This is a genomic window from Enterococcus sp. DIV0183 (genome assembly GCF_050541505.1).
Taxonomy (GTDB): Bacteria; Bacillota; Bacilli; order Lactobacillales; family Enterococcaceae; genus Enterococcus; species Enterococcus faecalis.
Window position 1 is genome coordinate 525,858 of the sequence record NZ_CP172932.1, and the last position, 57,671, is coordinate 583,528.

Consider the following 57,671-nt stretch of genomic DNA (forward strand, 5'->3'; position numbering starts at 1 on the left):
CAGAAGTAATAATGAACTTTATGTATGCACTAAAAATTGTTTTGATTTATTTAGTAAACAGGGAGAAAACAGATGAACATCAACAAATCATTAGTAAACTTTCTAACAGATGGAGTAGTTACTTGTAAATAACTAGCTGATTTCTATGATATGTGTCATGAAGATAAAGATTTTTTATACGTAGTAGATGAATTCTTAATAAGTATTCTAAATAGGACAGTATTAAATAACAAAATTTTATCCATAGTTGTTAGTCATTCATCAGGTGTAGAAAAATTTCGTATCAAATTTACTGAGTGAATGTGATGAATAAATTATAGAAAATCAGGTATGAACATTGCGTTGGTTTGTAGCAGAAATAGATTGCTTTCTAAGATTATTTATTGTATGATGAAGCTTGATAAAAAGGGACTTTAACAATTTGAAAACCAATTTGCGGAACGCTGGTTTGCGGATAAATATCCAGATGTTGAACTGAAAAGTTTGATGTAAAATTAATTTGTAATCAATCAGTAGCTGAATCTTTAGAAGATTGAAGCTCGGCGCAATCATTCTCAAGATGATTGCGCTGAGCTTTTTCTTCGTATAAGGTATTAAAGCAGGCGTGATTGTTTTTTTGAGATAGAATACTTACTATAACGAACCTATCAAGGAGTGGACAAGAACATGAATTTTTATGGCATCGAGTATTTAAAAAGCCAATCTAATTTAAATGATTACTTAAAGTATTTTTTTATTTTTGCTTTGTTAATCGGGCTAGTCATTGTGTTTAGTTTTTATGTGCGACATCAAATTCAAACGAAATATCGTGAATTAAGTATTATTATTTTTTTATCATTATTATTTGTTTTAGGAGTTCAATATTCCAATTATCAAATGAACCAAAATCAGCATTCACAATCTTCACAAATGGTACATTTTGTCGAACAAGTGGCACAGGAAAAAAAGGTTTCTCCAGAAAAAGTTTATGTCAATGGTACACAATTGGCTGACGGAACCATAGTTAAAATTGACGAAGTCTTTTATAAAATGAGTTTAAGTACGGATCAGCAGTCTTATACATTACAAGAAACGTATTTATTAACACCAACGATTGAAATCATAAAGTAAAGTGAGGGAAAATTAATGCAGTTTTATAGTCCAATTATTATTAAATTTGCTTTAGGTATTATTTGTTTAATTGTCCAAATTAATTTGATGGGAAAAGGCAATTTGGCGCCCACATCGGCTATGGACCAAGTGCAAAACTATGTATTGGGGGGCATTATTGGTGGTGTTATTTATAATGATTCAATTACGGTGCTCCAATTTGTATTAGTGTTAATTTTGTGGACATTATTAGTCTTAATTTTAAAATTTGCAAAAGAACACAATCGCTATGTGAAGCAAATTGTGGATGGTAAACCCATTACTTTAATCAAGGATGGACAGGTTGTGGTGAAGGAATGTTTGAAAAATGGTATTTCTGCAAATGATCTAATGTTTAAATTACGAGCAAATGGTATTTATGAAGTCCAGCTTGTTAAACGGGCGGTTTTAGAACAAAATGGTCAATTAACAATCGTCGAATATGGCGATGAAAGTATTCGTTATCCGATTATTGTGGACGGTCAAGCCAACATGGATGTCCTAGAGTTAATCAAAAAAGATGAGCACTGGCTATTAACGCAAATCCAAGAACAAGGATTCCAAAGATTACAGGAAATCTATTTAGGTGAGTATTTATCTGGACAGTTAAGTTTATCGCCGTATGAAGAAAAAACGATTTCTTAGCTATACTTTTCATTCTACTTATATTAAAATTAAATGGTAATTCAATGAGTTTTAAAAGGAGGAAAAATGAAAACTAAAAAGATAGTTGTCGGGTTATTTTGTTCAATGATTATTTTAATGGGGTGCCAACCAGATCAACGAACTGAAAAAATGAAAGAAAGTACTGAAGCAGAAGCAGTCCAAGTAACGAGTGGTGCCTCGGCAGCCACTAATGCCACTTCTGTAAAGCAGGAGGAGCAGACAAACACGAATGATCAACCGAAGGAGAGTGCTGCCAAAGTGAGTTATGAGCGTAATGGACATACCTTTGAAGTTGATGCTGTTTCTGGCGCTACAGTAGAAGCTAATAATGGACAATCAGGAATTAGTCCAGAAGAAAAAGCTCAAAAGATGTATTGGTCAGGTCGTCCAGAAATCGGGGAAGTTCAAGGGGATTATTATCATCATGAAGTCGTGTTTGATGGCGGCTATACGGCTTTAATTGATGTAGTTGTTAAGGATCAACAAATTCAGTTAGTGGAATTTGATGAACGTGGACCTAAAAACTATTATTCTGAAGAATGGGCAGGAGTGACAAAACGTTTATCCGGCTATGCAAATTTTCAAGCGAACAACGCCCGAACCGATCAATCGTTAGTCACCGTTGTTAATACGATGACTTTTTTAGAAAATCAAATGGTTGCTGAAAATCGTCTAGATGGCGCCTTCCAGACAGCTAAAGGTCAATCCAATAGCGCTAATAATGGTTATCTTCCTGCTGCTAGGGCTTTAGCCAAGGAAATCAAAGAACCCTCAAAAGAACATTATACAAGTCTAACAGAAGATTTTGGAGAGGGGCTTTCTGGACGTTTAACTGTTATTACGTTAAAAGATTCAGGGAAAATAACCGATCTTCGTTATGATGAATATTTTGCAGATACAGAAGAAGAGATTAAAGATGCGAAACTGAAGGCTTGTTCGCGCCAATCAAAATATTTTTCTAAAGATTATGCTCAAAAATCGGGGGAAAATTTCAAAAAAGAAGTGGATGACTTAAGAAAAAAAGCAATCGAGGAAAATAAATTAGTCAGTCCGACAAATGAGGAAGCTTGGTCGGAAAATTATCAAAGTCTTGTAAAAAAAATAACGTCACAATAAATTAAAAAAACTGCCGAAGTGGGGAAACTTCGGCAGTTTTTTTTTAGTTTTCCATGAGGGAAACTTTTAATGGAACAGACACTTCGGTCACATGGTTTAATTCAATGATAGAAATTTCATCTGGGTCATAAGCCTCTTTAGGTAATCGTTTTAACAGTTTTGCTAAAATTTCTTTTACTTCTGTCGGACGAATGCGACGATTTTTATTCATAATCAGAACTTCCACATGGTGAGCTGCTTCTGAATAGACAGCGGTCGTGTTTCCTGCTGAGTAGACTTTTACAAAGTAAGCATCCGTGTTTTCCAATTGTTTATTTACTAATTGTTTGTAGCTATTGGTCACATTCACTAATTTCATTTTATCACCTCATTATAGTTGTGTGCTGCAAAAGAGCGTTTCCAATTATGTACAGGAGTTCCAGATTGAATTTTTTCTATGAGGAACAAGTATACGAATATCTTTCTTCTATTATAGTTTTTTTTGATGAAAATAAAAAGTGAAAAGCATAAAAAAATCCGCACGCATTGTTATTAATGCGTGTGGATTTTTGATTATTCTGCTTGGTCAGATGTTGAAGTTTCTGTTTTAGTCACTTCTTGTGCGCCAGTTACGATAATTTTACCTTCGTTATCTAACGCTGCGACTAATTGATGATTTTCAGGATGATCTAGATAGTATTCAGCAATGCCGTCTTCAATTTGTTCTTGAATTGTTCGACGTAAAGGACGAGCGCCCATTGCAGGATCATAACCTAAATCAACGAGTTTCTCTTTGACTTCTGTTGGAACCTCAATGTGTAATTTTTGTTTAGCTAATAAGCCATTTACTTCTTCTAACATCAAGCTGACAATGTTCATCAGGTTTTCTTTGCTTAATGCTTTGAATTCGATAATACCATCGAAACGGTTAAGGAATTCGGGGGTGAAGAAGTTGTTCAATTGACCTAAAACAGATTTAGTCACACCTTCACGGGCAGCGCCAAAGCCAACGTTGGCTTCCACAGCTCCTGTTCCAGCATTACTTGTCATGATAATGATGGTGTCTTTAAAGCTGACTGTACGACCTTGTGCATCTGTTAAACGACCATCGTCGAGAATTTGTAAAAACATGTGTAAAACATCAGGATGCGCTTTTTCAATTTCATCCAATAAAATTAAACTATAAGGATTACGACGGACTTTTTCTGTGAGTTGTCCAGCTTCGTCATAACCAACATAGCCTGGAGGAGAACCAATCAGTTTAGAAACACTGTGTTTTTCCATATACTCACTCATATCAAAACGAACCATCGAATCTTCTGAACCGAATAGCTCAAAAGCTAATTGTTTTGCTAATTCTGTTTTACCAACGCCTGTTGGCCCAACAAATAAGAAGGAACCAATTGGGCGGTTTTGTTTGCCTAGGCCTACACGATTGCGACGAATCGCTTTAGCTACTTTATCGACGGCATCATCTTGTCCGACAACATGAGCTTTTAAGTCAACAGCTAAATTTTTCAATTGGGTTTGTTCTTTTTCTTTTAAGTCACCGACAGGAATGCCAGTTTTTTGTTCCACAATGGCTTCAATATCTTTTTCAGTGATGACGGGTGTTTCTTCATCGCTGATTTGTTTTTCTTTCATTGCTTGTAATTTATTGATTTGATCACGATAATAAGCCGCTTTTTCAAAATCTTCTTCTGCGGAAGCTTGTTGTTTTTGTTGTTCCGCTTCTGCTAATTTTTTATCAATTGTTTTTGGATCGACGAGTTGGATAGTTAGATTCATTTTTGAACCAGATTCATCTAACAAGTCAATCGCTTTATCTGGTAAAAAGCGATCTTGAATGTAACGGTTGGATAAGTTTGCTGCTGCGTTAATCGCTTCATCTGTATATTTAACATGATGATAATCTTCATAACGTTTTTGCAAACCATGTAAAATTGTTATGGTTTCGGCAACGGTTGGCTCATCTACTTGGACTGGTTGCATCCGACGTTCTAAGGCAGCATCTTTTTCAATAATACGGTACTCATTTAAAGTTGTGGCACCGACTAATTGTAATTCACCACGTGCTAAGGCTGGTTTTAAAATATTGCCAGCATCCATATTGCCATCACCAGCAGCACCAGCACCCACAATTTCATGGACTTCATCAATAAATAAAATGACATTTTCAGCTTCAGTGATTTCTTCAATCAATTTTTGCATCCGTTCTTCAAATTGTCCGCGAATACCAGTTCCTTGAACAAGTGAAACCACATCTAAACGAATGACTTCTTTGTCCAATAATTTTTGGGGCACATCGCCATCGACAATTTTTTGGGCTAAACCTTCGACAACGGCTGTTTTACCAACACCTGGTTCACCGATTAAAACGGGGTTGTTTTTTGTACGGCGATTTAAGATTTCAATGACACGCTTAATTTCTTGATCACGTCCTACCACAGGATCGATATCTCCTTGGCGTGCCGCTTCGGTGATGTTAATCCCATACTCGCCTAGTAAACCTTGACCAGCGCCAGCGCCTCCGCGAGGGGGTTGACCTCCATTACCACCATCACCAAATTGAGTGGGTGGTGTTTGTTGTTCATAAGGATTACCTTGTTGCATTTGGCGAGAAAGAGAACGATATAAATCGTCTAAACTCCCAAAGCCAAAAGGGTCTTGTCCCATATTTTGAGGGGAATTATTTGCTTGATTTTTTAATTTTTGATAGCAGCTTTGGCAATAGTCCAGTTGTTTTCTTTGACCATTCACATTTGCATATAAATGAATTGTTGCTTCATTTTGTTGACAATTTTGACAAATCATTGAATGAAACACATCCTTTCAAAATAACTGAGGCCAGAAAAATAGCTGTTTGCTCTATTATTTCTAGTAAACAGACCATTTTTCCTCAAACCAGCCAAGTACTAGATAGCAAGAATAAATTCTGTCTATAAAACCACTTGACCATTTTTGACCTTTGAGGTTATTATAGCATTTTTTGTAAGAGAATCAAGTAAAAGACCTTGTTTAAAAAAAGGCAAAGATTCGATTTTTTTACAGACAATTGCGCCATTTTCAAGTAAACTATAAGAGTTGATATTTAAGAGAAAGAGTGGTGAAATCAATGGCTGAAAATCCTTTTGTAGAAAAAATTGCTTCATTAAAAGCTGGAGAAATCTCTGAATTAATCGTGGAGCAAAATGAATTTTTCCAATTTCGTGATGCTTGGATTTCTTTGCCTGACCGCGCGGAAATTGTTGGAGAAGCGGGGTTAAATGGACGAATCATTTATCGTTACCAAAAAGAGGAAGAATAGTCAGTGCAAAACATCACGAAATTTAAGCAAAAAGTGTTGTGTAAGATAGAAAAAAATGGTAATCTTAGAAACTGAAAGGGTCTTTTTTCGAGTAGACGTTTGATTTTAGCGTATCAAGAAAGGAAAACCCTAACATAAAAATTTTTTATTTACGAAGGAGACCGATTTATATGGAAAAGAAAGAATTTCACATTGTAGCAGAAACAGGAATTCACGCACGTCCAGCTACTTTATTAGTACAAACTGCAAGCAAATTTAACTCAGATATTAACTTAGAATACAAAGGTAAATCTGTTAACTTAAAATCAATCATGGGCGTTATGTCTTTAGGCGTTGGTCAAGGTTCTGACGTAACAATCACTGTTGATGGTGCTGACGAAGCTGAAGGAATGGCAGCAATCGTTGAAACATTACAAAAAGAAGGATTGGCTGAATAATGTCTGAGATGCTAAAAGGGATTGCCGCAAGTGATGGCGTTGCTGTTGCTAAAGCTTACCTGCTAGTTCAACCTGACTTGTCTTTCAACAAAACTTCCGTAGAAGATACTGATGCAGAAGCAACTCGCTTAGACGATGCTTTAGCAAAATCTACTGAAGAGTTGCAAGCAATTCGCGACAAAGCAGCTCAAAGCCTTGGTGAAGCAGAAGCGCAAGTTTTCGATGCTCATTTAATGGTTTTATCTGACCCAGAAATGGTTGGTCAAATCAAACAAAATATCCAAGACAACAAAGTCAATGCAGAAGCTGCCTTGAAAGAAGTTACGGATATGTATATTGGTATGTTTGAAGCAATGGACGATAATGCTTACATGCAAGAGCGTGCAGCAGATATTCGTGACGTTGCCAAACGTATCTTAGCACATTTATTAGGTGTGACTCTTCCAAATCCTTCAATGATTAACGAAGAAGTAATCGTGGTTGCCCATGACTTAACACCTAGTGATACTGCACAATTAGACCGTACGTATGTTAAAGCCTTTGTTACAGACATCGGCGGACGTACTTCTCACTCAGCAATCATGGCTCGTTCGTTAGAAATCCCTGCAATCGTTGGTACAAAAGAAATTACTGACAAAGTAAAAGCAGGCGATATTTTAGCAGTGAACGGAATCATTGGGGATGTTATTATTGACCCAACAGATGCTGAAAAATCTGAATTTGAAGCAGAAGCAAAAGCTTATGCAGATCAAAAAGCAGAATGGGATAAACTAAAAAATGCAGAAACAGTGACAGCTGACGGCAAACATGTTGAGTTAGCTGCAAACATTGGTACACCAAAAGATTTAGAAGGCGTACACAAAAACGGCGGCGAAGCTGTTGGTTTATATCGTACAGAATTCTTATACATGGATTCATCTGACTTTCCAACTGAAGAGGACCAATACCAAGCGTATAAAGCAGTTCTTGAAGGAATGGAAGGAAAACCAGTTGTGGTTCGTACAATGGATATTGGTGGGGACAAAGAGCTTCCTTACCTAACATTACCACACGAAATGAACCCATTCTTAGGTTACCGTGCATTACGTATTAGCTTATCAGAACTAGGTGACGGCATGTTCCGTACACAAATGCGTGCATTATTACGTGCGTCTGTTCATGGTAACTTACGTATCATGTTCCCGATGGTTGCTACTTTGAAAGAATTTAGAGCAGCGAAAGCAATCTTTGAAGACGAAAAACAAAAATTAGTCAACGAAGGTGTTGAACTTTCAAACGATATCCAAGTAGGTATTATGATTGAAATTCCAGCAGCTGCCGTATTAGCTGATAAATTTGCCAAAGAAGTTGACTTCTTTAGTGTTGGAACTAACGACTTAATCCAATACACAATGGCGGCAGACCGTATGAACGAACGCGTTTCTTACTTATACCAACCATACAACCCATCAATCTTACGTTTAATTAAAAATGTAATTGATGCAGCACACGCTGAAGGTAAATGGGCTGGTATGTGTGGTGAAATGGCAGGCGATCAAACAGCTGTTCCATTACTATTGGGTATGGGCTTAGATGAGTTCTCAATGAGTGCTACATCTATCCTTAAAACACGTAGCTTGATGAAACGTCTAGACACAACTAAAATGGCTGAACTTGCTGACCGCGCATTAAAAGAATGCGACACGATGGAAGAAGTCGTTGCATTAGTTGAAGAATATACAAAATAATTAAGTGATTATGAAAGCACATCGACAATTGTCGATGTGCTTTTTTATTGTTGCGCTTCACGTATTTTTTTCTTGAAATAATAAATCGTGCTTCCCAAAATGAATAGAAAAACCAGCGTGATGCTACTCACCAGTTTCCAAGGGAAATTGGTGTGTTTTTCAGGTGGGAGGTTGACGGCGGTAGCATTGTATTTTTTAGCTTCTTTTTCTTGGATGACTAAGTGTTTTTCCCACGAATAGTCTTGATAGCCATCGTTTGCTTTGATTTTTACAGTATAATTTCCAGGAACAAAAGGTTGTTCCTTTAAGTCAATCCGATAATTAAAATTTGTATTAGGGGCCATTGTTAACGACTCTTGGTGATTTTCGTAGCGAGGTTTAGCTTCTTTTTCATAATATAAAGAGGCATCGACTTGTAATTTTTTAATCATAGCCGCTTGTTTGTTTTGGAGATTCATTAATACGCGGTTACGACCGTTAGCTTGATCGGTTTTTACTTCATTTAAAGATAATTCTGGCTGAACAGGTTCATCTGTTTCACTAAGTAAGACGCCGACTACATAAGAAAAACGATTATTGATGGCCACGCCGTTTTCTGAGTGAGCAGGTTGTTCATCTGACTTTTGTTCAAAGTAGAGTCCTCCTAAAACGTACCCATTAAATGGTTTTTCCGGTAAAGTAAGCTGACATTCAACAGTCTTGGTTGAGTGTTTAGGTAGGTGGATTTCTTTTGGTAATTGCGCAATCTCATTAAAAGTAAAAGGTGCAGATGGGTCTTTTTTTGTTTCAGCATGAGAATAATCTGCCAAGCCATTATCATTAGTAATCGCTGCATTGGCTGAAGCTAGCACGGTAATGTCGTTGGCTGTTTGATTCGTTAGTTCGATTTGTAGCTTTTGTGTTTGGTTTGGAGCGACACGTAAATCAAAATAACTTGTTTCTTTGGTTCGTTGATTGTCGGGTAAAATGGCTTTTACAGAAAAAGTCATTTCGCTTGCTTCTACAGAATAAGAGCCAATAAAAAATAAAAAAATGATGACGCTAATAGCATGGAGCCATTTAAAAAGCTGCTGATTCATAGTGTGCACTCCTTTTTGACAATTTTTTATAACAAGGTATTGCATGAAGTTGTTTCATGCAATACCTTGGTTGTTTTCTTTTAAAGTGGTGTATCATCCAAAATCCAAGTAAGCGTTGTTTTATATTGTTTAGCTGCAACTTTTTTCGTTGTCGCAGGAACAGTTAATTGAATGCCTTGAGCAGCGGTCGCTCCGCTACCAAAAGCTAATGTCCAAGTGCCCATTCCTGTTGAAAGAGCGGCAGTCGCCACAGGAGAAGTGGCGGCACCAGTTGGATCCAAGGTTACTGGGACCGTTAATGGCGCCAAAGAAAGTAACTGTGTTGAATTGGGTGTTGCTGCTAAAAAGGTCAAGGATGCATTATCCAAAACAGCGGGTGTTGAATCACTTGTAGCAAATTGCGCACTCTGTTTAACTGATAATTTCCAGCCAAGATTTAGACCACGTTTGTCAGTTACTTGAACATAGTTTGGCACGCTAATTAAATCGCCAGTACTATTTTGTACTTGGTCCAGTTGTGCCGAATAGATTGCTGTTCCGGCTTGAATTTGTTTTGATCCAAAATGGATATTTGAAACATAGTCAATACTAAGGGGTCCGGCTGTACCAGGTTGATGAGGATCAGCAGGATTAGGTGTCACAGGCTGAGAAGGGTTCGTCGGATTGACAGGTGGCGTGACAGTATTATCAAGAGCAAACGTAATATCAGCGTTGGATTGAATAGAAGCGACTTGAGCTGCTTCAACTTTTGGACTATTTAAAAGCATAAGAGGCGTAGCAACGAACAAAATGCTTGAAATGCGCACGATCTTTTTCATTTTTTATTCCTTCTTTCTTGTTTATTTTTAACTTTTAAAAAAGCTAAATCCTAATTAGAGGGGTGTATCAGAAAGAATCCATTGTAATTCGGCAGTGTAAGATTCTTTGACCGTTAAATTAAGGTCAGGAGCAACGCTTAAAAAAAGTCCATTTTGTTGGTTCCAAGGAATTTCTACATTGTTATCGTCCGTTGCGGTGTATTGATAAACTTCGGTTGCTAAAGAGGAGAGAGGAAAATCACTGCCGTTTTTTCGATAAATGAAAGCTTGCTGGATCGTTTTATTTGTAGAAGTTGAATGCATGGGCTGACTCTCTCTTACCAACAAATGCCATGGTGTTTTTGCAACTCGACCATCGGCAATGAGGAAAGGAGCGCTGATGGTCGATGGTGAGTAGAGGGTTCGTTTGCTGGGAAAAGGTAAATTTTTAAAGGAAACTGTAGTTGGCATCTGCACAAAACGGAGGGTACCGTTTTTGATAGGTAAAGACTGTTCTTTAGTGATTGGCGTAATTGGCGTTCCGCTACCATCATTGCCAGTAACCGTGCTAGAAAATAAAAGAAATTGGTTTATCCATTCTTCTGTAACCGTTGCTGTATATTGTAAGGTGAATTGTGTATTGGCTTCCGTAAAATTATCTGCTGGCAGCGAATTGTGATAACTCCAATACGGCAAACCAGTGGAACTATCAGTTAAAAGTTGAAGCCCAGCTATTGGCGTACTTAAACCTGCTGCTGATTGTTTTGTTAATGTAGCAGCTGAAAGTTGAGCCAGTCCTTTAGGCACCGTTGCTCGTAATTGCTGATTCATCCACGTTGCTGGTTGATTGGTTAAACGTGTGATTAACGTGAAACGAATGATTTGACCACTTACGACAGAGTTTGCAGCTTCCCAGAGCCCTTGTGCATTTTTCCGCTCAATGATTTGCGTGACCGTTAGTTGAGGCACAGGATAAGCAACTGTTTGAGAAACAGTAGAACTGGTTAACAAAGGGAGGCCAGTGCGATTGCTGAGACCTTGGACCCACAAGCTGACCGTTTCTCCCCCTTGGAAAGTGGGTAAATTAGCAAATTGAAAATGGCCATTGGAATCTAAGGACGTTGTGTAAATAGAACCACCATTTATTTGTACTTTAACTTGATAGGTTCCGTTAGATGCTTGAGAAGCTTTACCTGAAAGTTGAGTTGAGCCGGCATTGGCGACTACGTTTGTGACTGGTTGGATTGACCAATTGACACTTTGGTCAGCTGAGGGGCTGCTTTGAATATAGTCGGTTGACGTTTTGGAACGAGCAAAGACAATTGTAGAGAGCGTGTCGCCATATTCTAATGGTGAAGCTAACGATGTCGAGAAATTTCCGGCTGCATCGACAGAAATCCCTTTCACCACAATGGGGGTAGTGGTGCCATCATGGCGGTTCAAGGTTAATTGAACAGAGTAGTTATAGTTTGGGTCTTGTACTTGTTGAATGGTCCCTGTTACAGTAGTGTCCAGATGATTTGGTTGAGTTAGTTTGGCTGGTGTGACTTGAGGAACGGGATAATTACCTAAACTAAGTTGAGCTTTGCTAATTACGCCTGTTTTTGTATTGTTTCCAATAATAATATTAATTGCACCTAATCCAGTGCCGACATCTGTAAAGGTTCCTCGAATCGGATAGTCTTTGCCGTTAAGAGCAGGAGGGATTGAAATTCCTCGTTTATAAAGTGCGCCCACATCAAACGAAATGGCGGCAGACCATTTGGTTCCGGGAAGTAACACCAAGGTGCTACTTGGAAAAGTCAGATAAACAGAATGATAAGTGCTACTATAAGAGAGGCTGACGCCGTTAGTTGAACTGTGAATATCTTGAGTGGCTGTTCCTGGATAACTGACAGTCCCTGTTAAAAGAGTCAGAAAATCTTGTTGCTTTAGAGTGTCGTTATCTAACTGGCTTGAAATTTCTGTAGGAAGTTGAATAGCAATAATCGGTCGATCATTAATTGCTAAGCCGATAAGTGTCACACTGTATTCATACGAAAGTGTGATAATATCTTGGTTATACGTTCCCGTGCTTAAGGTACTTTTTAAGGTGCTATTACCAACAGAAACACTAGCTGGCGTAGGTGCCATAGGTTCATCGTTTTCAGAGGAAGCATGGGTTTGCTCGGTTTCTTGTTCCACGATATCGGTTGCTTGAGTTGTTTGTTGTTCTGTTGAAACTGAAGTAAATGTTTCACTAAAAGTAGAGGCGTGAGTTGTAGGGTTCAGTGTTTCAGAATGAGCTATCAAAGGTTGAGTCAGCGATAAAAAAAGCCATGATATGATGCAAGAAAAGATTCCCCAGACGAACTTATTCAAAACCATCCTCTCCTTTTTTGATATTATATGTATAATGACGAAAATATATAATGTGTAAATATTGAGTACATACATTCTATAATGGGCCATTCATAAAGTAAAGCGATTACATCCGATTGTGAACAAGATATTTTGTTCACAATCTTTTAGTGTTTTAAGAAGGAAATTTCTCGAAATTCTATGCTTTTTTAATCCGAAAAAATTAAAAAACTGATAGTTTGCTAAAAATCGAGTCTTTCTTTCACTTCTTAGCACTTAAAATATTTACATTTTCCTAGGGATAGTGTACTATTTAAAGGTATGCATAAATAAAGTTTGATGTATAAAATTAAATGTTATTCGGAGGGAAACAAATGTCTGCGAAATGGGAAAAAAAAGGCACTAATGATGGTGTATTAACTTTTTCAATCGAACAAGCAGTAATCGAAAAAGGATTAACGCAAGCGTTCAATAAAGTGAAAAAAAACTTAAACGTACCTGGTTTCCGTAAAGGAAAAGTATCACGTACTGTTTTTAACCGTATGTATGGAGAAGAAGCGTTATACGAAGATGCGTTAAACGCTGTTTTACCAGAAGCATATGAAGCGGCTGTATTAGAAGCAGGAATTGAACCAGTAGCACAACCAAAAATTGATGTTGAAAGCATGAATAAAGGGGAAGACTGGGTTATCACTGCTGAAGTAACTGTAAAACCTGAAGTAAAATTAGGTGAATACAAAAACTTAACAGTGTCTAAACAAGACCGTGAAGTAACAGATGAAGACGTGGAAGCACGTTTGAAACGCGAACAAGAATCTCAAGCTGAATTAGTAATCAAAGAAGATGCCGCTGCTGAAAATGGCGACACTGTAGTTATCGATTTTGAAGGCTTCTTAGGCGACGAAGCATTTGAAGGCGGCAAAGGCGAAAATTACTCATTAGAATTAGGTTCTAATTCATTTATTCCAGGCTTTGAAGACCAATTAATTGGTAAAAAAGCTGGCGAAGAAGTAGAAGTAAACGTTACTTTCCCTGAAGATTACCAAGCAGAAGATTTAGCTGGTAAAGAAGCAGTCTTCAAAGTAACTGTTCATGAAGTAAAAGCAAAAGAATTACCAGAATTGGATGATGAATTTGCAAAAGACGTTGACGATTCAGTAGAATCATTAGACGAATTAAAAGAAAAATTCCGTAAAGAATTGACAGAAGCAAAAGAAGCAGCAGCTGAAGAAGCAAAAGACGAAGAAGCAATTCGTTTAGCTGTTGAAAATGCTGAAATCGTTGAATTACCACACGTAATGGTTCACGACGAAGTTCACCGTTCAATGGATGAATTCTTAAACAACATGCAACGCCAAGGAATTTCTCCTGAAATGTACTACCAATTAACTGGTTCTACAGAAGAAGATTTACACAAACAATTTGAAGGCGAAGCAGAAACACGCACAAAAACAAACTTAGTGATTGAAGCAGTTGCCAAAGCTGAAAACATCGAAGTAACACAAGAAGACATCGATGCTGAAGTGAAAGATTTAGCAGAACAATACAACATGCCTGAAGCGCAAGTACGTAAAGTATTAAACAACGACATGTTAGAACACGATATTCGTATGAAACGTGCTGTTGAAACAATTACTGAAACAGCTGTTGAAAAATAAACATTTTTAATAAGCTCTTCATTCGATAGAGTTTTCTAAAACTGTAGATGGAAGGTGTCTTTCATCTACAGTTTTTTTCATATAAAATAACTTTTGAAAGGGTGTGTCAAAATGGATAAAAATTATTCGAAAATTAAATATGGATTAGTGGTGTTTGGCATCTTATGCTTGACGTACAATCTCTGGGAATTTTTTACGGCTAAGTATTCAACAAAACAAGGTGTGACGTTTGTTATCGAATGTTTACTTGGAATTGGTCTAATCTTTTTACCGGATCTTGTCAATAAATTTTTAAAAATTATTATGCCACCGACTATCGTTTATTTTTACTGGTTTTTCTTATTTATTTCAGTATTCCTAGGAACCTCGTTGCATATGATCTCAATCATTTCGTTCTGGGATAAAATTTTACACTTTGTTAGTCCGATGCTGTTAACTGCTGTGGGTTATGGTATTGCTGGTTTCCTATTGAAGAAAACGAAGTACGCCGATGTTTCCCCGTGGTTATTTTTATTATTTGGGTTTGCATTTGCAGGGCTTTGTGGCGTCTTCTGGGAATTCTGGGAATTTATCTGCGATTCATTAGGGAACATGAACTTACAACGCTATAATATGTCTAACGGCCAACCATTTATTGGGCGTGCTGCTTTAATGGATACGATGGGGGATTTATTTACCAATACCCTTGGGGCCTTTGTGATGGGCGTGTACACGTATATCAGAAGCAAAGGAAATCCTGAGTATTTAGAAAATTATGCGATAAAGAGAAAATAATAAAAAAGCGATTCAACCATGGTTGAATCGCTTTTTTGCTTTTTTTAAGCAGGTACTTCGACAGGTTTTTTCAAAAGTCCGTAGACAATTCCTGAAATAATCGCCCCAATTAAGATGAACAATAGATATAGTAATGGATTACTTAATAGGAAGACGACGAAGATTCCTCCATGTGGTGCCAATAATTTGATACCAAACGCACCAACCAACGCACCAGTAAAGGCAGAACCTACCACGAAACTTGGAATCACACGTAATGGGTCAGCTGCTGCAAAAGGAATTGCCCCTTCAGTGACAAAAGAAAGTCCCATTACAATATTGGTTAAGCCGGCATCTTGTTGATCTTTTGTAAATTTATTTTTAAATAAACGAGTTGCTACGAAAATTGCTAATGGAGGAACCATTCCGCCAGCCATTACAGAAGCCATGACCACGCTGCCACCTTCTGCAACAGTACTTGCTAGCGTAGCTGTACCGAAAACATAAGCAGCTTTGTTAACTGGTCCACCTAAGTCGATGGCCATCATACCAGCTAATAAGGCACCAAGTAAAGCAGCATTTGTGCCATCTAAGCCAAGTAGGAAATGATTTAACGCATCATTAATTGCTTTCATTGGGATGTTAATGACTAACATTAATAAGCCTGTAATAATCAAACCAAAAACTGGATAGAATAAAATGGTTTTAATTCCATCTAATGATTTTGGCAAGCCTTTGAAAACTTTACGTAAAAGAACCACTACATAACCAGCTAAGAAACCACCGATTAGGGCCCCAAGGAACCCAGCTCCTCCGGCGTTTGCTAATGCACCAGCCGCGAAACCAGCAACTAAGCCTGGACGATCCCCGATACTAGAAGCAATAAAACCAGCTAAGACAGGTAACATAAAGCCAAATGCTGCGCCACCAATTTGGTTAAACCAGCTAGCTACGTCATTGTAATTCCCTAAATTGGCTAATTGATCTTGAGGAACCCCGATAAATTGATCAATCATAAAGGAAAGAGCAATGGCAATTCCGCCACCAATAACGAAAGGTAACATATGAGAAACACCATTCATTAAATCTTTATAGATACGAGAACCGATTGAACCTTCCGCTGAATCCTCTTGGTCGCTTGCAGCCGAGTCACTGCCATGGAAAGTAGGAGCTTCACCACTAATGGCTAAGTTAATTAGTTCTTCGGTTTTACGAATTCCATCACTGACGGGACGATTGACTAATTTTTTACCATCAAATCGATTCATTTCTACTTTTTTATCGGCTGCGACAATCACGCCATCAGCACGAGCAATATCTTCAGCAGTTAAACGATTTTTAATTCCTTCTGAACCGTTTGTTTCTACTTTAATGTCTACGCCCATTTCTTTTGCTTTTTTCTTCAGCGCATCTTCGGCCATGTAAGTATGAGCAATTCCTGTAGGACAAGCAGTCACAGCAATAATATATTTACGATTGCTTTCTGGTGCTGGCGTTGTTTGTTCTTGTTCTGCTTTTTCTTCCGCTTCTTTTTGATCTTCCGCTGCTTGGAAAAGTGCTTGTACAGCTTCTGGAGTTTCCGCTTCTTTCAATTTGCCAACAAATTCTGGATCGATAAGTAATCGAGAAAGGGCCGCAAGCGCTTGGAGATGTGTATCATTGGCGCCTTCTGGAGCAGCAATCATGAAGAATAGATAAGTAGGTTGTCCATCTAGTGCTTCATAATCAACACCTTTTTTACTTTTAGCAAAAAGAACTGTCGGTTCTTTTACGGCACTATTTTTTGCGTGAGGCATAGCGATGCCGTCGCCTAAACCAGTCGATGTTTGTGCTTCGCGTTTTAAAATTCCTTCTTTGTAAGTGTCAATGTCAGAGATGCGGCCACCATCGTATAATTTTTGGACCATTTCATCAATCGCGCCTTTTTTATCAGTAGCTTGTAAATCCATAATCATGACATCTTTTATTAATAAATCATTAATGTTCACTCTATTTTCCTCCCTTAGTGGATTTATTCTGAAATTTTTTCAATTGTTACTTCGTGAATAAGTTCTTGGATAAAATCTTCTGAGGCTAAATCATCAGAAAATGCGGTCGCGCTACCGCAAGCGACACCCCATTTGAAAGCCTCTAAAGGATCTTGTGTTTTTGAAAAGTTGCCAATAAAACCAGCAATCATTGAGTCGCCAGCGCCGACAGAATTTTTCAGTGGACGTTCTAAAACGTTGGAACGATAAACACCTTCTGTTGTGAAAAGTAATGCACCATCACCAGCCATTGAGATAATTACGTGTTGCGCTCCTTCTTCTAGTAACCGATGTCCATAAGGTAAAATATCTTCAACACTTGTAAAGGTTGTATGATATAATTCTGCCAACTCATGATTATTTGGCTTGACCAATAAAGGCTTTTGTGACAAAGCGTTCATTAAATCTTCACCTGTCGTATCAATAACAAATTCTGCGCCTTTTTCCTTCACAATTTGGATTAATTCTTCGTAAAATCCTTTGCGTAGAGAAGCAGGTGTACTTCCTGAAAGAACAACAATATCACCAGCCTGAACACGACTAACTGCTTGTTTTAGTTCTTGAATTTCTTCGTTTGTTAGAGCAGGTCCTAAGCCGTTAATTTCTGTTTCAGTATCTGATTTCAATTTAATGTTGATTCGTGTATCAGCAGACACGGGAGTGAAATTCGTTTGGATTTCTTCTTTTTTCAACCAATCGGCAATGAATGAGCCTGTAAAACCACCTAAAAAACCTAAGGCAGTGGATTCTGTCTCCATACGTTTTAAAATACGTGAAACGTTGATTCCTTTGCCGCCAGGTAATTTAAAATCATTCGTCATCCGATTTAAATCACCAATTTGTAGATGATCGACATGAACGATAAAGTCGATAGAAGGGTTTAAAGTCACTGTGTAAATCATTTGTTTGCCTCCATTAAAATAGTTTTTTGCTGGAATCCTTGAAGCGATTCAGCAGGGCAGTAGTCAGTTAGTAAAGTAACTGACTCTAATTCTTCCACTTTGGTAAACGTTACTTCATTAAATTTTGTATGATCCAGTAAAACATAGGCTGTTTCTGCTTGATGAATAGCCAAGGCTTTTAGCGCTGCTTCTTCGGGATCAGGCGTCGTTAAACCAAACTCTAAATGTGCGCCGTTAGTTCCTAAAAAAGCTTTGTTAAAACGAAAATGTTGTAGCTGTTCCATACTAGTGGCACCAATGATTGCTTTAGTGGAGAGCTTCAAAGTACCACCAAGCATAATAGTGGGAATTTCCATATCGCTAAGTTTTGCAGCGTGATGCACGGAATTCGTCACTACATGGATTTGTTTCCCAACTAAAAAAGGGATCATTTCTAACGTGGTTGAACCAGCATCTAAATAGATCATATCGCCATCTTGTACACAACTAACGGCTAAAGAAGCAATCTTTTGCTTTTCGTGCGTGTTTTTGATTGATTTTTCCGTCATGTTTTGTTCAAAGCCTAAATTAAGAATACGCTTAGCGCCGCCGTGAATGCGTTCTAACAAATTGGCGTCTTCTAATTCTTGTAAATCGCGGCGGATTGTGGATTCTGAAGCATTGAACAAGCTAGCAAGTTCTTGCGATTTGACGACTGATTTTTGATCTAACAATTGTAAAATTTTTTGATGTCGTTCTTCCGTAAGCATTTTCATCCCTCATTTCATGGATATAATAGCACAAATGAAAACGCTAATCAATCTAAAACGGTCAAAAACATTCAAAAAAATTAAAAAACAGTCATAAGAAAAAAAGAAAGCTGCTGAACTCAGGTTCAGCGGCTTTCTTTAATTCACTAAATCATTCGGTAAAGTTTTTTGATAAATCTCTTTTTTGACTTGGTAAGCGAGTTTTTCATCGGTCAAAATAATGAGCACATCGCCAACATGCATAACAGTATCACCATGTGTTAAAATTTCCGATTCGCCACGGCGAATGGAAGTGAGCAACATTTGTTTAGGCCAGACAAAATCACGTACCATCGTATCATCTAAGGAACTTTCTGCAGTGATAGGGAATTCAATAATCGTTTTGTGGCCACGAATATTACTTACTTTAGAAGGAACCAAACGTTCTAATAAGCTTTCATAAATTGGCTTGCCGCCAAGACTATCGATGGTAATATAACTAACTAAAGCGACAACCCCTAAAGACATTAAATGAGAAAAATTGCCGACCATTTCTGTTACTAAAATAATTGCTGTTAACGGTGCTTTACCAATCGCAGTAAAATAACCAGCCATGGCAAAAATTAAAAAGTTTTTCACAAAAATTGGATCCATCCCTACGTATTGGACAAGTAGACTGCCATACAATGTTCCGATAATGGCACCTAAAGTTAGAATAGGCAAGAAAATACCACCAGGGAGATTCGAACCGTAAGAAACCATTGAAAAAACAAAACGTAAAACCAATAAGCCGACTAAAGCCCAAATCGTGGCCGGTTGATTGCCTAAAGCTAAAACAATTTGATTCCCACCGCCAAGTAAATGTGGAAAGAAATAACCAATCGGTAAAATCAAAATAAAAGGAATAAAACCATAATAATTAGAAGAAAGGCCTTTGATTTTTCCATATACTTTTGGTAAGGACAACAATGTTTTTTGATATATCCAACCTAATAATCCTAGCAAAACGCCCAGCAGGACTAATGTCCAATAGTACTCTAAAGGCAAAGATTTAACCGGACCAATATAAAGAACTGGTTGCAATCCGAAGAAATGCAAAGAAACAAAGTTAGCGGAAATGGCCGCAGAAAAAGAGGTTAACCAAACTAAAGGTGAAAAGGAATGGTGAACCTCTTCTAGAACAAATAAAAGTCCTGCGATTGGTGCATTAAAAGCGGCGGCTAAACCAGCACTGGCACCACTACTGATTAAAATTTTTTCTTCAGACTTGGTGCTTTGCCGCCATTGACTATAGCCTTGTCCAACCACTGCACCTAGTTGAATTGAAGGACCTTCACGTCCCAAAAATAGCCCAGGACTAATCGCTAAGATCCCACCGATAAATTTTTTCCAAAGCACTGGAAACCAATGAATTTCTAATTGACCTTGAAGTTGTCCTTCCACTTGGGGAATGCCACTGCCTTTAATTGCTGGTTCGCTCTTAATCAGTCGTCCTAATAAATAAGCAAGCACGAGAGAAAATAAGAACCAAGGAATCATCCAAAAGGGTTTTTCGTGAAACGTTTGATACAGATGAACGACTTGTTCGCCAATTTTTTCAATGCCTAAGCGAAATAAGCTGACAACAAAGCCGACCAGGATTCCGACGACGATGCCTTTAAGGATAAAGCCGATTCGGGTACCATCTAATTGTTTAATTTCATGTACATCATTATTCATTTCATTTTTAGCCTCCATCACTACTTACTAATGTACTGCGGTTTGACTTGATTTACAAGAAAATTTCATATAAAAAGAAAAAGATTTTTTGTTCTTTTCTAAAGAACTTCAAAGGGATTTTTGGTATACTGTATAAGATTGAAAAAAGAGAGAGGACGTTTAATATGACACAAAAACATGCCTTGGTTCAGGGAATGAATCCTCGACAAGAAGAAGCCGTTTTGCATACAGAAGGACCACTGTTAGTCATGGCTGGTGCTGGTAGTGGAAAAACGCGGGTTTTAACACACCGAATTGCCTATCTAATTGAGGAAAAAGAAGTAAATCCATGGAATATTTTGGCGATTACGTTTACCAATAAAGCTGCTAAAGAAATGAAAGAGCGTGTAAATAAATTACTGGAAACGGGTGGCGAAGATGTATGGGTCTCCACTTTTCACTCCATGTGTGTAAGAATTTTACGTCGTGATGTGGATCAGATTGGTTACAACCGTAATTTTACAATTATTGACCCATCGGAACAAAAAACATTAATGAAACGCATCTTAAACGACTTAAATATTGATTCAAAAAAATATGATCCTCGCTCAATTTTAGGTACGATTAGCAATGCCAAAAATGAATTACAAACGCCTGAAAAAGTTGCTGAAATGCAAGGTTCCTTATATGAAGAAATTGTCGCAAAATGCTATGAAGCCTATCAAAAAGAATTACGTAAAAACCAATGTATGGATTTTGATGATTTGATTATGAATACGATTCGTTTATTCAATGAACAACCAGATACGTTGGCTTTCTACCAAAATAAATTTCACTATATTCATGTGGATGAATACCAAGATACCAATCATGCACAATATACCTTAGTCAATTTATTGGCTGCACGTTTCAAAAATCTGTGTGTCGTAGGTGATGCCGACCAAAGTATCTATGGTTGGCGCGGGGCGGATATGCAAAATATCTTGGATTTTGAAAAAGATTATCCAGATGCCAGTGTAATTTTGCTAGAACAAAATTATCGATCCACCAAAAACATTTTGGCGGCTGCGAATGATGTCATCAAAAATAACCGTAACCGCCGCGAGAAAGAACTGTGGACAGAAAATATAGACGGTGAAAAAATTGTCTATTATCGCGGGGACACAGAACGGGATGAAACACAATTTATTGTGAGCCAAATCCAAAAAGAAATGCGGGAAAATGACCGAATTTATGGTGATTTTGCGGTATTATATCGGACCAATGCCCAATCCCGTGTAGTGGAAGAAATGCTCTTGAAATCTAATATTCCGTATACCATGGTGGGCGGACATAAATTCTACGACCGTAAAGAAATTAAAGATATTTTGGCTTATTTAAGTTTGATTGCCAATCCAGATGATTCGATTAGTTTTGAACGAATTGTCAATGAACCAAAACGAGGAATCGGTAAAAGTTCAATTGAAAAATTACGGCTATTTGCGGATACGCATGGTTGGGCTTTGCTGGAAGCTGCCCAAAATGTTGATTTGGCAAATATTTCAGGAAAAGCGGGTAAAGAGCTTGGTAATTTTGGCATGATGATTCAAGACTTAACGAAAACAGTGCCCTATTTAACGATTACAGAATTGGTGAAAGAAACTTTACAACGTAGTGGTTATCGGGAAGCTTTGATGGCGCAAAATAATTTAGAGTCTCAAGCTCGCTTAGAAAACTTGGACGAATTTTTATCTGTGACACAAGAATTTGATAAACGTTTTGAAGCGCAAAACAACGACGATCCAAATGGCGAAGAAACAAAATTGGCGGATTTCTTAACAGATTTAGCCTTGGTTTCTGATTTAGATAATTTAGAAGAGAGCTCTTCGCAGGTAACCTTAATGACGTTGCATGCGGCCAAAGGGCTGGAATTTCCAGTGGTCTTTTTAATGGGCTTAGAAGAAGGGGTTTTCCCATTATCACGTGCCATGCTAGAAGAAAGTGAACTGGAAGAAGAACGGCGCTTGGCTTATGTTGGTATCACACGAGCGGAAGAAGCCTTGTTCTTAACGAATGCTTATTCGAGAACATTATATGGTCGCACGCAATATAATCGACCAAGTCGCTTTTTAGAAGAAATTGAGGCGGAGCGTTTAATGAAACAAGGGGCGGCAGCCAATTTACAGAAAGCTCCAGCGCGCACCTTTGATCCTAAAGTATTTAAGCCCAGCGCAAGTAAACCAGCTTATACACAACCAGCTACAAAATCAGTTAGCAACAAAGTGGCAAGTGGTGGCGAAAAAGTTTCTTGGCAAGCAGGTGATAAGGTCCAACATAAAGCATGGGGCGTTGGTACAGTCGTTCGTGTAGGCGGTTCGGCCAAAGACTTAGAGTTGGACATTGCTTTCCCAGAAAAAGGCATTAAACGGTTGTTAGCGGCATTTGCACCAATTGAAAAAATTTAACATGCAAAATAGGTCAGCGATTTAATGAGAAATCATCATTAGTTAAATTCTTTTTATTTTCTATCTTAGTGTAAATGTGTTAAAAAGACGATAGGAGCATTACGCTTATGAGGAGGAGTTCTACGATGGAACAACAACCATTAACATTAACGGCGGCGACAACTCGTGCGCAAGAATTAAGAAAACAACTCAATCAATATTCCCATGAATATTATGTCAAAGATCAACCATCCGTAGAAGATTATGTTTACGATCGTTTGTATAAAGAGTTAGTCGATATTGAAACGGAGTTTCCTGATTTAATCACGCCAGATTCGCCGACACAACGTGTAGGTGGCAAAGTTTTATCTGGTTTTGAAAAAGCTCCGCATGACATTCCAATGTATAGTTTAAATGATGGGTTTAGCAAGGAAGACATTTTTGCTTTTGATGAACGTGTTCGTAAGGCGATTGGTAAACCCGTTGCTTACTGTTGTGAGTTAAAAATTGATGGGTTAGCAATTTCATTACGTTATGAAAACGGGGTGTTTGTACGCGGAGCAACACGAGGCGATGGAACGGTTGGTGAAAACATTACAGAGAACTTACGAACGGTTCGCTCTGTACCGATGCGTTTAACGGAGCCCATTTCAGTGGAAGTTCGTGGCGAGTGCTACATGCCTAAACAATCCTTTGTCGCATTGAATGAAGAACGTGAAGAAAATGGCCAAGATATTTTTGCCAATCCTCGGAATGCAGCGGCGGGAAGCTTGCGCCAACTAGATACAAAAATTGTGGCTAAACGGAACTTAAATACGTTTTTATACACAGTTGCTGACTTTGGACCAATGAAAGCGAAGACGCAGTTTGAGGCATTAGAAGAGCTTTCTGCAATTGGTTTTAGAACCAATCCCGAACGGCAATTATGTCAGTCAATTGATGAAGTTTGGGCCTACATTGAAGAATACCATGAAAAGCGGAGCACTTTGCCATACGAAATCGATGGAATTGTGATTAAAGTGAACGAATTTGCGTTGCAAGATGAATTAGGTTTCACTGTCAAAGCACCTCGCTGGGCGATTGCCTACAAATTTCCACCAGAAGAAGCAGAAACAGTAGTGGAAGATATTGAATGGACAATTGGGCGCACGGGGGTGGTCACTCCTACTGCGGTCATGGCTCCTGTACGAGTCGCGGGAACCACGGTTAGTCGGGCAAGTTTGCATAATGCAGATTTTATTCAAATGAAAGATATCCGTTTAAATGATCATGTTATTATTTACAAAGCCGGCGATATTATCCCAGAAGTAGCGCAAGTGCTAGTTGAAAAACGTGCAGCCGATAGTCAGCCTTATGAAATGCCGACACATTGTCCAATTTGTCATAGTGAGTTGGTGCATTTAGATGAGGAAGTGGCGTTACGTTGTATTAATCCAAAATGCCCTGCGCAAATTAAAGAAGGGCTGAATCACTTTGTCTCACGAAACGCAATGAACATTGATGGCTTGGGGCCACGAGTGTTAGCACAAATGTATGACAAAGGATTAGTGAAAGACGTAGCGGATCTGTATTTCTTAACAGAAGAACAATTAATGACTTTGGATAAAATCAAAGAAAAATCAGCAAACAACATTTATACTGCCATTCAAGGGAGTAAAGAAAACTCTGTCGAACGTTTGATTTTTGGCTTAGGGATTCGCCATGTGGGGGCGAAAGCGGCGAAAATTTTAGCGGAGCATTTTGGTGATTTACCAACCTTAAGTCGTGCAACCGCGGAAGAAATTGTGGCTTTGGATTCAATTGGCGAAACAATCGCAGACAGCGTTGTGACGTATTTTGAAAATGAGGAAGTTCATGAATTAATGGCTGAACTGGAAAAAGCCCAAGTGAACTTGACATATAAAGGTCTCCGGACAGAACAATTAGCAGAAGTGGAGTCACCTTTCAAAGACAAAACAGTTGTTTTAACAGGAAAATTAGCGCAGTACACTCGCGAAGAAGCCAAAGAAAAAATTGAAAATCTTGGTGGAAAAGTTACAGGGAGTGTTTCGAAAAAAACTGACATTGTGGTTGCTGGCGAAGATGCAGGCAGTAAATTAACCAAAGCTGAAAGCTTAGGCGTGACCGTTTGGAATGAACAAGAAATGGTCGATGCGTTAGATGCAAGTCATTTTTAAGAAGAAAAATTAACGTTGTCAGATTTTATGTAGTAATTTGATGGTATGCTTATTTTAGTCATAAAAGTTATATGAACGAGGACTTTCTGAGTTGAGAAAGGAGGTTGATGCTTATGCGCAATTCTTCTTATCTTAATGAAAGGAGCAATGTTTTTGTCCGTTGAAGCAGCATTGGGACTGATGATTGGTTTTGCAACACTTGTTGTGACCATTATCTTCGTTATCTTAGCGCTTGTCTTAGACAACAAAAATAACCGTTCATAAGCTTTGAGGAGCTGAACGGTTAAGCGTTTGAAATAAAACCAATAACTCAGTAAGCCGCTAGTTCTTATAACTAGTAGTGGCTACTAGAGAGGTATGTTCCTGCATATCTCTCTTTTCATTTTCATAATAACATGTTTCCGTCATTTTTGCGAGCGACAAATTATCAATGAAATTCAAGGTTTCATCTAAAATATCCGACCATTTTATGGTAGAATAGGAACAGAGTGAACAGCTGTGCTAAGCTGTTTAAAGAAATACAATCCAATTGATTAATCTGAAAATGAAAATTTCAGTAAATGATAGAAAGAAGGGTATCTATGGCAATTACAGAAGAACAAGTCAAACATGTCGCTAAATTATCAAAATTATCTTTCTCCGAAGAAGAATTAGCGGACTTTACCAATCAACTAGATAAAATTATTGATATGGTGGAATTACTAGAAGAAGTAGATACAACCGGGGTTCCTTTTACTTCAAATGTGAATGAATCAATCAATGTCATGCGTGAAGACGTAGCGACACCAGGAATGGACCGTAAAGAATTAATGCGGAATGTTCCGGAATCAGAGAATGGTTACATTAAAGTGCCTGCAATTATGGATAACGGGGAGGCAGGAGCCTAATGGAAAAATTATACGACAAATCGTTAACAGAGTTACATGATTTATTGGTCTCAAAAGAAATCACTGCAGTTGATTTAACCGAAGAAACATTAAATCGTATTCAAGATACAGAAGAACAACTAGGTTCTTTTATCACAGTTAGTGAAGAAAAAGCAATGGCATTAGCCAAAGCGATTGACTTAAAAGGCATCACTGAAAGTAATCCATTAGCTGGGATTCCTATTGGGATTAAAGACAACATTGTCACAAAAGATATTTTAACAACAGCTGGCTCAAAAATGTTACACAATTTTGACCCAATTTATGATGCGACCGTGATGGATAAAGTCTATCAAGCAGATATGATTCCTGTCGGAAAATTGAACATGGATGAATTTGCCATGGGCGGAAGTACGGAAACGTCTTACTTCAAGAAAACAAAAAATGCTTGGGATCAAACCAAAGTTCCTGGCGGTTCTTCTGGTGGTTCAGCTTCTGCTGTCGCAGCCGGACAAGTCCCAGTTTCTTTAGGGAGCGATACAGGAGGTAGTATCCGCCAACCAGCCGCATTCAACGGTATTGTGGGCTTGAAACCAACTTATGGACGTGTGTCTCGTTTTGGTTTGATTGCTTTTGCTTCAAGTTTAGACCAAATTGGTCCATTGACACGAAATGTTAAAGACAATGCCTTAGCTTTAAATGCAATTAGTGGTTATGACGAAAAAGACGGCACTTCTGCAGGCGTTTCTGTTCCTGATTTTACGGCAGATTTAACTGGCGACATCAAAGGCATGAAAATTGCTTTACCAAAAGAATACTTAGGTGAAGGGGTACAACCTGATGTTCGTGAAGCGGTATTAAAAGCAGCAGAAACGTTCAAAGCTTTAGGCGCAACAGTGGAAGAAGTTAGCTTACCACATTCTAAATATGGGATTGCCGCTTACTATATTATTGCCTCTTCAGAAGCAAGTTCAAACTTACAACGCTTTGATGGCATTCGTTATGGTTACCGTTCCGAAAATGTCCAAAATCTAGAAGACGTCTATGTTAATTCGCGTTCCGAAGGCTTTGGTACTGAAGTCAAACGTCGGATTATGTTAGGAACCTTCTCTTTAAGTGCTGGTTATTATGATGCGCACTTTAAAAAGGCTGGTCAAGTCCGTACACTAATCAAACAAGATTTTGAGAATGTCTTTGCGGATTATGACTTAATCATTGGCCCATCAACACCAACTGTTGCTTTTGGTTTGGGTGAAAATATCAATGACCCAATCACGATGTATATGTATGATATTTTAACTGTTCCTGTTAACTTAGCTGGGTTACCAGGCATGTCAATTCCAGCAGGCTTCTCAGAAGGATTGCCAGTTGGTTTACAAATTATTGGAAAACATTTTGACGAACATACAATGTATAAAGCAGCCTATGCTTTTGAACAAGCGACAGATTTCCATACGAAAAAACCAGTCATTTTAGGGGGGAACGATTAATGAACTTTGAAACTGTCATTGGATTAGAAGTCCACGTAGAATTGAAAACCAACTCTAAAATTTTCTCCTCTGCGCCAGCGCATTTCGGAGCAGAACCAAACAGCAACACAAACGTGGTTGACTGGAGTTACCCAGGTGTTTTACCTGTGATGAATAAAGGTGCTTTAGAATTTGGCATGAAAGCAGCACTTGCCTTGAACTGTGAAATTTCAAAAGAAACACATTTTGACCGTAAAAACTATTTTTACCCAGATAACCCGAAAGCATACCAAATTTCTCAATTTGATCAACCAATCGGACATGATGGTTGGATTGAAATTGAAGTCGAAGGCAAAAAGAAAAAAATTCGCATTGAACGTGTGCATTTAGAAGAAGATGCTGGGAAAAATATTCACGGCACAGATGGCTATTCTTATGTAGACTTGAATCGTCAAGGCACGCCTTTAATTGAAATCGTTTCTGAAGCAGACATGCGTTCACCAGAAGAAGCGTATGCTTATTTAGAAGCGTTGCGTTCAATTATCCAATTTACAGAAGTTTCTGATGTGAAAATGGAAGAAGGTTCTATGCGTTGTGATGCCAATATTTCTTTACGTCCGTATGGTCAAGAAGAATTTGGTACTAAAGCGGAATTAAAGAACTTGAACTCTATGAACTTTGTAAAAAAAGGTTTAGCTTATGAAGAAAAACGCCAGGCCAAAGTCCTATTATCTGGTGGCGAAATTCAACAAGAAACACGCCGCTTTGATGAAGCAACTAGTACAACGTTGCTTATGCGTGTTAAAGAAGGCTCAAGTGACTACCGTTACTTCCCAGAGCCAGATGTTCCTCGTTTTTCAATTGATGATGAATGGATTGAAAAAGTTCGCGCTAGTTTGCCAGAAATGCCAGCCTCACGTCGTGCCCGTTATATCAGTGAATTAGGGTTACCTGAATACGACGCAATGGTCTTGACTTTAACGAAAGAAATGTCAGATTTCTTTGAAGCAACTCTAGCAAACGGTGCAGATGCGAAACAAGCATCAAACTGGTTAATGGGCGAAGTTTCTGCTTACTTAAACAGTGAAAAAGTTGAATTAGCCGATACTAAACTGACACCAGAAAATCTAGCGGGTATGATTACTTTGATTAACGATGGCACAATCAGCTCGAAAATTGCGAAGAAAGTGTTCAAAGAGTTAATTGAAAACGGTGGAGATGCTAAAGAAGTTGTCGAAGCAAAAGGCCTTGTTCAATTATCTGATCCAGCGCAATTATTACCAATGATTAACGAAGTTTTAGACAACAACCAACAATCAATTGATGACTTTAAAAACGGAAAAGACCGTGCAGTTGGTTTCCTTGTTGGACAAATTATGAAAGCAACTCGTGGACAAGCAAACCCAGGTGTGGTTAACAAGTTATTGCAAGAAGAGCTTTCAAAACGATAAGAAAGTAGCAGGCAAACCATGAAAAAAGCTAGAGTGATTTATAATCCAACGTCAGGAAAAGAGTTAATCAAAAAGAACTTAGCCGATATTTTATCTATTTTAGAAGAATGTGGTTATGAAGCCAGTGCATTTGCGACCACACCAGAAGAAAATTCAGCACGCAATGAAGCACATCGTGCTGCGCGTGCAGGATTTGATTTACTAGTAGCAGCAGGTGGAGATGGGACCATTAATGAAGTCGTGAATGGGATTGCTCCGTTGAAGCGGCGCCCTAAAATGGCCATTATTCCTGCTGGAACGACGAATGACTATGCACGGGCATTGAAGATTCCTCGTGATAATATCGTTAAGGCAGCAGAAGTGATTAAAAAAAATCAAACTGTCAAAATGGATATTGGCCAAGCCGGCAAAAATTACTTTATCAATATTGCGGCGGGTGGTCATTTAACGGAACTGACGTATGAAGTTCCATCAGAGTTGAAAAGTATTTTTGGTTACTTAGCGTACTTAGCCAAAGGAGCCGAAATGTTGCCGCGAGTGAAGCCGATTAAAATGCGCATGACGTATGATGAAGGTGTGTACGAAGGCAATGCATCAATGTTTTTCCTAGGGCTGACTAACTCGGTGGGTGGTTTTGAGCAAATCGTACCAGATGCTAAATTAGACGATGGTAAGTTTTCATTAATCATTGTAAAAACAGCCAATATTTTTGAGATTCTTCATTTAGTTGCGTTAATGTTAAATGGTGGAAAGCATGTTGAAGATCATCGACTAATCTATACAAAGACCAGCTATTTACATGCAGAAACGTTAGAAAAGAACAATAAAATGATGATTAATTTAGATGGTGAATATGGAGGCGATGCTCCAATGACCTTTAAAAATATGCATCAACACATTGAAATTTTTGCAAATGGTGATGCACTGCCGTCCAATGCAATTATGGGTTCTGTCTTAACTGGTAGCGATGAGATTGTCGTAGAATCAGAAGACGAAGAGGAAGAAGCATATAACGAAGCTAGCAAAGAATTTGTCAAAGAAGTTGAACGACTAACAGACGAAGATATTGATGGCGATGGAAAGATTGCCGAAAAAGAAAAGCACTAGGTAGTCCGTGAATAGCTAATGAAAGATTTAGTTGATAAGATCTTTCATTGGCTATTTTTTGACTAAGGGAAAGGGTCTCATTCTTTTATTTACCTAAAAAGTTCAAACGGAATTGCTAAATCGCCATGAAAATTCGTTGTTGCTTTTCTTAGGTATTTTCATTAGAATGAGTGAAGTGTATAAAAAGAAGGAGCGACTTATGAAAAATTATCCAGTAAAGAAAAATGACGTCATTGAAGTAGAAATCATTGACTTGACGCATGATGGTTTAGGCGTGGCAAAAGTGGACCATTATCCATTGTTTATTGAAAATGCCTTACCAGGTGAAAAACTTGAAATCAAAGTCTTAAAAACAGGCAAAAGTTTTGGTTATGGGAAAGTATTGACTGTCCTAAAAAGCAGTGAACAGCGTGTTCCCGTGAAAGATGAAAACTTTACAAAAGTCGGGATTAGTCCGTTGCAACATTTAGCGTACGGCGCCCAACTATCATTTAAAACGCAACAAGTCGAAAATGTTATGCAACGTGTCGCTAAATTGCCAGAAGTCCCTGTTTTACCAACAATTGGGATGAACGATCCGTGGCATTACCGGAACAAAGCACAAATTCCCGTGCGTAAAATTGACAACCAACTACAAACAGGTTTTTTCCGGAAAAATAGCCATGATTTAATTCCAATGGAACATTTTTATATTCAAGACCCAGAAATTGATGCAGCAATTGTTAAAATCCGTGACATTATGCGTAAATATAGCGTAAAACCTTATAACGAATCTGATAATACAGGGAACTTACGCCATATTGTCGTTCGTCGTGGCTACCATACTGGGGAGATGATGGTTGTTCTAATTACGAGAACACCGAAATTATTCCCAATTAGTAAAATTGTGCCAGACATTTTGGAAGCTATTCCGGAAGTAGTCAGCATTGTACAAAATGTAAATCCAAAACGAACCAATGTCATTTTTGGCGACGAAACCATCTTATTACATGGGTCTGAAAAAATTACAGATACTATTTTTGATTTGAAATTTGAAATTTCCGCGCGTTCATTTTATCAAGTAAATCCACAACAAACAGAAGTGATGTATCAAAAAGTTAAAGAGTATGCGGCTTTAACAGGCAATGAAATTGTGGTGGATGCCTATTGCGGGATTGGAACGATTGGCTTAACTTTAGCCCAAGATGCAAAGCAAGTTTACGGTATTGAAGTGATTGAAGAAGCGGTCAAAGATGCAGAAAATAATGCTAAATTAAACAACATTGAGAATGCCACTTTCACGGCTGGTTTAGCGGAAGAATTATTGCCAAAATTAGTTGAAAATGGCTTGCAACCAGATGTTGTGGTGGTGGATCCACCACGGAAAGGGTTAGACGGTCAATTAGTAAACACATTAATTGAAACGCAACCTGAACGAATTGTTTATGTCAGCTGTAATCCAGCCACACTCGCTCGCGACATTGCATTATTAACAGAAGGTGGCTATGAAGCAAAAGAAATTCAACCAGTGGATAATTTCCCACAAACGACCCACATTGAATCTGTCACGTTATTAACAAAGGCGGTGGATTAAATGAATGAAAAAGAAAAAATGTTAGAATTAATTAAAAAGAAACAAGGTGGTGGCCGTTCTAAAAAAATGGAAACTCCCAAAAATGATCGTAAAAACATGCGCAAAGGGCCTAAAATTTTTAATAAATAAGCGGTTATCAGTAAAAAGTTGTCGCCCATTAATGAAATGGGCGACAACTTTTTTGTTAAAGCATTCCTAGCCAAACAAATAAGTTGTTATTTTGCTAGTAAATCTGTTATTTTAGACAAAAGACAAGGAGGGCTATTCAGTGGAATATGTAACAACATTAGAAGAATTAGAAGAAAAAATTACAGACAATCGTCTACAAGCCGTCTTTTTGACAGCAAAAAATTGTAGTGTTTGTACAGTTGATAAACCGATTGTCGAAAAAATTGCAACAAAATATGAATTTCCTACATACATTGCAGAAGCTGATAAAAGTCCAGAAATAATTGGACAATTAAATGCTTTTTCTGCACCGACCATTATCTTATACTATGAAGGAAAAGAAATTCATCGCCAAGCTAAAATTATTAACTTTCAAGAAATTGAAAAGAGAGTTCGACAAGTACAAGAAAATAGTTAATCAAAAAGGAAGCCACCGATCACGGAGAGGCTTCCTTTTTAATTATCTCGCTAAATGTTCAGTTTGTTGTTGAGAAAAAAGTTGATAACTGACAAAAACTTCTGCTCTTTTGTTTACTTCTAATTTAACGAAAATATTGTGGATATGTGTTTTTACTGTCCCGATTGATAGGAATAGTTCGTTGGCTATATCTTGATTTGTTTTGCACTCTAAAAGTAACGAAAGCACTTCTCGTTCTCGCTGCGTTAATTGATAGGCATCACAAAAAGGCGCCAAAAGTACGGGTTCATCTGATTGATTTTCTTCCAATTTAGCAGCGTCTTTTTCAAGAACCGACAGAGGAAAATCACGATTACAGAAGTAGATAATGGCGATCGAGAGAATGATTGTATAAATATCTTCAGAAACGTTTCGGTTGTTAATTTTAAAGACAATATCAGAATATTGGTCAATGTTAAAAATAACGAAGGTATCTTCCAAAAGAATCGCCACACCGAAACCAATGCTTAGCCAACCAATAAAACGAAGATATTTTTTCGCAAGGGCTGATAAAGGATCTATTCGTAGTTGATAGAGCGCATAGCATCCAAGGTAAATTAAAAATAGCTGATTGGGTAAATAGTACAACCAAACTTTTAAGGCGGAATTTTGTGAAAATGGAATAGCTAGCATCCATAAACCAATTAAAAATAACCAGACAAATTGATAATTTTTAAAAGGACGACCACTAATAGTATTGATAATAGCCAGATAGGCAAAATTACAACAAATAAAAATGATGGTCTTTAAAAAAGGTGCGGTCATAAAGGTCTGATTATATTCGGTTGCAAACGAATTAATGAACTCAGTCATATAAACAATCACATTGTCACAAATAAAAATAACCATTAAAAAGAGAAGCAATAAAAAAATCGGTTGTTTATTTTTCAAGTAAAGATTTAAGGTAAAGGTTGAAGTAAACGAATATAAAATAATCAACAAGATGTTATAAATAAAAACAAATGTCACGATTGGAAACCCCTTTCATCTTTTATTTTAAGTGAATGATTTTTCAAAATAATTATACCATTTTCAAATCTATGATTGGTCAGAAATTAGAGAGAAATCCGCCTAAACTTTTATAAACCCCTGGTGTACCAACGGTTTATAACCATAAATAAACTTTTTTTAATGAAAAATCACGCCAAAAAAGAAAGCGTTTTCTAACTTTTGGCGGATAGTAAACTCTTCGCTAAACTTGGTAAAGTCAATGTGTAAACAAAAACAACTTTAGGAGGAACACATCATGAAAAGAGATTACGTTACAACAGAAACATATACGAAAGAGGAAATGCATTACTTAGTCGATTTATCATTAAAAATTAAAGAAGCGATTAAAAATGGGTATTATCCGCAACTGTTAAAAAACAAATCTTTAGGAATGATTTTCCAACAATCTTCAACTCGAACACGAGTATCTTTTGAAACTGCAATGGAACAATTAGGTGGACATGGCGAATATTTAGCACCTGGTCAAATTCAATTAGGGGGACATGAAACGATTGAAGATACCAGCCGCGTATTGTCACGTTTAGTAGATATTTTGATGGCTCGTGTGGAACGTCACCATAGTATTGTTGATTTAGCTAATTGTGCTACCATCCCAGTCATTAACGGTATGTCTGATTACAATCATCCAACCCAAGAATTAGGTGATTTGTGTACCATGGTTGAGCATTTACCAGAAGGCAAAAAATTAGAAGATTGTAAAGTTGTCTTTGTCGGAGATGCGACACAAGTTTGTTTTTCTTTAGGATTAATCACAACAAAAATGGGCATGAATTTTGTTCACTTCGGTCCAGAAGGTTTCCAATTAAATGAAGAGCATCAAGCGAAATTAGCAAAAAATTGTGAAGTTTCAGGCGGTAGCTTTTTGGTCACAGATGATGCAAGTTCTGTTGAAGGCGCTGATTTCTTGTACACGGATGTTTGGTATGGCTTGTACGAAGCGGAATTATCTGAAGAAGAACGTATGAAGGTTTTCTATCCAAAATATCAAGTGAATCAAGAAATGATGGATCGGGCAGGTGCCAATTGTAAATTCATGCACTGTTTACCAGCAACACGTGGGGAAGAAGTAACTGATGAAGTGATTGACGGTAAAAATTCTATTTGTTTCGATGAAGCAGAAAACCGTTTAACATCTATTCGTGGCTTATTAGTATATCTTATGAATGATTATGAAGCAAAAAATCCTTATGATTTAATCAAGCAAGCAGAAGCGAAAAAAGAACTAGAAGTTTTCTTAGACACTCAAAGCATTTAACGGCCAACTGTCCACTGATTGAAAAAATGAATCAGTGGACAGTTTATAAAGAGAGGAAGAGTCTTCATGGAGGGGAAAAAGAAATTTAGTTTAACGAGTGCCATTTTATCAGTGATCTGTGTGGTTTTCGTTGCTGAAGCAGCGGCGCCTGTTGCTGCAATTGGTAATTCTCAGTTTTTTTGGTGGATTTTCTTATTAATTGCATTCCTATTGCCATATGGGTTAATTTCATCAGAATTAGGAACAACTTATATTGGTGAAGGGGGCATCTATGATTGGGTGACCAAAGCATATGGTCATCGTTGGGGTGCCAGAGTTTCTTGGTATTATTGGATTAATTATCCATTGTGGCTAGCTTCATTAGCCGTTATGACGCCAGAACTATTAACGACAATTACAGGTATTAAGTTTTCAACACCGATGATGATTATTGTTGAATTAATTTTTACTTGGATTGTGGTTTGGATTAGTTTTTATCCAGTCAGCGACAGTATCTGGATTCTAAATGGAGCTGCCGTAATCAAGATGGTTTTAGCTGTCTTAATTGGTGGGCTAGGATTGTATGTAGCCTTGACGAAAGGTGTTGCCAATGAATTTACCTTGAAATCAATGCTGCCAACGTTTGACTTAAGGAGTTTATCTTTTATTTCTGTAATCATTTTTAATTTGTTAGGGTTTGAAGTCATCTGTACGTTTGCAGATGATATGGAAAATCCTAAGAAGCAAATTCCACAAGCTATTGTAGCAGCGGGGTTAGTCATTGCCGCCATTTATATTTTTTCAGCCTTTGGAATTGGGGTAGCGATTCCCACCGATCAAATTAGTACCGGCAGTGGTATGATGGATAGCTTTAAACTATTGACAGGCTCGACAGAAGGTTGGTTCATTATGTTGATGGCTTTCCTATTCCTTCTTACGTTGTTCGGCAACATGATTTCTTGGTCATTAGGAGTCAATAATACAGCTTGTTATGCTGCTGAAAATGGTGACATGCCTAAATTTTTTGAAAAACGTAGTAAGAAAAATGACATGCCAATTGGGGCTGCTTTGATGAATGGCATTGTGGCATCGGTGGTCATTGTATTAGCACCAATTTTACCTAATCAAGATTTATTCTGGGCCTTTTTCTCCTTGAATGTCGTCCTATTCTTGTTATCGTATATCCCAGTTTTCCCAGCTTTTTATAAGCTTAGAAAAATTGATCCCGATACACCACGTCCGTTTAAAGTTAACGGAAAACCAGGATTTTTAAAAGTTTTAGTGGTTTTGCCAATGATTATGATTATTATTTCACTGATTTTCACAGCAGTGCCTTTAGATTTTAGTCCCGCAGCATTAAATGAAAAATTACCAATCACAATTGGGGCAATCATTTTTATTCTGTTTGGTGAAGTAATTATTTACGTGAAAAAAATTAAGAAGGGAACGAAAGAAAATGGCTAAACGAATTGTAGGAAGTACCCCTAAACAAGATGGCTTTAGAATGCCAGGAGAATTTGAACCACAAGAGAAAGTTTGGATGATTTGGCCAGAAAGACCGGATAATTGGCGCGATGGTGGTAAACCTGTCCAAGAAGCTTTTACTAATGTGGCCAAAGCAATTAGTCAATTTACACCGATGAATGTGGTGGTTTCTCAACAACAATTTCAAAATTGCCGTCGCCAATTGCCGCCAGAAATTACGGTTTACGAAATGTCAAACAATGATGCCTGGGTTCGTGATTGTGGACCATCATTTGTCATTAACGACCATGGAGAAATCCGTGGTGTGGATTGGACATTTAATGCTTGGGGGGGATTAGTAGATGGTTTATATTTCCCTTGGGACCAAGATGATTTGGTTGCACAAAAAATTTGTGAAATTGAGCATGTAGATTCTTATCGTACAGATGATTTTGTTTTAGAAGGCGGTTCATTCCACGTAGATGGACAAGGAACAGTCTTGACTACAGAAATGTGCTTATTAAGTGAAGGTCGAAATCCACAACTTTCAAAAGAAGCAATCGAACAAAAATTATGCGACTATTTAAATGTTGAAAAAGTTCTTTGGCTAGGTGATGGAATTGACCCAGAAGAAACTAATGGTCACGTGGATGATGTAGCTTGTTTTATTGCACCTGGTGAAGTGGCTTGTATTTACACCGAAGATCAAAATAGCCCATTTTATGAAGCGGCACAAGATGCGTATCAACGTTTGCTTAAAATGACTGATGCTAAAGGACGCCAATTAAAAGTCCACAAATTATGCTGTCCTGTCAAAAATGTAACCATTCAAGGTTCCTTCAAAATTGATTTCGTGGAAGGAACCATGCCAAGAGAAGACGGCGATATTTGTATCGCATCCTATATGAACTTTTTAATTACAAATGATGGCGTGATTGTGCCACAGTATGGTGATGAAAATGATCGTTTGGCTTTAGAGCAAGTTCAAGCGATGTTCCCAGATAAAAAAATTGTCGGCGTTAATACGGTAGAAGTTGTTTATGGGGGCGGCAATATTCACTGTATCACACAACAAGAACCAAAGCGCTAGGAGGGAAACAGATGTCAAAAATAGTGATTGCATTAGGTGGAAATGCGTTAGGAAATTCTTCGAAAGAACAATTGGCAAAAGCACAAACCGCTGCAAAATCCATTGTTGATTTAATTGAACAAGGCCATCAAGTGGTGATTGCTCATGGCAACGGGCCACAAGTTGGCAAAATTCGCTTAGCTTTTGAGGAAACGAGTCAATCTCCAGAAGATGTCGTGCCGTTTCCTGAATGCACAGCAATGAGCCAAGGCTATATTGGCTATCATTTACAACAAGCAATTGATGAAGAACTAGTAGCCAGAAATTTAGGGGAACAACCAGTTGTTACGTTAATTACACAAGTCGTGGTGGATCCGAAAGACCCAGCGTTTACAAAACCAACAAAACCAATTGGTGGTTATTATGACGAAGAAACAGCCAAACAGTTGATGGCGGAAACTGGGAACGTCTATCAAGAAGATGCGGGTCGAGGCTGGCGACGGGTAGTTCCTTCACCAAAACCAGTTGATATTTACGAAAAAGTTAGCTTGCGAACACTTGTTGATGCAGGACAAATCGTAATTGCTTGTGGTGGTGGCGGGGTTCCTATTGCCTATGATGGTCCAGTCTATCATGGTGTAGATGCAGTCATTGATAAAGACTTTGCGGCAGCAAAAATGGCTGAACTCATTGAAGCAGATGTTTTTGTGGTATTAACTGCAGTGGAACATGTTTTTGTTAACTTTGGTCAAGCAAATCAACAAGCTTTGACTGATGTTACGGTTACGGCAATGCAACAATATATAGAAGAAAATCAATTTGCGCCAGGTAGTATGTTACCTAAGGTGGAAGCGGCCATCAGTTTTGCAGAAAGTAAACCAAACCGCCAGGCGATTATCGGGCTTTTAGAATTAGCTTCGGAAGCAATCAAAGGAGAAAGTGGTACACGAATTACACAATAAATTCTCAGTATTTAACTTTCACAAAAGACTAAAACAAACGCATTTAGCGGACTATCTTAATCGTTAGAGAGTAGGACATCGGTCGTTTTGACGGATGTCCTACTCTCTATTTTGTCTTTTTAACGAACAAAACTGTTAGTTGTCATGCAAAAATAAACATAGTAAGATAATCTTTAAATGGTATAGGAGGATAAAAATGTCTAAATTTTTAAAAGTAATCGGAATAATTGCTGTTTTGTTAGTCATAATAGGCGCTGCAGCTTATTGGTTTATACTCAAAAAGTTCACTCCTGAGGCAGAAACCCCAGCAATGTACAATCAAGAGAGAATCGTTAAAACGATTGAAGACCAATTAAAAGAAACGGATGTACAAAAAGCTCGTACCAAAGCACCGTTGATTATTGAAAAAAATATCACTGAATTACAGCAAGCGATTGCCGACGGAGCATTGACCTATGAAGAACTTACGGCGTTTTATTTGGACCGTATTTTACAGTTCGATCAAATAGATAATGGCATGAACAGCATCTCTGAAATCAATCCGCAAGCAATTAAGGAAGCCAAGGCATTTGACCAGCAAGCCTCTCAAACACCGAAGAAGCCTTTGTATGGTATTCCTGTGACTTTGAAAGAAAATATAAATACGACCAACATGATTTCGAGTGCAGGAGCTTATGCCTTACGCACGTTCAAGCCTAAGGAAGATGCGGAAGTAGTTAAGAAGTTAACAGAGGCGCAAGCTTTGATTTTAGGAAAAGTAAACTTATCTGAACTAGCGAATTATATGTCAATGAAAGCACCAAGTGGCTATAGTTCCAAACATGGACAAACACTTAATCCTTATGGGCCGCTCAAAATAACACCTTCAGGTTCAAGTTCTGGGAGTGGGGCTAGTGTGACGATGAATATCGGCGCCTTCTCTTTAGGCACTGAGACGATGGGATCGATTGTTTCCCCCGCTTCTCATCAATCAGTGGTTGGTTTTAAACCGACCCACAGTTCAGTAAGTGGCGAAGGTGTTTTGCCATTGGCACCGTCATTAGATACAGTTGGCCCGATTGCCCGAAGTGTCGTTGATGCTGCACAAGGCTATAATGCGTTTAAGAAAGACACGGTTCCGAGCATTGATTCAACGAAATTTACTAAAAATAACTTACAAGGTCAACGCATTGGGTTGCTAGAAATGCCAAGTGCTGAAGAAGAATTTGCGACTGCTAAAAAGGCCCTCCAAAAAGCTGGAGCAGAAGTGATTCCGGTAACACCAGACATGGAAGGGATTGATGGCGGGAAAGTTATTTCCAATGAATTTAAGTTTGCATTGGAAGAATTTGCGAAACGTTATGACTTACCATTTAAAACACTGGAGGAACTAATTGCGTATAATCAACAAGATAAAAAGGTTCGTGCCAAGTATGGGCAAGATTTATTAGAAGCAGATGTTAAAAAGAAACAACCAGATAAAGAAATCATTCAAACAACCATTAAAAAAGCACAGCAAACGTTTGATGCGTTGCTAAAAAAACAACAATTAGACGGATATGCTTTTATTGATTCTGAAGGTACGGGTTTAAGTGCCGTGGCAGGATATCCTGAATTGACGGTTCCTTTGGCGAAAAACAGTGAAGGACAACCTTATGGGCTGACTTTTACACAAACTGCCAATAAAGAGCAAACGTTATTTGAGCAAGCTTACAGCTTTGAACAAAGTACAAAAGGACGGATAGTACTTTCAGACAACGAGCTGTTGGCAAACAGTAAAAAAATAAATAGAGATGAGCAGTAAAGGGAAACTAGGAATGGCGAAACATCCGTATCAAACCTAATAAAGATAATCGACCTACAAATGAAAGGAATTGTTTGTAGGTCGATTATTTAGGTGAGTCGTTTTTTTTTGCTTTTTTAGGCGAATGTTTTCATGTAATAAGTTAATAAGTGGCCAGATTCGAGAAATAAGGCCATCAATTTTTAAGCATTTCAATAAAAAGAGTGAACGATGGCTGTGTTTGAAGCATGAATATGTGCGGTTGCTTCCGCTTTCGCAATATTAATTTGAAGCGCTACCGTCGTAAAGGGTTCTGCTACAGGTATCATTAGATGGAAACAAATCCATGAATACATAGAAGATTAAAGCAAGATGAAGAAAATATTGTGGCAATAAAGGATATCAGAATGCTTGTAGAATGACTATATGTAGTGTCTTTTTGTTTTTTTAATCAATATATAGTATTAAAATCTTCTTTTTATTCCGAAATCTGATTGACTTGTTTTTTAAAACGGAGTACTCTTATTGAGACGTCAACAGAGAAAAGTTTGGTTTTAGGAAGGTCGGAAATTTGTTGTGAATAAGAATTTTTTGGTGAATGATTTTAAAGGTTGGGAAACGAGAAGTTACTTGTTTTTAGCTTTGATGGTGGGGGTACAGTTGATTGCATTTGCTATCAATCCATCGAATTGGATTACGTTAGTAGGTGGTTTAGCCGGCATCATTTGTGTGAATTTAATTGCCCAAGGAAAAGTCAGCAATTACATTTTTGGGTTAATCAGTGCAGTGATTATTGGCTATTTTGGGTTAGTGACACGGGTATATGCGGAAGTTCTTTTACAAAGCTTCTATATTATTATGGACATTACAGGGCTTTATGCTTGGCTTCGGGCTAGCGAGGATGGCTCGGGTCAAGTAACCGAAGTAAAAGTTTTAAAAGGTATTCAGTGGTTGTATGCCTTTTTCACGTGGCTGCTCATTGGCGTAGCTGCATATATTTTGTTAGGTTTTGTAAATGATGCGCAACAAACATTAGATGCAATCACGTTCAGTGTTTCAGCGACAGGGATGTTATTGATGATTAAACGTTATCAATCGCAATTCGTGTTTTGGCTACTAGGAAATATTTTTTCAATTTTGTTATGGTTCCGAGCAGGGACGCACGCTGGTGGTGATTATGCGATATTTGTTATGTATTGTATGTATACTTTTAACTCAATTTTTGGTATGTTTAATTGGTTGAAGATAAAAAATAAAATGGAAAAAAATAGGTAGGGAGTTCGATGGCAGTGATTGTTTTAGCAGGTACGATTGGCGCTGGTAAATCTAGTTTAACAGCTTTAATTGCAAACCGTTTAGGTTCAGAAGCCTTTTACGAATCAGTTGATGATAATGAGGTATTACCTTTATTTTATGCGGAACCGGAAAAGTACGCGTTTTTATTACAAATTTATTTTTTAAATAAACGTTTTGATAGTATTAAACAAGCATTAACGCATGAAAATAATGTATTGGATCGCTCGATTTATGAAGATTCATTACTTTTTCATTTAAATGCAGATTTAGGTCGTGCAAACGAAACAGAGGTCAAAGTGTACGATGACTTATTACAAAATATGCTCCAAGAATTGCCTTATGCTGCGCATAAAAAAAGACCTGATTTGTTAGTTCACATTCGTATTTCATTTCCCAAAATGTTGGAACGCATCAAAAAACGTGGCCGTCCTTATGAACAAATTGAGACAGATCCAACGTTGTATGATTACTATCAAATGTTGAACGAGCGTTATGATCAATGGTACGAAGACTATGATGAAAGTCCTAAAATTCAAATTGATGGCGATAAATATGATTTTGTCGAAGATCCTGAAGCGTGTCAATATGTCTTGGCGTTAATTGAGAAGAAAATTGAAGAATTAGAAAGATAAATAAAAAGAAGCAAGTCCGGACTTGCTTCTTTTTGACTTAAAATGTGGATAGATAGGCTAAAGTTGCTACTAAATAAAGGAGTGTAGTGCTAAATTATAGAATCGGATTTTAACCTTCCCCTAAGTTAAAATCGGATAATCTATCTATCGACAGTTTAAGTTTGTATAAAATAGCGGTAGCTATTATCAACGAAGTCATTCATCGGTTGACCTGACTTCTCTAGAAGTATACCATCGAAAATAACCAACAGTTGTTCAAAATTTGGACTTAGTAAGTGTAAATTTTGATTGAAAGTTTCTGTAAATCAATCATTTATTCAAAAAATAATGCTCGAAAGAAGGAAGATAAATGGGCTAAATTTGGTTTGAACGCATTCTACGTTGGCGCAAAAAAGCGCAACGATTTTTACAAGGACGTTATGCCCGGTTCGATGAATTGAATCGAACGCTGTTGCTAACAAGTGTCGTGCTGGCGCTCATCAATATTTTTACTGGCTATCTTTGGGTTCGGTTATTGATTTTAATCACAGTCGCCTACGTGTATTATCGCTTTTTTTCAAAACATATTCACCCGCGATTGAATGAAAATCAACGGTTTATTCTTCGAAAACAACGCCTAATGCAAAAGGTTCATGCTTTTCGCAAGCGACACATGACTCAGAAAGAGTATCGTTATTTTAAATGTCCAAAATGTCAGCAGTCATTACGTGCGCCGAAAGGACGAGGAACAATCAAAGTCACTTGTTCAAACTGCCAAAATCAATTTATCAAAAAAGTCTGATCTTCTGTGTTTTTTGGTCTAGGCAACTTTTGGACTTGTGGTATACTTGAGAAAAGAAACCATTGGATATTCTAAAAGGGGAATATCTTGTTAAAAAAGGAGAGAAAAAACAATGGAAATTAAACGCCAACAAGAAATTGTTGAAGCGTATCACTATGATATGCGAGTACCTGATTCAGAAGTAGAGACAGATTTACGTGTCAGTTTTTCACCAATTGAAGTAGAAGAAGAAAATTATCCAGAAAACAGCTCAGCACTTGTTGCTCGCTTAGAATTTCGAATTGTCTTTGACGAATTTGTTTTATCAGGGGCGATTAGCCAAATTAATCACATTATTGATCGTAAAATTGAAAAACAAGAAGATATTTCGCAAGAAGAAGTCGATGAACTTGTACGTCCTTTATTTAGCATCGTCGAACGTTTATCTTATGAAGTAACTGAAATTGCTCTGGATCGTCCAGGTGTCCAATTGAATTTTCAACAATCAGAAGAAGCTTAAACTTTAAAAACAGCGTTTATAACGGATTCCGTTATAAACGCTGTTTTTATTCTTGTGAAGATTTAGCAACCAAAGCTTTTTTAAACTGTTCATAATTTTTTGTAGCGATATCCACATAAGCAATCGGCTGACCAACTTTGGTGATTTTTTCGGGAAGATAGGGAGCGAGCATTTCATTGTACAAAATGAACGCAGCTTCTGGTACTTCCTCTGAAAGAACATCATAACTGATAAAGTCAATTTCATAGGTTGGTTGAAAAAAGGCTTTGATGTTTTGCTGCTCTTTATTTGAAAAGAGCCAAGGACCTCCATTTGCAGGGCTCCCCACAAACAACGTCGCTCCATCACGGTTGACAGAAAGGATCCAACAAATTTTTTGCATACGCTTACACCTCCTAGAACTAAGTATACCACGTCAGCTTAAAAGAAAGAGGACAAAAAACAAATTATTTTTACAGTGACTAGTAAAACAACGCTTGGTGATAGTTTTAAACTATCACAACGGTTATTTTCTATCAAAAAGTAAGCAAATTATCCCACTATTTGCTATAAAATAAGGTACAATAGAACTATCACTGGAAACAGTTTGCTGTTTTCAGGGTATTTACTGGAGAGTGAGTACCGGGAACCTTTACTTCCTTTGATGTACTTGTCATTAAAAACATAGGGAGGAACTAAAATGACAACATTCATCACTGTATTAGTGATCCTTGCATTTATTGCTGTGTTATTCGGTTTCTACCAAATGCAAAAGAAACATTTAAAATTCTCAACACGTGTCTTTTCAGCATTGGGCGTGGGGATTGTTTTAGGTGCAATTATTCAATTTGCTTTTGGTACAGACAGTAAAATTACTACGCAATCAATGGAATGGATCGGGATTGTAGGTAATGGTTATGTAGCGTTTCTACAAATGCTCGTAATTCCGTTAGTATTTGTATCTATTGTAGGTGCATTTACAAAAATGAAAGAATCCAATAAATTAGGAAAAATTAGCTTTAATGTGTTAGCCACCTTACTAGGAACAACAGCAGTAGCTGCCTTGGTGGGGATTGGAACAACCTTAGCGTTTGGTCTTCAAGGGGCAAAATTCACGCAAGGTGCTGCAGAAACGTCAAGAATTGCCGAGTTAGCGACGCGTCAAGATGCGATTCAAGATTTGACGATTCCCCAACAAATCGTTTCATTCATTCCTAAAAATGTCTTTGCTGACTTTGCGGGAACACGACCAATGAGTACCATTGGGGTGGTAATCTTTGCTGCGTTTGTTGGTGTCGCTTATTTAGGCGTTCGTCGTAAAGCGCCAAAAGAAGCTGAATTTTTTGCAAATTTAATTGATAGTTTATATAAAATTACCATGCGAATTGTTACCTTAGTTTTACGCTTGACCCCTTATGGCGTGTTAGCGTTAATGATTAATGTTGTAGCAACAAGTGATTTTGTTGCGATTATTAACTTAGGTAAATTTGTGTTGGCATCATATGTGGCCTTAATCATTGTTTTTGCCATTCACATGCTGATTTTAATTACTTTAAAAGTCAATCCAGTTACGTATCTAAAAAAAGTTTTTCCAGTCTTGAGCTTTGCTTTTACTTCTCGTTCAAGTGCAGGAGCTTTACCATTAAATATTGAAACACAAACCAAAGCATTAGGTGTCGATGATGCCACAGCAAACTTTGCTGGTAGTTTCGGTTTATCTATTGGACAAAATGGTTGTGCCGGCGTTTATCCAGCTATGTTAGCAACCATCGTTGCACCAACTGTTGGAATTGATGTCTTTAGTTTACAATTTATTTTAATGTTAGTAGCAGTTGTCACAATCAGTTCATTTGGCGTAGCCGGTGTCGGCGGCGGAGCAACCTTTGCTTCTCTAATCGTTTTAGGCGCAATGAACTTACCAGTTGCAATTGTTGGTTTAGTAATTTCAGTTGAACCACTTATTGACATGGCGCGGACAGCTGTTAACGTTAACGATAGTATGGTTGCAGGCGTGTTAACAAGTGCTCGTATTCATGAATTAGATCGTGATGTCTTAAATGATCGCGACGTTGTCTTAGATGCAAATATCTAAATCAATAAAACGAAAAGTGTTTGAGCAATGTCTTGCTCAAACACTTTTTTTGAATTTTAAGCGAAAGTGCAGTAATTATTTAAAAGAACGTATATAATAAGTTGTTAACTAAATTCAAAAGGACGTGAAGGAATGTTTTCAAACCAAGTAAAGATTATGTTATATGTGAATAATGTTGAGGAATCTAGTCAATTTTGGCAAACGTTTGGCTTTGTTGAAAAGGAAAGAGAGGAAGTTGACGGCACATTGGTGGTAGAAATTGCACCAAGTGAATCAGCAGAAGCGATTATTGTTTTATATGATTTGGCCTTTATTCAAAAACATTCACCAGAAGTGGCGGGGAATACCCCTTCTTTAATGTTTGCTAGCGATGATATCATTGGTCTCTATAAAAAAATGCAAGAGGCTGGCGTTACTGTTGGTGAAATGGTTCAATTGCCAACAGGCTTAGTTTTTAATTTTGCAGATAACGATGATAATTACTTTGCTGTGATGGGGCAAGAAAGTAAATAAAAAACAGCTTGGCACCAGAATCAATCTAGATTCCGGTGCCAAGCTGTTTTTTATAAAAGTTGAAAGTTTTATAAATTTTACTAAAATCTGTAATTTTCATGAAAATATAGCGTATGATAATGCTGTTAATAGAATAGGCGGAGGTAAGCGGTATGCGTAAACGACATGCAAAGAAAAGACATGGAGGAGTGAATTGGCTTTTTATAGTATGTTTGTTGGTGGTGATTGGTGGTAGTGGTTATTTAATAAAAACGTTCTTTTTCACTAGAGATTCACAAGTTAGTCAAGAATCGAAAGTGGTCTTGGAAGAAGATCGCCGAAGTGATAATTATGCGAATTTAACGAAAGAAATAGTTGCACCAGATAGTGGCGAACTTGATCAAAAAATTCAAGAAACAAATTATATTGGTTCGGCTTTGATCATTAAAGATGATCAGGTTTTAGTAAATAAAGGATATGGCTTTGCCAATTTTGAAAAGCAACAAGCCAACACGCCAAACACAAGGTTTCAGATTGGCTCAATTCAAAAATCTTTTACCACAACCTTGATCTTAAAAGCAATTGAAGAAGGTAAACTTACATTAGATACAAAACTCGCTACGTTTTATCCGCAAATTCAAGGTGCTGAGGATATTACGATTAGCGATATGTTGAATATGACAAGCGGTTTAAAGTTATCAGCAATGCCTAATAATATCGTTACCGATGAAGAAATTATTCAATTTGTTAAACAAAATACCATTCAAGTCAATAAAGGAAAATACAATTATTCCCCAGTAAATTTTGTCCTTTTAGCAGGAATGTTAGAGAAAATGTATCAACGTACCTATCAAGAATTATTTAATAATCTTTATCACAAAACGGCTGGTTTAAAGAATTTTGGCTTCTATGAAACCTTATTGGAACAACCTAATAATTCAACAAGTTATAAATGGACAGAAGACAATTCGTATAATCAAGTGCTCTCAATTCCCGCAGCTAGTTTTGCCCATGAATTTGGGACTGGGAATGTGGATATGACGACAGGTGATTTGTATTGGTACTTACATCAATTAATGAGTGGACACTTAGTTTCCACCGCACTTTTGCAAAAATTATGGACGTCTTCTCAGCAAAGTTATTATCATGGCGGCATCTATGTTCATGATAATTATTTACGCTTACACGGCGTTGAAGCGGGTCAACAAGCCCTGGTTTTATTTTCAAAAGATATGAAAACCGGGGTCATATTGCTAACTAATTGTGTGAATCCAGCGAAATACAAAGAATTAATTGGTTCGTTGTTCCATGATGTAACCAATTTAACTGTTAAATTTTAAAGCAGAAGCAACAACGATCACTCCAAAGCCTTTTTAGGTTTCTTCTGAGAGACTTTATATTAAAATAAAGGGAAGAACGATCAAAGGGAGTGACGAAGATGAAGCAATCAAAAAATAAACAAGTTGTTATTGGTGAATCAACGAAAAAAAACATTTATCTTCAAGATATAGAACAGGAAACGCAAGCTTTTATTCTCCAAAACAATCCACAATTGACAGCTGAATCGATGATTACATTGGCGGAGTTACTTAATTATCGTTTGGATTACATGAAACAATTGGTCGCAAATGATTCTGAAAAAATCCAACAACTGAATGAATTGGTGGTTCAACATATCAAAGAAGATAAGCTGATTTCCAATAATATGAATGAAAAGATGGAAAAGAAATTAACCTTTGGCCAACGAGCAGCGGATACCATTGCTAAATTTGGCGGTAGCTGGGTGTTTATTGGCTTCTTTTGCTTCGTGTTGATTGCTTGGATCGTGATTAACTCTACCACTTTATTGGGACAACCATTTGACAAATATCCTTATATTTTGCTAAATCTCGCCTTATCTTGTTTAGCAGCTATCCAAGCACCGATTATTATGATGAGTCAAAACAGACAAGAAGCCCGTGACAGAGAACAAGCGAATAATGATTATAAAATTAACTTAAAAGCAGAAGTAGAAATTAATTTATTACATGAGAAAATGGATTATATTATCAATAATCAACTAGAAAATTTGGTGAAAATCCAAAATATTCAAATTGAACTTTTAGGTGAATTGCAAGAACAACTCGCCGCGACTTCTGAAAAGGAGTAGTATATAGAAGAGGTCGGGACAGAACCGTTTAGCTCCGAGAACCAAGTAGGTACTGATTAACATCTATTTGCTTTGCAAATAGTGTTTCTCAGCAATAAGAAGAAATTTCCGAAAATTGCTCTTTAATTTTTGGAGACCAAGTAGGTATTGTTCATCATCGAATCACTACGTTCTTCGTGATTCTCAACACTTGGAAGGATTAAGATACGCCGAACACTTGTGTGAGAAAGTCAATTTCGGCTTATTTCCGAAGGACCTTCACCAAGTAGGTACGATGATTTCATCTGTTCATGCTTCACAGTGAAACATCGCAACTCTTAGAGCTGTAGCTCTTTTGAAGGCTGTACTGTGACGAGACGCATGTCGAGAAAACACCTTAGAAGTTGTTGAGATCGGAGCAACGCGTAGTGTTGGTTCTGTTCCCGCCGTTTATCAGGCTTTTTTTATTGTGTGTAAATACACAAGCAAAATAATCGCTTTCCCTTTTTTATTCACCGTATAATGGGATAGAATGACTTTATACAAAAGGGGAAAACAAGATGAAATACCAAGTATTACTTTATTACAAATATACAACAATTGAAGATCCAGAAGCTTTTGCGAAAGAGCATCTAGCTTTTTGCAAATCATTAAACTTAAAAGGCCGTATTTTAGTAGCGACAGAAGGGATTAACGGAACGTTATCTGGTACTGTCGAAGAAACAGAAAAGTATATGGAAGCAATGCAAGCAGATGAGCGCTTTAAGGATACATTCTTTAAAATTGATCCAGCAGAAGAAATGGCGTTCCGCAAAATGTTTGTTCGCCCACGTTCTGAATTAGTGGCGTTGAACTTAGAAGAAGACGTTGATCCATTAGAAACGACGGGGAAATATTTGGAACCTGCAGAATTTAAAGAAGCCTTACTAGACGAAGACACTGTTGTAATCGATGCTCGTAACGATTATGAATATGATTTAGGTCATTTCCGTGGTGCCGTGCGCCCAGATATCCGTAGCTTCCGTGAGTTACCACAATGGATTCGCGAGAACAAAGAACAATTTATGGATAAAAAAATTGTTACCTATTGTACTGGCGGGATTCGCTGTGAAAAATTTTCTGGCTGGTTATTAAAAGAAGGATTTGAAGATGTTGCTCAATTGCATGGTGGTATTGCCAATTATGGGAAAAATCCAGAAACACGTGGCGAACTTTGGGACGGCAAAATGTATGTCTTTGATGACCGAATCAGTGTCGAAATTAATCATGTTGATAAAAAAGTTATTGGGAAAGACTGGTTTGATGGAACACCTTGCGAACGCTACATTAACTGTGCAAACCCAGAATGTAATCGTCAAATCTTAACTTCAGAAGAAAATGAACATAAACATTTAGGTGGCTGCTCATTAGAATGTAGCCAGCATCCTGCCAACCGTTATGTAAAAAAATATAATTTAACAGAAGCAGAAGTTGCTGAACGTTTAGCTTTGTTAGAAGCGGTTGAAGTATAAAAATAATAAAAAAATAAACAAAAAAACTTCGAAAATTATTTTTTGAAGTTTTTTTGTTTATTTTTTTGTCTTTAAAAGTGTTGATTTTAAAGCTTTCTTAGCTGAAACCATTTTATTTTTTAAAAGCGTCTGAAAAAAATAAAAAAATCTAATAAATATTTCTTTTATATAATGTTTATTGGCTGGGCCAGTCAATGTTGAAAATGGGGAAGGAGGAATTCAGATGAAAATCATAAAAAGGTTTAGTTTGGTATGTTTAGGGCTATTGATCATTGGGTTGCAAACAAAAAGCGTTATGGCTGAAGAAAATAATTATGAATCAAATGGTCAAGCGAGCTTCTATGGCACCTACGTTTATGAGAATGAAAAAGAGTCAAATGACATAGCGTATACCCAACAATCAGAAGAACAGGGAAGAAACAATTTAACTGCTTCTGGACAAGCAGTTTTACCTAAAACAGGCGAGTCTGAAAATCCGCTGTATTCCTTGATAGGAGTTAGTTTGTTGGGGGTAGTCATTTATTTAATTAATAAAATGAAACGAGAGAAGGAGCTTATTTAATGAAAAAAACTGTTTTACTTACATCGGCAACCATACTTTTAGGCGTAGGGTTTCAAGCAATAAACGCATCAGCAGCAGAAACTTTTCCGAAAGAATACAATACGGAAGGCACAATTACTTTTGAAGCAGGCGATAACGAAATCACACCGCCAGTTGATCCAGAAAATCCCGATCCTACTGATCCAGTAGACCCAATTGATCCTCCAGGGCCAGGAACGGGTGGTGCCTTATCAATTGATTATGGGTCAAAATTTAAATTTGGCACACAAAAGATTTCTACGGCAGATCAAACGTATTATGCTGCGCCAGATGAAATGAAAGATGGTTCAAAAAAACCAACCTATGTACAAGTAACTGATAAAAGAGGAACGTTAGCAGGATGGAAACTAACGCTTTCCCAACCTGAACAATTTAAAACAGCTACTGGAGAGGAACTAGTCGGCGCTCAATTAACGTTTACAAAGGCAGAAGCTGCCTCAATGGTGGATGAAAAATATAAACCTACTGAAGTCAGTAATACTATTTCCTTAACACCTGGCGTAAATAATAATCTAGCGATGAACGCTAAAAAAGAAACAGGTGTTGGGACTTGGGTTTATCGATTTGGTTCAAATGAAGCAACAAATAAAGAAGCTGTCCAACTATTCGTTCCCGGAAAATCTGTAAAGCTTGCACAACAATATTCAACGAAGTTAGTTTGGGCATTAGAAGATACTCCCGCTAATAATTAAATAAAGGAGAAAAGCAATGAAAAAACAATTCACAGGAATCGTTCTATGCAGTACATTTGCAGTTGCTGGTTGGTCCTTACAAGCGAAGGCAGAAGAGTATCGTTCGAATGGTTTAGTAGAATTTATTCCGAACGTAGATCCGACAGAACCGGTTGATCCAGAAAATCCCGATCCAGAAAAGCCAGTCAAACCAATTGATCCGACAGACCCAGAAGGTCCTAATCCAGGTACCCAAGGACCGTTGTCTATTGATTATGCTTCAAGTTTTGACTTTGGGAAAAATCGTATTTCGAATAAAGACCAAGTATATTTTGCAAGAGCACAGCAATATCAAGAAAATCAAAAAGAAACACCAAATTTTGTGCAAATTTCTGATAATAGAGGAACCAATAGCGGTTGGTCTTTAACGGTTACGCAAAAGGAGCAATTTAAAGCAACAAAGGCGACTTTAAATAGTCAGTTGACAGGTGCGCAAATTTCTTTAGCTAACCCGACTGTTAATAGTAATGCGCAAAATGTTGTGAAACCAGAGGCAACAAATAAGATTGCCCTTGTTCCAGGAACCGCATCGCTAGTGGCAGCTGCGAAGCAAGGAACCGGTGCAGGAACTTGGGCTACTTATTGGGGCAAAGTAGAAGTGGTTGCAGAACGCGATGAAACCAATACGGTACACAATGTTAATGTTACAAAAGATGTTGCGCTATCAGTACCAGGGTCAACCCCTAAAGATGCCGTGAAATATCAAACAAAATTATTGTGGACGTTGACGGATGTACCAGGAATTTAAAAAGTAGAGGTGAAGAGAGATGCGAAACAAACAAAGCCTAGTCTTTTTGGCAAGTAGTTTATTCTTACTACTCCTTGCGCCTATTACTAGCGAAGCGATTAGTAATCCTTCGACAAATATCAACGAAGTCAATCGGGAAATAGTGGAGGAATCGGCCAATGATCAGGCAACTAGCGCTCCTTCTCACTCGGAAACATTAGAGCAAGAACCTTCCCTAGAAACGACAACAACAACCGATAATCATCCAGCAGAAACAGACCAATCAACGGCTACTTTAGAACCTAGCGAACAACAAAAGGATGACGATAACAGTGCAACGGAATCGGCGATAGTTGAACCACAGCCGCGCATGTTGGCTGCGCCATACGCTACTTCATTGCCGGATGATCCTAATATCATTCCAATCGACAAGGTATTTCAAGAACCAATTGGAAATGCAACAAGTATTTTAGAAGGTGGGAAGTTATTACAACTAAACCCAGCTGTTAAATCACAAAAAGGAGCTATTTGGTCAAAAAAACCAATCAGTTTATTGTCGGATTTTACCTTTAAAAGTTATTTGTATTTAGGAAACGAGTATGCAAATGCTGGTGATGGTATGACCTTTACCTTAACGAATGATCCTAGAGTGTCCACAACGCCTCAAGAAGTCATTGGTTCACCTGGGATGGGAATCGGTGCATACTCCACGAAAGCTGGTCAACCTTATGTTAGAAATGCCTTATCGATTGAGTTTGATACCTATAAAAATACTGGTAGTTCCAACCGAATGGACCGAGAAATTTCACAAGATAAGGGAAATGGGCATTTAGCTTTTGTCACTCCGAAAGCTAATAACAACAGCTATACAGGGGAGCATTCAGGCGTCACCGTTGCGCCAACCTATCTATCTAATGGAACCTGGCGCATGTTGACTGTTCATTGGAATGCCGCAGCCAAAGCATTAACATATGATTTAGAAGGTGTGGGCACGAATACGTATGTAGTTTCAGATTTAAATGCACAATTTGGCGCAACAACGGTTTATTGGGGCTTTACATCATCCACAGGTGGCAAATACCAAGAGAATGCTTTAGCAATGACACAAATTCCTACCAACGTTACGTCACAAGCAGCCCTTAGCGTGAATGGTCAGGAATTTAGCTCAGCTGTTGAAGCAGTGAAAAATGATCAGGTGAGACTACGGAATACGTTGAATATTGACAATGACTTTATCGAAGATCGTCAACCGCAAGTAAGCATTGACTTACCTGATGAATTAGCATATGAAGAAAATTCATTAACGATTGATGGTAAAAAGGTAGCAGCCAAAGATCTGACACAAACAGGGAATCACTTAACAATTACTTTAAATGACTACCTAGTTTTAAAGAAGGACATGATTATTGAATTAAAAACAACCCTTCAAGATAATACGCCCGAAAAAGTTTTAACTATGAACTTTGACTATTATGAAGAAGGAACCTTACTGCAAAAGTCAAATAATGTAACGATTACTATTCCTAAACCAACAGAAAAAACAGTAACCGTTTTTTATAAAGACGCGGAAGGTAAAGATATTGCTCCACCTAAAAGTGTAACAGGGAAAATTGGTGCACCCTATCAAGAAAAACCCCTAGATATTTCTGGCTATGTTTTTACAAAAGACTCAGGCAATGCGGAAGGAACAATGACAGAGGAAACAAAAGATATTTATTTTTACTATCGTTTAGGGGAACTATATTTTAAAGAGGCACCAAAACAGATTACTTTTGGTACGGAAAAGATACGTAATCAACCACTAATTAAACTTGGGCATCCCACCGAAGGACTCAAAGTCGTGGATGAACGTAACGCAAATAATTGGCGCTTGCAACTAAAGCAAACGCAACCGTTAACGAATGATTCAATTGTAATGCCAGATGTTTTTTCTTTCGTTTCAACTGCTGGAAGCTCTCAGATTACAAATGAGGCAATTACGCTTTTAGAAAGTAATCAGAAAGGTGAAACAGATTTAACAGCATTACTTGATGAATCAAAACAACAAGGAATTCAAATCAATGTTCCTGTAGCTTATCAAAGAGTTGGAACATTTAAAGCTCGTTTATCTTGGGCGTTAGAAGACGTACCAGGAAATTAAAGAAAAGAATGGAGAAAAGAAAATGAAAAAAGTAACAACAGTATGTTTATCCACATTTATTTTAGGGAGCTTAGGCATGACTTCTCAAGCCTTTGCAGAAGATGGCGGTAGTTATACATCTAATGGTATCGTAGAATTTACACCAAGTGAAGATCCAACTAATCCGGTTGACCCAACGGATCCAACTAATCCAGTTGATCCTATTGACCCAACAGATCCTGAAGGTCCTAATCCAGGAACAAACGGTCCGTTGTCAATTGATTATGCGTCAAGTCTAGACTTCGGTGTTCAAAAAATCACGTCGAAGGATCAGACTTATTTTGCTGCTACCCAAAAATACAAGACGGTAGGCGCAACCGATGAAGTCAAAGAAGGGCCTAACTATGTCCAAGTAACAGATAACCGTGGAACCGAAGCTGGCTGGTCATTAAAAGTGAAACAAGAAGGACAATTTAAATCAACTTCTGGTAAAGAATTGACTGGGGCAGCTATCACGTTTAAAAACGGAAATGTAGTGACTGCTTCAGATTCAGGTAAACCAACAGGCCCAGCCACAATCACGTTGAATTCAGATGGTAGTCAATCAGATGTAATGAGTGCAGCAAAAGGAAACGGTGCAGGAACTTATTTATTTGATTGGGGAACAGATGCAACTACAGCTGCTAAAAGTATTGAGTTAACTGTTCCAGGTTCTACAACCAAATACGCTGAAAAATACGCCACAAAATTAACATGGACGTTGACAGACGCTCCAGGAAATTAGACGAATTTTAAAAAGAAGAATAGCGGGGAACATGGTTACCTGCTATTCACTACATATAGAAAAGGAGTAAATAATTTGAACAGAAAAAAACAACGATTTCTTTTTTTTCCGATACTACTAATTCTTTTAGCGTTAGTACCTAGCAATGGTTATGCCAGTGAATTTAATTTTGCGGTTACGCCTATTCCATCAGAAAAACAAGTAGATAAAGAAAAAACTTACTTTGATTTATTACTAGCACCAAATGAAGAAACTGAGTTGAAAGTGAACTTGCGCAATGATACAGATAAAGAAGTAAAGGTAGGTATTTCCATCAATAGTGCCATTACCAATTCAAATGTAATCGTGGAGTATGGTGAAAATAAGGGGAAAAAAGATCAAAGTTTAGCGTTTGATATAAAAGACTACGTTCAATACCCTAGCTCAGTTCGTTTAAAACCGAAAAGTGAACAAACGGTTTCTATTAACGTCAAAATGCCTAATACACCCTTTGATGGAGTGTTAGCTAGTGGTATCACTTTTAAAGAAGAAACGTCGGATGAAGGCAAACGCCAAGACGATAAGAGTCAGGGGTTATCCATTAAAAATGAATATTCGTATGTCGTTGCATTATTGATGCAACAAAATAAAAAAAAGGTTGAGCCGAATTTACTTTTGAAAAAAGTCTCACCAGGACAGATTAATGCTAGAAATGTGATTTTAGTCAATCTACAAAATGATCAAAAAACATATATTAACCAAGTTGCATTTTCGGCAGAGATTACCAAAAAGGGACATGAAGAAGTTTTATATAAAGAGGAAAAAGCAAACATGCAAATTGCACCAAATACCAATTTTTCTGTTCCTATTGCGCTAAAAGGGCAACCACTTAAGCCAGGAGATTATCATTTGTCTATGACCGTTGTTGGGAATAAAGATGCTGCAGGCTCATTTAAAAAATCAATAAACAATGAATCGATATCTTTTAGAAATCAATGGCAATTTGAAAAAGACTTTACAATTAATGGTGAAGTTGCCAAAGAATTAAATGAAAAAGATGTCACCTTAAAAGAAAATCATTCGAATTTATATTTGATGATTGGCTTACTACTTTTATTGATAGTGATTTTAATCATTGCCTGGTTGATTTGGCGAAAAAAGAAACAGGAAAAAAACGAAAGAGAAATATAAAGAGTAGTTAATTTTTGATTTGATTATCGGCAACGTTTTTGTTTGTTTTTACTTATCAAACATGCAGTTTATTCAACAAACCTAACTCAAAAAAAGAAATAATAAGAAGGAGTATTGTTAAATATCGTCTGATACCACTTTACTAGTTATATTTTTTGTTTTGTTATGTAGCTAAAGTATTTGGCAATATATGTGAGAAAAATGGATAAATACAAACATTTACTATTATGGAGTACATTGTTACTCTCGTTTTTTCAAGTAACCAATGTGCAAGCAGCAGAAGAACGGAATCCAATTTATAATCCGACCAATCCAACAGAAGAAATTTATCCGATTGAGAATACTGGCACACCAGAAAAAATGGAAGAAACAAATGAAAGTACTATTACTAGCGAAACGCAAGCGGAAGAAAGTAGCGAAGACGTTAGTAAAAAAGAAGTGACAACCAATAATCCAAAAACAAATGAAGAAAGGCCTTCTTCCAAGAAAAGTCAGCATCAAGTATTTTTCACGGATGAATTATTTGATGCTAGCCATATCACCATTGTACCAAATAGCACAGGCGGTGCTGGAACGGAGGGGCAAAACACTTTTTACTTGAATTTCATACGGGAATTAGTAGGAACGGCTATTTATGGGAGAAAGAACTGATAAATGATGAATTATGAAATTTTTTTAAATAAAGAAGATCAACGAAGTTATTCCTTGCTAAGGCATTTAGAAGAAAGTCCCACGCTATCAGGTACTTTTATTGCACTTCGCGAAGAATTATCAATGTCGAATTTTTTAGTCAAAAAAACATTAGAAAAATTAAAAGCAGATATTGACAATCTAAAGTTAAGCGACAGCTTAACTTTAGTCGTTTCTGATGTAGATGTTACACTTGAAATTGATGGAAACTATTCAAGTAAACTTTTGCTCACGAAATACTTAACAGAATCGCTCTCTTTTAAATTAGTGTTGTCTTACTTTAGAGGAAATTATAGTTTGACAAAGTTTGCTGAATGTAATCATGTCAGCACCTCTGTGGCGTATAGTACCTTACAGCGGCTAAAAAAAGCCTTAAAGGAGTATCAGATCTATTTTAGTAAACGGGAAATTGTCGGCAATCAAAAAGCAATTTCATTTTTTTTGTATAAATTGTTCACGCTTTCCAATCAACCAATTTCCGAATTATATTCGGTAAAAGTCTATAATGAAGCGAAACGTGTATTACAGTCTGTTGAGTTAAACTATACTTTCACCACCTATGAGCGACGCAATTTTTTCCATTATTTAGCTATTATGATTAACAACGAAGGACGTGCGGTGGAAGGGATCGATACACGTGCACTAAATACATTTTCAGAAGAATTAATAAAAAAATCGCAAGTGGCATGGGCATTGTCCTCAAAATCATTAACGTATACGATTGTTTTTTTCTTGTATTTGCATGGCAAACTAGAGAAAAAATATGTCATTCATGAAGATCCTACGATTGAAAGCCTAACTCGTGTTTTCATTGGAAGTTTTGAAAAAGCATTTAATTGTTTAGAGGAGTCAACAAGGAATACTCTAGAAGAAGGGTTAGCAATTATTCATTTCAATGTTATTTACTTTCCGATTAATATGTTTGACGATTTTGAAATGGATTTACAGTTTTTTAAGCAAACATATCCGGAATTTTATTTTTATTTAATTGAATATATTCGTTGGTTAACAGCAAAACATAAAAAAATTGCGAAAGCCAATCACTGTTTGTTTTTTAACTATCTATTGTTGCTAATTAATCATGTTCCGGTTCATTTAATTGCAGAGCCAGCCAAGGTCCTAATTGATTTTTCTTATGGAAAAGAGTATAACCAATTCATCAAAAAAAATTTATCCGTCTATGTGAATTTAAATGTAGAAATTATTGACCCGTTATCAGATACCTTACCAGATGTGGTGATTACCAATTTAAATAACTTGTATCAAGAAGAAAAGAGTAAAGTTATGGTTTGGCTGGATCCACCTCGTTCGATTGATTGGGTCAATTTAACGCAATCATTATTGACTATTCAAGAAGAAAAATATCAACAACAAAAAGAATCGACAAAGACAAGCGGTGATCCTATCGAATAGAATCATCGCTTGTCTTTGTGTTTAAGTCTTTACAAAACCACCTAAGTGTTTTATAATATGAATATACATTCATATGAATAGGAAAACATTAATAAGGAGGCGCATAACAATGTCAAAACAAACAGGTGCACACACACATGAAGAAAAAGGTAAAAACGTTCCAGTTATTCTCTTTTTTACAGGATTGGCTCTTTTCTTTATCGGTTTATTTTTAGGGAACATGCTCTTAGTGAAAAATATTCTTTTCTCGTTAGCTGCTATTTTAGCTGGTTATCATATTATTGGGGAAGGCTTTGGAGATACGTATCGGGATACGAAAAACAATCGAAAGTTTTCGCCTAATATTCATTTGTTAATGACCTTAGCTGCAGTTGGTTCAGCATTAATGGGAAGTTTTGAAGAATCAGCATTGTTGATTTTGATTTTTGCGGCGGCGCATTTCCTTGAAGATTATGCTCAAGGCAAAAGCCAACGTGAAATTACAAAACTAT

Annotated in this window: 54 protein-coding genes (2 of these 54 cut by a window edge); 42 read left to right on the forward strand and 12 right to left on the reverse strand. The window is 37.4% G+C overall.

Going from position 1 to position 57,671, the window contains the following annotated elements:
• The 4 genes from IGK72_RS02745 to IGK72_RS02760 form a co-directional block, all read left to right on the forward strand.
• A protein-coding gene (locus IGK72_RS02745; protein ID WP_070416161.1) for an AAA family ATPase crosses the window boundary here: on the forward strand, nt 1-76 show its 3' end. 1,037 nt of this gene lie to the left of the window's left edge; the window shows 76 of its 1,113 coding nt (coding positions 1,038-1,113); its start codon lies off the left edge, out of view; its stop codon occupies nt 74-76.
• A gap of 590 nt (nt 77-666) precedes the next feature.
• Nucleotides 667-1,110, forward strand: a complete 444-nt coding sequence (locus IGK72_RS02750; protein WP_002378027.1) for a DUF3290 domain-containing protein — start codon at nt 667-669, stop codon at nt 1,108-1,110.
• 15 nt (nt 1,111-1,125) lie between these two features.
• Entirely contained in the window at nt 1,126-1,773 is a 648-nt protein-coding gene (locus IGK72_RS02755; RefSeq protein ID WP_002355545.1) for a DUF421 domain-containing protein, read from the forward strand.
• Between the two features lie 66 nt (nt 1,774-1,839).
• Nucleotides 1,840-2,910, forward strand: a complete 1,071-nt coding sequence (locus IGK72_RS02760; RefSeq protein WP_070416160.1) for a hypothetical protein — start codon at nt 1,840-1,842, stop codon at nt 2,908-2,910.
• 43 nt (nt 2,911-2,953) lie between these two features.
• Here the strand turns inward: IGK72_RS02760 and IGK72_RS02765 are convergent, their stop codons facing one another.
• Entirely contained in the window at nt 2,954-3,268 is a 315-nt protein-coding gene (locus IGK72_RS02765) for a DUF1827 family protein (RefSeq protein ID WP_002355547.1), read from the reverse strand.
• 194 nt (nt 3,269-3,462) lie between these two features.
• Nucleotides 3,463-5,703, reverse strand: a complete 2,241-nt coding sequence (locus IGK72_RS02770; protein ID WP_002386935.1) for an ATP-dependent Clp protease ATP-binding subunit — start codon at nt 5,701-5,703, stop codon at nt 3,463-3,465.
• A gap of 301 nt (nt 5,704-6,004) precedes the next feature.
• Here IGK72_RS02770 and IGK72_RS02775 point away from each other — a divergent pair, with 301 nt between their 5' ends.
• From IGK72_RS02775 to ptsP, 3 genes are all read left to right on the forward strand, one after another.
• Entirely contained in the window at nt 6,005-6,196 is a 192-nt protein-coding gene (locus IGK72_RS02775; RefSeq protein ID WP_002366170.1) for a hypothetical protein, read from the forward strand.
• Between the two features lie 170 nt (nt 6,197-6,366).
• Nucleotides 6,367-6,633 (forward strand): phosphocarrier protein HPr, encoded by a 267-nt coding sequence (locus tag IGK72_RS02780; RefSeq protein WP_002355551.1) that lies wholly within the window; start codon nt 6,367-6,369, stop codon nt 6,631-6,633.
• Nucleotides 6,633-8,360 (forward strand): phosphoenolpyruvate--protein phosphotransferase, encoded by a 1,728-nt coding sequence (gene ptsP / locus IGK72_RS02785; RefSeq protein WP_023894705.1) that lies wholly within the window; start codon nt 6,633-6,635, stop codon nt 8,358-8,360. The genes IGK72_RS02780 and ptsP overlap by 1 nt, the downstream gene beginning before the upstream one ends.
• Before the next feature lie 44 nt (nt 8,361-8,404).
• On the opposite strand, the gene IGK72_RS02790 is transcribed toward ptsP, so the two are convergent.
• From IGK72_RS02790 to IGK72_RS02800, 3 genes are read right to left on the reverse strand one after another with little or no spacing between them, the layout of a single operon-like run.
• Complete coding sequence (locus IGK72_RS02790; protein WP_031324026.1) at nt 8,405-9,484, reverse strand: DUF916 and DUF3324 domain-containing protein; 1,080 nt, start codon at nt 9,482-9,484, stop codon at nt 8,405-8,407.
• Nucleotides 9,485-9,519: 35 nt separating this feature from the next.
• Nucleotides 9,520-10,257 carry a WxL domain-containing protein gene (locus IGK72_RS02795; RefSeq protein WP_002358689.1) on the reverse strand — a complete coding sequence of 246 codons (738 nt, stop codon included), beginning with the start codon at nt 10,255-10,257 and terminating at the stop codon, nt 9,520-9,522.
• Between the two features lie 54 nt (nt 10,258-10,311).
• Nucleotides 10,312-12,687 carry a hypothetical protein gene (locus tag IGK72_RS02800; protein WP_070416159.1) on the reverse strand — a complete coding sequence of 792 codons (2,376 nt, stop codon included), beginning with the start codon at nt 12,685-12,687 and terminating at the stop codon, nt 10,312-10,314.
• A 263-nt stretch (nt 12,688-12,950) separates the two neighbouring features.
• Between IGK72_RS02800 and tig the strand changes: the two genes are divergently transcribed.
• Both tig and IGK72_RS02810 read left to right on the forward strand, forming a co-directional pair.
• Nucleotides 12,951-14,234 (forward strand): trigger factor, encoded by a 1,284-nt coding sequence (gene tig / locus IGK72_RS02805; RefSeq protein ID WP_002413702.1) that lies wholly within the window; start codon nt 12,951-12,953, stop codon nt 14,232-14,234.
• Between the two features lie 111 nt (nt 14,235-14,345).
• Complete coding sequence (locus IGK72_RS02810; protein WP_002366175.1) at nt 14,346-15,008, forward strand: hypothetical protein; 663 nt, start codon at nt 14,346-14,348, stop codon at nt 15,006-15,008.
• Between the two features lie 44 nt (nt 15,009-15,052).
• On the opposite strand, the gene IGK72_RS02815 is transcribed toward IGK72_RS02810, so the two are convergent.
• The 4 genes from IGK72_RS02815 to IGK72_RS02830 form a co-directional block, all read right to left on the reverse strand.
• A complete protein-coding gene (locus IGK72_RS02815; protein ID WP_002366176.1) occupies nt 15,053-16,975 on the reverse strand; it encodes a PTS fructose transporter subunit IIABC in 1,923 nt (640 codons plus the stop codon).
• Between the two features lie 23 nt (nt 16,976-16,998).
• The gene (gene pfkB, locus IGK72_RS02820; protein WP_002355559.1) at nt 16,999-17,916 is read right to left on the reverse strand and encodes a 1-phosphofructokinase; all 918 of its coding nucleotides are present in this window, start codon (nt 17,914-17,916) and stop codon (nt 16,999-17,001) included.
• Nucleotides 17,913-18,665 carry a DeoR/GlpR family DNA-binding transcription regulator gene (locus IGK72_RS02825; protein ID WP_010706705.1) on the reverse strand — a complete coding sequence of 251 codons (753 nt, stop codon included), beginning with the start codon at nt 18,663-18,665 and terminating at the stop codon, nt 17,913-17,915. The genes pfkB and IGK72_RS02825 overlap by 4 nt, the downstream gene beginning before the upstream one ends.
• A 138-nt stretch (nt 18,666-18,803) precedes the next feature.
• On the reverse strand, nt 18,804-20,363 hold the full coding sequence (locus tag IGK72_RS02830; protein WP_002366177.1) for a ClC family H(+)/Cl(-) exchange transporter: 1,560 nt from the start codon (nt 20,361-20,363) through the stop codon (nt 18,804-18,806).
• 164 nt (nt 20,364-20,527) lie between these two features.
• On the opposite strand from IGK72_RS02830, the gene pcrA reads away from it, so the two are divergent.
• Nucleotides 20,528-22,786, forward strand: a complete 2,259-nt coding sequence (pcrA, locus tag IGK72_RS02835) for a DNA helicase PcrA (protein ID WP_002363179.1) — start codon at nt 20,528-20,530, stop codon at nt 22,784-22,786.
• 125 nt (nt 22,787-22,911) lie between these two features.
• Nucleotides 22,912-24,942 carry an NAD-dependent DNA ligase LigA gene (gene ligA / locus IGK72_RS02840; RefSeq protein ID WP_002361258.1) on the forward strand — a complete coding sequence of 677 codons (2,031 nt, stop codon included), beginning with the start codon at nt 22,912-22,914 and terminating at the stop codon, nt 24,940-24,942.
• Here the strand turns inward: ligA and IGK72_RS02845 are convergent.
• Complete coding sequence (locus IGK72_RS02845) at nt 24,939-25,154, reverse strand: hypothetical protein (RefSeq protein ID WP_002399765.1); 216 nt, start codon at nt 25,152-25,154, stop codon at nt 24,939-24,941. The two genes, ligA and IGK72_RS02845, sit on opposite strands and share 4 nt — an antisense overlap.
• On the opposite strand from IGK72_RS02845, the gene IGK72_RS02850 reads away from it, so the two are divergent.
• From IGK72_RS02850 to IGK72_RS02885, 8 genes are all read left to right on the forward strand, one after another.
• Nucleotides 25,114-25,206 (forward strand): putative holin-like toxin, encoded by a 93-nt coding sequence (locus tag IGK72_RS02850; protein ID WP_306297391.1) that lies wholly within the window; start codon nt 25,114-25,116, stop codon nt 25,204-25,206. The two genes, IGK72_RS02845 and IGK72_RS02850, sit on opposite strands and share 41 nt — an antisense overlap.
• Nucleotides 25,207-25,523: 317 nt before the next feature.
• Nucleotides 25,524-25,829 (forward strand): Asp-tRNA(Asn)/Glu-tRNA(Gln) amidotransferase subunit GatC, encoded by a 306-nt coding sequence (gene gatC / locus IGK72_RS02855; RefSeq protein ID WP_002355569.1) that lies wholly within the window; start codon nt 25,524-25,526, stop codon nt 25,827-25,829.
• Nucleotides 25,829-27,298: an Asp-tRNA(Asn)/Glu-tRNA(Gln) amidotransferase subunit GatA gene (gene gatA, locus IGK72_RS02860; protein WP_002361259.1), complete on the forward strand. Its 1,470-nt coding sequence runs from the start codon at nt 25,829-25,831 to the stop codon at nt 27,296-27,298. Before gatC ends, gatA begins: the two co-directional genes overlap by 1 nt.
• Nucleotides 27,298-28,728, forward strand: coding sequence for an Asp-tRNA(Asn)/Glu-tRNA(Gln) amidotransferase subunit GatB (gatB, locus tag IGK72_RS02865; protein WP_002358703.1), 1,431 nt, complete (start codon nt 27,298-27,300; stop codon nt 28,726-28,728). Before gatA ends, gatB begins: the two co-directional genes overlap by 1 nt.
• A gap of 18 nt (nt 28,729-28,746) precedes the next feature.
• Complete coding sequence (locus IGK72_RS02870; RefSeq protein ID WP_002355572.1) at nt 28,747-29,835, forward strand: diacylglycerol kinase; 1,089 nt, start codon at nt 28,747-28,749, stop codon at nt 29,833-29,835.
• Between the two features lie 199 nt (nt 29,836-30,034).
• Nucleotides 30,035-31,408 carry a 23S rRNA (uracil(1939)-C(5))-methyltransferase RlmD gene (gene rlmD, locus IGK72_RS02875; protein ID WP_002366181.1) on the forward strand — a complete coding sequence of 458 codons (1,374 nt, stop codon included), beginning with the start codon at nt 30,035-30,037 and terminating at the stop codon, nt 31,406-31,408.
• Nucleotides 31,409-31,537, forward strand: coding sequence for a hypothetical protein (locus IGK72_RS02880; RefSeq protein ID WP_002355577.1), 129 nt, complete (start codon nt 31,409-31,411; stop codon nt 31,535-31,537).
• 139 nt (nt 31,538-31,676) lie between these two features.
• Nucleotides 31,677-31,994 (forward strand): thioredoxin family protein, encoded by a 318-nt coding sequence (locus tag IGK72_RS02885; RefSeq protein ID WP_002355583.1) that lies wholly within the window; start codon nt 31,677-31,679, stop codon nt 31,992-31,994.
• A 42-nt stretch (nt 31,995-32,036) separates the two neighbouring features.
• On the opposite strand, the gene IGK72_RS02890 is transcribed toward IGK72_RS02885, so the two are convergent.
• Nucleotides 32,037-32,882: a helix-turn-helix domain-containing protein gene (locus IGK72_RS02890; protein WP_002392183.1), complete on the reverse strand. Its 846-nt coding sequence runs from the start codon at nt 32,880-32,882 to the stop codon at nt 32,037-32,039.
• A gap of 397 nt (nt 32,883-33,279) precedes the next feature.
• Between IGK72_RS02890 and ptcA the strand changes: the two genes are divergently transcribed.
• From ptcA to IGK72_RS02935, 9 genes are all read left to right on the forward strand, one after another.
• Nucleotides 33,280-34,299, forward strand: coding sequence for a putrescine carbamoyltransferase (gene ptcA, locus IGK72_RS02895; protein ID WP_002355587.1), 1,020 nt, complete (start codon nt 33,280-33,282; stop codon nt 34,297-34,299).
• A gap of 66 nt (nt 34,300-34,365) precedes the next feature.
• The gene (locus tag IGK72_RS02900; RefSeq protein WP_002355588.1) at nt 34,366-35,742 is read left to right on the forward strand and encodes an APC family permease; all 1,377 of its coding nucleotides are present in this window, start codon (nt 34,366-34,368) and stop codon (nt 35,740-35,742) included.
• Nucleotides 35,735-36,832, forward strand: a complete 1,098-nt coding sequence (aguA, locus tag IGK72_RS02905; RefSeq protein WP_002355589.1) for an agmatine deiminase — start codon at nt 35,735-35,737, stop codon at nt 36,830-36,832. The genes IGK72_RS02900 and aguA overlap by 8 nt, the downstream gene beginning before the upstream one ends.
• A gap of 11 nt (nt 36,833-36,843) precedes the next feature.
• A complete protein-coding gene (gene arcC / locus IGK72_RS02910) occupies nt 36,844-37,773 on the forward strand; it encodes a carbamate kinase (protein ID WP_002355590.1) in 930 nt (309 codons plus the stop codon).
• Between the two features lie 196 nt (nt 37,774-37,969).
• Nucleotides 37,970-39,556: an amidase family protein gene (locus tag IGK72_RS02915; RefSeq protein WP_002384939.1), complete on the forward strand. Its 1,587-nt coding sequence runs from the start codon at nt 37,970-37,972 to the stop codon at nt 39,554-39,556.
• Nucleotides 39,557-40,111: 555 nt separating this feature from the next.
• On the forward strand, nt 40,112-40,810 hold the full coding sequence (gene pnuC / locus IGK72_RS02920; protein WP_002355593.1) for a nicotinamide riboside transporter PnuC: 699 nt from the start codon (nt 40,112-40,114) through the stop codon (nt 40,808-40,810).
• An 8-nt stretch (nt 40,811-40,818) separates the two neighbouring features.
• Entirely contained in the window at nt 40,819-41,463 is a 645-nt protein-coding gene (locus IGK72_RS02925) for a deoxynucleoside kinase (protein WP_002355594.1), read from the forward strand.
• Nucleotides 41,464-41,821: 358 nt separating this feature from the next.
• Complete coding sequence (locus IGK72_RS02930; RefSeq protein WP_031323925.1) at nt 41,822-42,244, forward strand: hypothetical protein; 423 nt, start codon at nt 41,822-41,824, stop codon at nt 42,242-42,244.
• A 112-nt stretch (nt 42,245-42,356) separates the two neighbouring features.
• Nucleotides 42,357-42,743 (forward strand): DUF1149 family protein, encoded by a 387-nt coding sequence (locus IGK72_RS02935; RefSeq protein WP_002358717.1) that lies wholly within the window; start codon nt 42,357-42,359, stop codon nt 42,741-42,743.
• A 46-nt stretch (nt 42,744-42,789) separates the two neighbouring features.
• Here IGK72_RS02935 and IGK72_RS02940 read toward each other — a convergent pair whose 3' ends face one another.
• Nucleotides 42,790-43,125, reverse strand: coding sequence for a hypothetical protein (locus IGK72_RS02940; protein ID WP_002358719.1), 336 nt, complete (start codon nt 43,123-43,125; stop codon nt 42,790-42,792).
• A gap of 297 nt (nt 43,126-43,422) precedes the next feature.
• Here IGK72_RS02940 and IGK72_RS02945 point away from each other — a divergent pair, with 297 nt between their 5' ends.
• The 14 genes from IGK72_RS02945 to IGK72_RS03010 form a co-directional block, all read left to right on the forward strand.
• On the forward strand, nt 43,423-44,814 hold the full coding sequence (locus IGK72_RS02945) for an L-cystine transporter (protein WP_002355598.1): 1,392 nt from the start codon (nt 43,423-43,425) through the stop codon (nt 44,812-44,814).
• 132 nt (nt 44,815-44,946) lie between these two features.
• Nucleotides 44,947-45,327 (forward strand): VOC family protein, encoded by a 381-nt coding sequence (locus IGK72_RS02950; RefSeq protein WP_002358720.1) that lies wholly within the window; start codon nt 44,947-44,949, stop codon nt 45,325-45,327.
• A gap of 152 nt (nt 45,328-45,479) precedes the next feature.
• Entirely contained in the window at nt 45,480-46,646 is a 1,167-nt protein-coding gene (locus IGK72_RS02955) for a serine hydrolase domain-containing protein (RefSeq protein WP_023894585.1), read from the forward strand.
• Between the two features lie 98 nt (nt 46,647-46,744).
• A complete protein-coding gene (locus tag IGK72_RS02960) occupies nt 46,745-47,455 on the forward strand; it encodes a DUF1003 domain-containing protein (protein ID WP_002355601.1) in 711 nt (236 codons plus the stop codon).
• A 539-nt stretch (nt 47,456-47,994) separates the two neighbouring features.
• Nucleotides 47,995-48,945 (forward strand): rhodanese-related sulfurtransferase, encoded by a 951-nt coding sequence (locus tag IGK72_RS02965; protein WP_002358723.1) that lies wholly within the window; start codon nt 47,995-47,997, stop codon nt 48,943-48,945.
• A gap of 178 nt (nt 48,946-49,123) precedes the next feature.
• Entirely contained in the window at nt 49,124-49,507 is a 384-nt protein-coding gene (locus IGK72_RS02970; protein ID WP_002364792.1) for an LPXTG cell wall anchor domain-containing protein, read from the forward strand.
• Nucleotides 49,507-50,238, forward strand: coding sequence for a WxL domain-containing protein (locus tag IGK72_RS02975; protein WP_002355605.1), 732 nt, complete (start codon nt 49,507-49,509; stop codon nt 50,236-50,238). Before IGK72_RS02970 ends, IGK72_RS02975 begins: the two co-directional genes overlap by 1 nt.
• 16 nt (nt 50,239-50,254) lie before the next feature.
• Nucleotides 50,255-51,025, forward strand: a complete 771-nt coding sequence (locus IGK72_RS02980) for a WxL domain-containing protein (RefSeq protein WP_023895520.1) — start codon at nt 50,255-50,257, stop codon at nt 51,023-51,025.
• 19 nt (nt 51,026-51,044) lie between these two features.
• Nucleotides 51,045-53,144, forward strand: a complete 2,100-nt coding sequence (locus IGK72_RS02985; protein WP_070416157.1) for a lectin-like domain-containing protein — start codon at nt 51,045-51,047, stop codon at nt 53,142-53,144.
• A gap of 22 nt (nt 53,145-53,166) precedes the next feature.
• Complete coding sequence (locus IGK72_RS02990) at nt 53,167-53,907, forward strand: WxL domain-containing protein (protein ID WP_002375974.1); 741 nt, start codon at nt 53,167-53,169, stop codon at nt 53,905-53,907.
• 75 nt (nt 53,908-53,982) lie between these two features.
• Nucleotides 53,983-55,077, forward strand: a complete 1,095-nt coding sequence (locus IGK72_RS02995) for a DUF916 and DUF3324 domain-containing protein (RefSeq protein WP_016622032.1) — start codon at nt 53,983-53,985, stop codon at nt 55,075-55,077.
• A gap of 201 nt (nt 55,078-55,278) precedes the next feature.
• Nucleotides 55,279-55,728 carry a hypothetical protein gene (locus tag IGK72_RS03000; RefSeq protein ID WP_002381257.1) on the forward strand — a complete coding sequence of 150 codons (450 nt, stop codon included), beginning with the start codon at nt 55,279-55,281 and terminating at the stop codon, nt 55,726-55,728.
• A 3-nt stretch (nt 55,729-55,731) separates the two neighbouring features.
• On the forward strand, nt 55,732-57,180 hold the full coding sequence (locus IGK72_RS03005) for a helix-turn-helix domain-containing protein (protein WP_016622033.1): 1,449 nt from the start codon (nt 55,732-55,734) through the stop codon (nt 57,178-57,180).
• Between the two features lie 109 nt (nt 57,181-57,289).
• Nucleotides 57,290-57,671: the 5' portion of a heavy metal translocating P-type ATPase gene (locus tag IGK72_RS03010; RefSeq protein ID WP_016627491.1), read on the forward strand. It continues 1,523 nt past the right edge of the window; the window shows 382 of its 1,905 coding nt (coding positions 1-382); its start codon is at nt 57,290-57,292; its stop codon lies beyond the right edge, outside the window.

Excerpts from the sequence above, each read along its gene's own strand:
- IGK72_RS02750 (WP_002378027.1), top strand. The coding sequence starts at position 667 with ATGAATTTTTATGGCATCGAGTATTTAAAAAGCCAATCTAATTTAAAT.
- IGK72_RS02755 (WP_002355545.1), top strand. The coding sequence starts at position 1,126 with ATGCAGTTTTATAGTCCAATTATTATTAAATTTGCTTTAGGTATTATT.
- IGK72_RS02760 (WP_070416160.1), top strand. The coding sequence starts at position 1,840 with ATGAAAACTAAAAAGATAGTTGTCGGGTTATTTTGTTCAATGATTATT.
- IGK72_RS02765 (WP_002355547.1), bottom strand. The coding sequence starts at position 3,268 with ATGAAATTAGTGAATGTGACCAATAGCTACAAACAATTAGTAAATAAA.
- IGK72_RS02770 (WP_002386935.1), bottom strand. The coding sequence starts at position 5,703 with ATGATTTGTCAAAATTGTCAACAAAATGAAGCAACAATTCATTTATAT.
- IGK72_RS02775 (WP_002366170.1), top strand. The coding sequence starts at position 6,005 with ATGGCTGAAAATCCTTTTGTAGAAAAAATTGCTTCATTAAAAGCTGGA.
- IGK72_RS02780 (WP_002355551.1), top strand. The coding sequence starts at position 6,367 with ATGGAAAAGAAAGAATTTCACATTGTAGCAGAAACAGGAATTCACGCA.
- ptsP (WP_023894705.1), top strand. The coding sequence starts at position 6,633 with ATGTCTGAGATGCTAAAAGGGATTGCCGCAAGTGATGGCGTTGCTGTT.
- IGK72_RS02790 (WP_031324026.1), bottom strand. The coding sequence starts at position 9,484 with ATGCAATACCTTGTTATAAAAAATTGTCAAAAAGGAGTGCACACTATG.
- IGK72_RS02795 (WP_002358689.1), bottom strand. The coding sequence starts at position 10,257 with ATGAAAAAGATCGTGCGCATTTCAAGCATTTTGTTCGTTGCTACGCCT.
- IGK72_RS02800 (WP_070416159.1), bottom strand. The coding sequence starts at position 12,687 with ATGGCCCATTATAGAATGTATGTACTCAATATTTACACATTATATATT.
- tig (WP_002413702.1), top strand. The coding sequence starts at position 12,951 with ATGTCTGCGAAATGGGAAAAAAAAGGCACTAATGATGGTGTATTAACT.
- IGK72_RS02810 (WP_002366175.1), top strand. The coding sequence starts at position 14,346 with ATGGATAAAAATTATTCGAAAATTAAATATGGATTAGTGGTGTTTGGC.
- pfkB (WP_002355559.1), bottom strand. The coding sequence starts at position 17,916 with ATGATTTACACAGTGACTTTAAACCCTTCTATCGACTTTATCGTTCAT.
- IGK72_RS02825 (WP_010706705.1), bottom strand. The coding sequence starts at position 18,665 with ATGCTTACGGAAGAACGACATCAAAAAATTTTACAATTGTTAGATCAA.
- IGK72_RS02830 (WP_002366177.1), bottom strand. The coding sequence starts at position 20,363 with ATGAATAATGATGTACATGAAATTAAACAATTAGATGGTACCCGAATC.
- pcrA (WP_002363179.1), top strand. The coding sequence starts at position 20,528 with ATGACACAAAAACATGCCTTGGTTCAGGGAATGAATCCTCGACAAGAA.
- ligA (WP_002361258.1), top strand. The coding sequence starts at position 22,912 with ATGGAACAACAACCATTAACATTAACGGCGGCGACAACTCGTGCGCAA.
- IGK72_RS02845 (WP_002399765.1), bottom strand. The coding sequence starts at position 25,154 with ATGGTCACAACAAGTGTTGCAAAACCAATCATCAGTCCCAATGCTGCT.
- gatC (WP_002355569.1), top strand. The coding sequence starts at position 25,524 with ATGGCAATTACAGAAGAACAAGTCAAACATGTCGCTAAATTATCAAAA.
- gatA (WP_002361259.1), top strand. The coding sequence starts at position 25,829 with ATGGAAAAATTATACGACAAATCGTTAACAGAGTTACATGATTTATTG.
- gatB (WP_002358703.1), top strand. The coding sequence starts at position 27,298 with ATGAACTTTGAAACTGTCATTGGATTAGAAGTCCACGTAGAATTGAAA.
- IGK72_RS02870 (WP_002355572.1), top strand. The coding sequence starts at position 28,747 with ATGAAAAAAGCTAGAGTGATTTATAATCCAACGTCAGGAAAAGAGTTA.
- rlmD (WP_002366181.1), top strand. The coding sequence starts at position 30,035 with ATGAAAAATTATCCAGTAAAGAAAAATGACGTCATTGAAGTAGAAATC.
- IGK72_RS02880 (WP_002355577.1), top strand. The coding sequence starts at position 31,409 with ATGAATGAAAAAGAAAAAATGTTAGAATTAATTAAAAAGAAACAAGGT.
- IGK72_RS02890 (WP_002392183.1), bottom strand. The coding sequence starts at position 32,882 with ATGGTTATTTTTATTTGTGACAATGTGATTGTTTATATGACTGAGTTC.
- ptcA (WP_002355587.1), top strand. The coding sequence starts at position 33,280 with ATGAAAAGAGATTACGTTACAACAGAAACATATACGAAAGAGGAAATG.
- IGK72_RS02900 (WP_002355588.1), top strand. The coding sequence starts at position 34,366 with ATGGAGGGGAAAAAGAAATTTAGTTTAACGAGTGCCATTTTATCAGTG.
- aguA (WP_002355589.1), top strand. The coding sequence starts at position 35,735 with ATGGCTAAACGAATTGTAGGAAGTACCCCTAAACAAGATGGCTTTAGA.
- arcC (WP_002355590.1), top strand. The coding sequence starts at position 36,844 with ATGTCAAAAATAGTGATTGCATTAGGTGGAAATGCGTTAGGAAATTCT.
- IGK72_RS02915 (WP_002384939.1), top strand. The coding sequence starts at position 37,970 with ATGTCTAAATTTTTAAAAGTAATCGGAATAATTGCTGTTTTGTTAGTC.
- IGK72_RS02925 (WP_002355594.1), top strand. The coding sequence starts at position 40,819 with ATGGCAGTGATTGTTTTAGCAGGTACGATTGGCGCTGGTAAATCTAGT.
- IGK72_RS02935 (WP_002358717.1), top strand. The coding sequence starts at position 42,357 with ATGGAAATTAAACGCCAACAAGAAATTGTTGAAGCGTATCACTATGAT.
- IGK72_RS02940 (WP_002358719.1), bottom strand. The coding sequence starts at position 43,125 with ATGCAAAAAATTTGTTGGATCCTTTCTGTCAACCGTGATGGAGCGACG.
- IGK72_RS02945 (WP_002355598.1), top strand. The coding sequence starts at position 43,423 with ATGACAACATTCATCACTGTATTAGTGATCCTTGCATTTATTGCTGTG.
- IGK72_RS02950 (WP_002358720.1), top strand. The coding sequence starts at position 44,947 with ATGTTTTCAAACCAAGTAAAGATTATGTTATATGTGAATAATGTTGAG.
- IGK72_RS02955 (WP_023894585.1), top strand. The coding sequence starts at position 45,480 with ATGCGTAAACGACATGCAAAGAAAAGACATGGAGGAGTGAATTGGCTT.
- IGK72_RS02960 (WP_002355601.1), top strand. The coding sequence starts at position 46,745 with ATGAAGCAATCAAAAAATAAACAAGTTGTTATTGGTGAATCAACGAAA.
- IGK72_RS02965 (WP_002358723.1), top strand. The coding sequence starts at position 47,995 with ATGAAATACCAAGTATTACTTTATTACAAATATACAACAATTGAAGAT.
- IGK72_RS02975 (WP_002355605.1), top strand. The coding sequence starts at position 49,507 with ATGAAAAAAACTGTTTTACTTACATCGGCAACCATACTTTTAGGCGTA.
- IGK72_RS02980 (WP_023895520.1), top strand. The coding sequence starts at position 50,255 with ATGAAAAAACAATTCACAGGAATCGTTCTATGCAGTACATTTGCAGTT.
- IGK72_RS02985 (WP_070416157.1), top strand. The coding sequence starts at position 51,045 with ATGCGAAACAAACAAAGCCTAGTCTTTTTGGCAAGTAGTTTATTCTTA.
- IGK72_RS02990 (WP_002375974.1), top strand. The coding sequence starts at position 53,167 with ATGAAAAAAGTAACAACAGTATGTTTATCCACATTTATTTTAGGGAGC.
- IGK72_RS03000 (WP_002381257.1), top strand. The coding sequence starts at position 55,279 with ATGGATAAATACAAACATTTACTATTATGGAGTACATTGTTACTCTCG.
- IGK72_RS03005 (WP_016622033.1), top strand. The coding sequence starts at position 55,732 with ATGATGAATTATGAAATTTTTTTAAATAAAGAAGATCAACGAAGTTAT.